This window comes from Pseudochrobactrum sp. XF203 (genome assembly GCF_020341615.1).
Classification (GTDB): Bacteria; Pseudomonadota; Alphaproteobacteria; order Rhizobiales; family Rhizobiaceae; genus Pseudochrobactrum; species Pseudochrobactrum saccharolyticum.
Window position 1 is genome coordinate 2,417,629 of record NZ_CP084392.1, and the last position, 52,372, is coordinate 2,470,000.

Annotated in this window: 42 protein-coding genes, 1 tRNA gene, 2 rRNA genes and 2 pseudogenes (2 of these 47 running past the window's edge); 16 read left to right on the forward strand and 31 right to left on the reverse strand. The window is 50.4% G+C overall.

The features are described 5' to 3' along the window. The 3 genes in view from LDL70_RS11030 to LDL70_RS11040 are tightly spaced (at most 20 nt apart) and all read right to left on the reverse strand, a layout consistent with a single transcriptional unit that may run on beyond the window. On the reverse strand, positions 1-2,049 hold the 5' portion of the coding sequence (locus LDL70_RS11030) for an efflux RND transporter permease subunit (protein WP_225685049.1). 1,050 nt of this gene lie to the left of the window's left edge; only the first 2,049 of its 3,099 coding nucleotides appear in the window; it begins with the start codon at positions 2,047-2,049; its stop codon lies off the left edge, out of view. After that, positions 2,049-3,131 (reverse strand): efflux RND transporter periplasmic adaptor subunit, encoded by a 1,083-nt coding sequence (locus LDL70_RS11035; protein ID WP_225685050.1) that lies wholly within the window; start codon positions 3,129-3,131, stop codon positions 2,049-2,051. Before LDL70_RS11035 ends, LDL70_RS11030 begins: the two co-directional genes overlap by 1 nt. Positions 3,132-3,151: 20 nt before the next feature. Further along, positions 3,152-4,255: an efflux RND transporter periplasmic adaptor subunit gene (locus LDL70_RS11040; protein WP_175576090.1), complete on the reverse strand. Its 1,104-nt coding sequence runs from the start codon at positions 4,253-4,255 to the stop codon at positions 3,152-3,154. Positions 4,256-4,446: 191 nt separating this feature from the next. Here LDL70_RS11040 and LDL70_RS11045 point away from each other — a divergent pair, with 191 nt between their 5' ends. Further along, entirely contained in the window at positions 4,447-5,586 is a 1,140-nt protein-coding gene (locus LDL70_RS11045; RefSeq protein ID WP_225685051.1) for an alpha-hydroxy acid oxidase, read from the forward strand. A gap of 102 nt (positions 5,587-5,688) precedes the next feature. Here LDL70_RS11045 and LDL70_RS11050 read toward each other — a convergent pair whose 3' ends face one another. Together LDL70_RS11050 and LDL70_RS11055 are read right to left on the reverse strand one after the other, a co-directional pair. Next, complete coding sequence (locus tag LDL70_RS11050) at positions 5,689-6,528, reverse strand: hypothetical protein (protein ID WP_225685052.1); 840 nt, start codon at positions 6,526-6,528, stop codon at positions 5,689-5,691. 80 nt (positions 6,529-6,608) lie between these two features. Beyond that, entirely contained in the window at positions 6,609-7,070 is a 462-nt protein-coding gene (locus LDL70_RS11055) for an Lrp/AsnC family transcriptional regulator (protein WP_151159768.1), read from the reverse strand. 300 nt (positions 7,071-7,370) lie between these two features. On the opposite strand from LDL70_RS11055, the gene alr reads away from it, so the two are divergent. After that, positions 7,371-8,543 carry an alanine racemase gene (alr, locus tag LDL70_RS11060; RefSeq protein ID WP_225685053.1) on the forward strand — a complete coding sequence of 391 codons (1,173 nt, stop codon included), beginning with the start codon at positions 7,371-7,373 and terminating at the stop codon, positions 8,541-8,543. 54 nt (positions 8,544-8,597) lie between these two features. Further along, positions 8,598-9,854, forward strand: a complete 1,257-nt coding sequence (locus LDL70_RS11065) for a D-amino acid dehydrogenase (protein WP_022712270.1) — start codon at positions 8,598-8,600, stop codon at positions 9,852-9,854. 54 nt (positions 9,855-9,908) lie between these two features. Here the strand turns inward: LDL70_RS11065 and LDL70_RS11070 are convergent, their stop codons facing one another. Together LDL70_RS11070 and LDL70_RS11075 are read right to left on the reverse strand one after the other, a co-directional pair. Beyond that, complete coding sequence (locus tag LDL70_RS11070) at positions 9,909-10,622, reverse strand: autoinducer binding domain-containing protein (protein ID WP_022710089.1); 714 nt, start codon at positions 10,620-10,622, stop codon at positions 9,909-9,911. Positions 10,623-11,004: 382 nt separating this feature from the next. Continuing rightward, a complete protein-coding gene (locus LDL70_RS11075; protein ID WP_075655903.1) occupies positions 11,005-11,340 on the reverse strand; it encodes a DUF4377 domain-containing protein in 336 nt (111 codons plus the stop codon). 76 nt (positions 11,341-11,416) lie between these two features. On the opposite strand from LDL70_RS11075, the gene LDL70_RS11080 reads away from it, so the two are divergent. Beyond that, positions 11,417-12,664: a TIGR03862 family flavoprotein gene (locus LDL70_RS11080; protein WP_225685054.1), complete on the forward strand. Its 1,248-nt coding sequence runs from the start codon at positions 11,417-11,419 to the stop codon at positions 12,662-12,664. Between the two features lie 88 nt (positions 12,665-12,752). Here LDL70_RS11080 and LDL70_RS11085 read toward each other — a convergent pair whose 3' ends face one another. Both LDL70_RS11085 and LDL70_RS11090 read right to left on the reverse strand, forming a co-directional pair. Continuing rightward, complete coding sequence (locus tag LDL70_RS11085) at positions 12,753-13,367, reverse strand: class I SAM-dependent methyltransferase (protein WP_116087879.1); 615 nt, start codon at positions 13,365-13,367, stop codon at positions 12,753-12,755. A gap of 8 nt (positions 13,368-13,375) precedes the next feature. Continuing rightward, on the reverse strand, positions 13,376-14,041 hold the full coding sequence (locus LDL70_RS11090; protein WP_225685055.1) for an RluA family pseudouridine synthase: 666 nt from the start codon (positions 14,039-14,041) through the stop codon (positions 13,376-13,378). Between the two features lie 204 nt (positions 14,042-14,245). Here LDL70_RS11090 and LDL70_RS11095 point away from each other — a divergent pair, with 204 nt between their 5' ends. Then, a complete protein-coding gene (locus tag LDL70_RS11095; RefSeq protein ID WP_225685056.1) occupies positions 14,246-14,926 on the forward strand; it encodes an extensin family protein in 681 nt (226 codons plus the stop codon). 70 nt (positions 14,927-14,996) lie between these two features. Beyond that, entirely contained in the window at positions 14,997-16,061 is a 1,065-nt protein-coding gene (locus tag LDL70_RS11100; protein WP_116087882.1) for a bifunctional transcriptional activator/DNA repair enzyme AdaA, read from the forward strand. Between the two features lie 5 nt (positions 16,062-16,066). Here LDL70_RS11100 and LDL70_RS11105 read toward each other — a convergent pair whose 3' ends face one another. From LDL70_RS11105 to LDL70_RS11120, 4 genes are all read right to left on the reverse strand, one after another. After that, positions 16,067-16,609 carry a DUF924 family protein gene (locus LDL70_RS11105; RefSeq protein ID WP_028233655.1) on the reverse strand — a complete coding sequence of 181 codons (543 nt, stop codon included), beginning with the start codon at positions 16,607-16,609 and terminating at the stop codon, positions 16,067-16,069. Positions 16,610-16,752: 143 nt separating this feature from the next. Further along, positions 16,753-18,084 (reverse strand): MFS transporter, encoded by a 1,332-nt coding sequence (locus LDL70_RS11110; RefSeq protein WP_225685057.1) that lies wholly within the window; start codon positions 18,082-18,084, stop codon positions 16,753-16,755. Positions 18,085-18,315: 231 nt separating this feature from the next. After that, positions 18,316-18,666, reverse strand: coding sequence for a hypothetical protein (locus LDL70_RS11115; RefSeq protein WP_225685058.1), 351 nt, complete (start codon positions 18,664-18,666; stop codon positions 18,316-18,318). A gap of 63 nt (positions 18,667-18,729) precedes the next feature. Continuing rightward, entirely contained in the window at positions 18,730-20,934 is a 2,205-nt protein-coding gene (locus LDL70_RS11120) for a TonB-dependent receptor domain-containing protein (protein WP_225685059.1), read from the reverse strand. A gap of 233 nt (positions 20,935-21,167) precedes the next feature. Here LDL70_RS11120 and LDL70_RS11125 point away from each other — a divergent pair, with 233 nt between their 5' ends. Beyond that, positions 21,168-22,673, forward strand: a complete 1,506-nt coding sequence (locus LDL70_RS11125) for a glycosyl transferase family protein (RefSeq protein WP_225685060.1) — start codon at positions 21,168-21,170, stop codon at positions 22,671-22,673. A gap of 36 nt (positions 22,674-22,709) precedes the next feature. Here LDL70_RS11125 and LDL70_RS11130 read toward each other — a convergent pair whose 3' ends face one another. From LDL70_RS11130 to LDL70_RS11160, 7 genes are all read right to left on the reverse strand, one after another. Next, the gene (locus LDL70_RS11130; protein ID WP_225685061.1) at positions 22,710-24,734 is read right to left on the reverse strand and encodes a putative 2-aminoethylphosphonate ABC transporter permease subunit; all 2,025 of its coding nucleotides are present in this window, start codon (positions 24,732-24,734) and stop codon (positions 22,710-22,712) included. Beyond that, entirely contained in the window at positions 24,731-25,894 is a 1,164-nt protein-coding gene (locus LDL70_RS11135) for a putative 2-aminoethylphosphonate ABC transporter ATP-binding protein (RefSeq protein ID WP_220160399.1), read from the reverse strand. The genes LDL70_RS11130 and LDL70_RS11135 overlap by 4 nt, the downstream gene beginning before the upstream one ends. A 187-nt stretch (positions 25,895-26,081) precedes the next feature. Then, positions 26,082-27,104: a putative 2-aminoethylphosphonate ABC transporter substrate-binding protein gene (locus LDL70_RS11140; protein WP_225685062.1), complete on the reverse strand. Its 1,023-nt coding sequence runs from the start codon at positions 27,102-27,104 to the stop codon at positions 26,082-26,084. Positions 27,105-27,305: 201 nt separating this feature from the next. Then, positions 27,306-28,658: an aspartate aminotransferase family protein gene (locus LDL70_RS11145; RefSeq protein WP_225685063.1), complete on the reverse strand. Its 1,353-nt coding sequence runs from the start codon at positions 28,656-28,658 to the stop codon at positions 27,306-27,308. 116 nt (positions 28,659-28,774) lie between these two features. After that, on the reverse strand, positions 28,775-30,232 hold the full coding sequence (phnY, locus tag LDL70_RS11150) for a phosphonoacetaldehyde dehydrogenase (RefSeq protein ID WP_225685064.1): 1,458 nt from the start codon (positions 30,230-30,232) through the stop codon (positions 28,775-28,777). Positions 30,233-30,324: 92 nt separating this feature from the next. Beyond that, positions 30,325-31,584: a phosphonoacetate hydrolase gene (phnA, locus tag LDL70_RS11155; RefSeq protein WP_075656346.1), complete on the reverse strand. Its 1,260-nt coding sequence runs from the start codon at positions 31,582-31,584 to the stop codon at positions 30,325-30,327. A 54-nt stretch (positions 31,585-31,638) separates the two neighbouring features. Then, positions 31,639-32,832 (reverse strand): 2-aminoethylphosphonate--pyruvate transaminase, encoded by a 1,194-nt coding sequence (locus LDL70_RS11160; protein ID WP_122010165.1) that lies wholly within the window; start codon positions 32,830-32,832, stop codon positions 31,639-31,641. A 223-nt stretch (positions 32,833-33,055) separates the two neighbouring features. Here LDL70_RS11160 and LDL70_RS11165 point away from each other — a divergent pair, with 223 nt between their 5' ends. Further along, entirely contained in the window at positions 33,056-33,940 is an 885-nt protein-coding gene (locus LDL70_RS11165) for a LysR substrate-binding domain-containing protein (RefSeq protein WP_075655878.1), read from the forward strand. A gap of 42 nt (positions 33,941-33,982) precedes the next feature. On the opposite strand, the gene LDL70_RS11170 is transcribed toward LDL70_RS11165, so the two are convergent. The 5 genes and pseudogenes from LDL70_RS11170 to LDL70_RS11190 form a co-directional block, all read right to left on the reverse strand. Next, positions 33,983-35,542, reverse strand: a complete 1,560-nt coding sequence (locus LDL70_RS11170) for a D-aminopeptidase (RefSeq protein WP_225685065.1) — start codon at positions 35,540-35,542, stop codon at positions 33,983-33,985. Between the two features lie 521 nt (positions 35,543-36,063). Beyond that, positions 36,064-36,217: pseudogene (locus LDL70_RS11175) on the reverse strand (transposase); the annotation flags it as partial. A 295-nt stretch (positions 36,218-36,512) separates the two neighbouring features. Continuing rightward, a complete protein-coding gene (locus LDL70_RS11180; RefSeq protein WP_225685066.1) occupies positions 36,513-36,734 on the reverse strand; it encodes a hypothetical protein in 222 nt (73 codons plus the stop codon). Between the two features lie 176 nt (positions 36,735-36,910). Next, positions 36,911-37,327: a hypothetical protein gene (locus tag LDL70_RS11185; protein WP_225685067.1), complete on the reverse strand. Its 417-nt coding sequence runs from the start codon at positions 37,325-37,327 to the stop codon at positions 36,911-36,913. Between the two features lie 27 nt (positions 37,328-37,354). Beyond that, a complete protein-coding gene (locus LDL70_RS11190) occupies positions 37,355-37,909 on the reverse strand; it encodes a hypothetical protein (RefSeq protein WP_225685068.1) in 555 nt (184 codons plus the stop codon). Between the two features lie 115 nt (positions 37,910-38,024). On the opposite strand from LDL70_RS11190, the gene LDL70_RS11195 reads away from it, so the two are divergent. The 3 genes from LDL70_RS11195 to LDL70_RS11205 are packed head-to-tail and all read left to right on the forward strand — an operon-like array spanning position 38,025 to position 41,477. Continuing rightward, positions 38,025-39,737, forward strand: a complete 1,713-nt coding sequence (locus tag LDL70_RS11195; RefSeq protein ID WP_225685069.1) for a hypothetical protein — start codon at positions 38,025-38,027, stop codon at positions 39,735-39,737. After that, entirely contained in the window at positions 39,734-40,309 is a 576-nt protein-coding gene (locus LDL70_RS11200; RefSeq protein ID WP_225685070.1) for a hypothetical protein, read from the forward strand. The genes LDL70_RS11195 and LDL70_RS11200 overlap by 4 nt, the downstream gene beginning before the upstream one ends. Before the next feature lie 19 nt (positions 40,310-40,328). Next, positions 40,329-41,477, forward strand: coding sequence for a hypothetical protein (locus tag LDL70_RS11205; RefSeq protein ID WP_225685071.1), 1,149 nt, complete (start codon positions 40,329-40,331; stop codon positions 41,475-41,477). Positions 41,478-41,558: 81 nt separating this feature from the next. Here LDL70_RS11205 and LDL70_RS11210 read toward each other — a convergent pair whose 3' ends face one another. After that, positions 41,559-41,765 carry a hypothetical protein gene (locus tag LDL70_RS11210; protein WP_225685072.1) on the reverse strand — a complete coding sequence of 69 codons (207 nt, stop codon included), beginning with the start codon at positions 41,763-41,765 and terminating at the stop codon, positions 41,559-41,561. 384 nt (positions 41,766-42,149) lie between these two features. Next, positions 42,150-42,605: a hypothetical protein gene (locus LDL70_RS11215; RefSeq protein WP_225685073.1), complete on the reverse strand. Its 456-nt coding sequence runs from the start codon at positions 42,603-42,605 to the stop codon at positions 42,150-42,152. Positions 42,606-42,868: 263 nt separating this feature from the next. Here LDL70_RS11215 and LDL70_RS11220 point away from each other — a divergent pair. Then, positions 42,869-43,005 (forward strand): annotated as a pseudogene (locus LDL70_RS11220) (integrase core domain-containing protein); the annotation flags it as partial. A gap of 236 nt (positions 43,006-43,241) precedes the next feature. Here LDL70_RS11220 and LDL70_RS11225 read toward each other — a convergent pair. Continuing rightward, the gene (locus tag LDL70_RS11225; RefSeq protein ID WP_225685074.1) at positions 43,242-43,892 is read right to left on the reverse strand and encodes a TetR/AcrR family transcriptional regulator; all 651 of its coding nucleotides are present in this window, start codon (positions 43,890-43,892) and stop codon (positions 43,242-43,244) included. A 318-nt stretch (positions 43,893-44,210) separates the two neighbouring features. Here LDL70_RS11225 and LDL70_RS11230 point away from each other — a divergent pair, with 318 nt between their 5' ends. The 4 genes from LDL70_RS11230 to LDL70_RS11245 are packed head-to-tail and all read left to right on the forward strand — an operon-like array spanning position 44,211 to position 49,210. Continuing rightward, a complete protein-coding gene (locus tag LDL70_RS11230; RefSeq protein ID WP_225685075.1) occupies positions 44,211-45,209 on the forward strand; it encodes an HlyD family efflux transporter periplasmic adaptor subunit in 999 nt (332 codons plus the stop codon). Beyond that, positions 45,199-46,968, forward strand: coding sequence for an ATP-binding cassette domain-containing protein (locus LDL70_RS11235; RefSeq protein ID WP_225685076.1), 1,770 nt, complete (start codon positions 45,199-45,201; stop codon positions 46,966-46,968). Before LDL70_RS11230 ends, LDL70_RS11235 begins: the two co-directional genes overlap by 11 nt. After that, a complete protein-coding gene (locus tag LDL70_RS11240) occupies positions 46,965-48,095 on the forward strand; it encodes an ABC transporter permease (RefSeq protein ID WP_225685077.1) in 1,131 nt (376 codons plus the stop codon). Before LDL70_RS11235 ends, LDL70_RS11240 begins: the two co-directional genes overlap by 4 nt. Positions 48,096-48,097: 2 nt before the next feature. Continuing rightward, positions 48,098-49,210, forward strand: a complete 1,113-nt coding sequence (locus tag LDL70_RS11245; RefSeq protein WP_225685078.1) for an ABC transporter permease — start codon at positions 48,098-48,100, stop codon at positions 49,208-49,210. 509 nt (positions 49,211-49,719) lie between these two features. On the opposite strand, the gene LDL70_RS11250 is transcribed toward LDL70_RS11245, so the two are convergent. The 3 genes from LDL70_RS11250 to LDL70_RS11260 form a co-directional block, all read right to left on the reverse strand. Beyond that, positions 49,720-49,796, reverse strand: a tRNA-Met gene (locus LDL70_RS11250). Between the two features lie 79 nt (positions 49,797-49,875). Then, positions 49,876-49,990: ribosomal RNA gene (gene rrf, locus LDL70_RS11255) — 5S ribosomal RNA — on the reverse strand. A gap of 215 nt (positions 49,991-50,205) precedes the next feature. Beyond that, positions 50,206-52,372: ribosomal RNA gene (locus LDL70_RS11260) — 23S ribosomal RNA — on the reverse strand; it runs 640 nt beyond the window's last position.

The window sequence follows — 52,372 nt, forward strand, 5'->3', positions numbered from 1 at the left end:
GGAAACCTGATGCGCATAGCCGCGAACAGCCTGAATATCCGGCCCGCTGACGCGATACTGCACCGGACGGCCAACCGGAGGTCCCAGCTCAAGGAATTTCACATAAGCATCGGTGCCGATATAATCCTTGCGCAGCACCGTATCGAATTTCTGCTTCAGCCGGTCGCGCGCCTCCACATCCTTGGCGACAATAATCATCTGACCGAAATACGGATTGACCGGCTGCACATCGAAAGTCAGCACGAAACGCACTGCACCCTGCCCGATATAGCTGCTCCAGTGGTCTATATCCTCATTGCCTTTGAGCATCGTCTCTTCAAAACGCAGCATCTGCGCCTGTGTTTCGGCAATGGAACTGTTCTCCGGCAATTTCCAGTCAATCACCAGTTCCGGCCGATCCGAAGAAGGGAAGAACTGCCGTTCAATCAGCGTCATACCGCCAAGGGAAATCAAAAACAGCACGACTGTGGCAAAGATTGTTGTCCAGCGATGACGCATGCACCACAGCAAGGCCGCGGCAAAAGCCTTGCCGACACGGCGCGGCTTTTCCTCATGTTTTTTCATCGTTTTTGGCAGCAGCGTCACGCCAAGCAGCGGCGCAAACAATACAGCCACCACCCATGACACGACCAGCGAAACGGCAATCACCACGAACAAAGTATAAGTATATTCACCCGCCTGACTGGTGTTGAGACCGATCGGGATAAATCCGGCAATCGTCACCAGCGTACCGGTCAGCATCGGAAAGGCGGTGTGAGAATAGACATAGGTCGCCGCTTTATTGATCGGATCACCCGCCTCAAGCCGTGCAACCATCATCTCCACGGCAATCATCGCATCATCCACCAACAGGCCGAGCGCAATAATCAATGCGCCCAGTGACACACGCTGCAGGGAAATATCCATATATTGCATGGTGAGGAAGGTAATCGCCAAAACCAGCGGAATGGACAGCGACACCACAAAACCGGCTCGCACGCCAAGGCTGATAAAACTCACGGCCAGAACAATGATTACCGCCTCGAACAGGGCTTTGGTGAAACCGGAAACAGCCTCATCCACCACATCCGGCTGATCGGCCACCTGATGCACGCTGATACCAACCGGCAGTTCTCCTTCAACGCGCGCCATCAAATCATTGAGCGCCTTGCCGAAGTCCAGCAAATTCTCATTCGGCTTCATACCGATGGCCAGCCCGATTGCCGGTTCACCATTCACGCGAAACAGACTTTCCGGCGGATTGGTATAGCCGCGCTTGATTTCCGCCACATCGCTGAGGCGGAAGAAACGGTTATTGACCCGCAGATTAACAGCTTTCAGACTTTCTTCTGAGGTAAATTGCCCGCTCACCCGCACAGAGACGCGTTCCGGCCCTGCATTAATCACACCGGACGGAGTAATCGCATTCTGATCCTGAAGGCTCTTTAAAATCGCTTGCTGATCCAGCCCCAGCGCCGCGATCTGACGGGATGAAAATTCGAGATAAATCACCTCATCCTGCGCGCCGATCAGATCAACTTTACCGGCACTCGGCAATTGCAGAACCTGTGTACGTACAGTCTCTACGTAATCACGCAACTGCCGGTGGCTCAGACCATCAGCCGTGAAGGCGTAAATATTGCCGAACACATCGCCGAAGCGGTCATTATAAAAAGGCCCGTAAACGCCTTCAGGGAAATTCCCCTTGATATCATTAATCATATTGCGGGTCTGGAGCCAGATTTTCTCCACATCCCGCGCTTTGGTCGTCGCTTTCAGATTGACAAAAATCACCGCTTTACCCGGTGTTGTCACCGATTTGGTAAAATCGAGACTGTCGAGTTCCTGCAGCTTTTTCTCAATCCGGTCAGTCACCTGATTGATCGTCTCGTCCACCGATGCACCGGGCCAGTTGGCCTGTATCAGCATGGTTTTAATGGTGAATTGCGGGTCTTCCTCGCGCCCGAGATTGATATAGGCGGCAATACCGGCAATCAGAAAGACCAGCATGAAATACCAGACCAGCGAGCGGTGATTAAGCGCCCAGTCAGAGAGATTAAATTTCTTCATTATTCCTCTCCCTGCGGCAGTTTAACCTTCTGGCCATCCTGCAAACTGTTCACGCCTGCACTGACAATGCGCTGACCGGCTTCCACGCCTTTGGCAATGAATTGCCCGTCCCTGCGGCTGACAACTTCCACGGCCTGACGGCGCACAGTCTGGCTCTGCGGATCAGCGATCCAGACATAGGTTTTGCCCTCCTGTTCCAGCAAAGCGGATAGCGGCAGAGCAATCTGTTCCTGATGGTCACCATTACTGCGCAGCGCTGTGATTGTTGTGCCTAAACGGAAAGCTTCCGGTGCATCATCAAGCGTGATTTTTACACGACGCAAACGCGTGGCATTATCCGCCTGCGGTGCAATTTCCCGCACATGACCTTCTGCCTGCACAGTCGGATCAGCCTGCAGGAAAATCATAAATCTATCGCCGTCTTTGACCGTCTCCGCAATGTGATCCGGCACATCGACAACGGCTTCACGCACATCCGGCCTCGCCACGGTCAAAACACTCTGTCCGGCAGCCACAACCTGCCCGACTTCGGCATTTACCGCAGAAACCACACCGTCAAAATCCGGATCCAGTTGTGCAAAACCACGCTCGTCTTCAGCCTTTCGCAAGGCGGCACGGGCTTTTTCCAGACCGGCAGCCGCAGTATCGCGCCCCTGTTTGGCGCTGTCATAAACCGCCTGCGGAATACTGCGCATGGCCAGCAAACGCGCCTGCCTGTCCTCTGTGGCCTGTGCATTCACATATTGTGCCTCGGCACTGGCCATGTCGGCTTTGGCTGCCTGCAAATTCAGATCAAGCTGCGCGGGATCAATCATCGCCACAACCTGATCTTTTTTGACAAAATCACCGATATCCACATCACGCTGGATCAAGCGCCCCAAAACGCGGAAGGCAAGATCCGTGCTGAATTGCGGCTCCACAGATCCGGCAAAACCGCTTTGCTGTGAGGCCTCCGCTTTTGCGATAACAAACAATACCGGCCGGACAACCGGCTCTTTCGCTTCATCAGCCTGTTCACCACAGGCTGCCAGCATCAGCAAAACTGATCCTGCCGCAGCAGCCCTGAAAATTCTGCGCTTCATCGTCCAACCCGTCGCCCGCATCACTGTGTTACTTTCTGCTCATCAGCCACCAGAAGCTCCACAACAGCGCCTTCACTCAGCAACTGCCCGCCGCGGGTTATGACCATTTGCCCGTCCTGCAAACCTTCAGAAATAATGATTTTTTCCCGCTCATAGTCCATAATCCGCACTAAAGCGGAAGAAACCGTTTTCGTCTGCGGATCAAGTACCCACACTGCCGGTTTTCCGCCCTGTGATGTCATAGCACTCCATGGCAAAATCACAGCACGCACCACCGGCAATTGCAGACTGCCGGTTACCGGAGCCGCGAGTGTCATTGCAGGTGGCGGCGTATCCAGTTCAACCTTAATACGTACAGTGCCGGTTGTGGCATTTACCACCGGCGCAACCTCACGCACATGGCCGGTTGCCGTGACAGACGGATCGGAAACCAGTGTCAGACTCACCTGAGGCAGCGCCTGTTTCCCGCCTTGTTGCTCCATGGATTCCGCATGGGCAGCCAGCGCTTCCTGCACATCAAAAACGGCGTCCCGCTCACCATCGGCAGCAATCACAAAGGCAGTTTGTGCCGCCTGTACCAGTTGTCCCGTTTCAATATTACGGGCAGTCACCACACCGGCGCGCGGCGCACGCAATTCCGTATAGCTCATCATATCCTGCGCATTTTTCATCTGACTTTGCGCACTAATAAGAGCCGCCTCGGCACGCTGCTTGGTTTCCTCCGCAGTGCCGAACTGACTGCGCGTGGTGAACCCCTGATCCAGCAATGCCTGTTGGCGTGTGTAATTGGCGGTTGCCTGTATTAATTGCGCCTGCGCCGCATTCAGAGAGGCCAGAGCCGAGCGCAAACCAGCTTGCTGCTCCACAGCATCAATACGCGCCAGCAATTCACCGGCTTCAACTTTTTGCCCGACATCAGCGCTGCGCTCTGTCACCTGACCGGAAGCGCGAAAAGCAAGATTGATAAGATTGCGGGCTGCGATCGTGCCAGTCTGCACCAGTTTCGGGCGATAATCGCTGACACGAACGGTCTGCGCGCTGACTGCAACACTATGGGCATTCGTGACAGGCTGTTGCGAAGCAGGATTGGCCTGAGCAAAAACACTGCAAACAGATGCAAACATAAAGGAAGCGAGGGGAACAGGAAGAAGAATGTGTCTGCGCCGTCTGACCATCAAATTCACAACCTTTAAAATACCTATTGCATTACAGCAAACATAGCGGATCATTCCGGTATTAATAGTCTTTCTGAGCCTGACTTTATAAAATCGGGATGATAATAACTCTTTAAAACTGAATTTAGAAAGCAACTGACATGAGTACTGTTCTGGAAATCGCCGATCTGAAAAAACTGGCGCGCCGCCGCGTGCCAAAGATGTTTTTCGATTACGCAGATTCCGGCGCATGGACAGAATCGACCTATCGAGCCAATGAAAGCGATTTTGCCAAAATCAAACTGCGTCAGCGTGTACTGGTAGATATGACCGATCGCTCTCTGGCAACAACCATGATCGGCCAGAATGTGACTATGCCGGTAGCCCTGTCTCCGACAGGTCTGGCAGGTATGCAGCACGCGGACGGGGAAATTCTGGCAGCACAGGCCGCACAGGAATTCGGCGTGCCTTTCACCCTTTCCACCATGAGCATCTGCTCGATTGAAGATGTCGCCGCAGCAACGAAAAAGCCTTTCTGGTTCCAGCTTTATGTAATGAAAGACCGTGATTTCGTCCGCAATCTGATTGAACGTGCCAAAGCCGCCGGTTGCTCAGCTCTGGTCTTGACGCTCGACCTGCAAATTCTCGGCCAGCGTCACAAAGATTTGCGCAACGGTCTGTCGGCTCCACCGAAATTCACGCCGAAACATATCTGGCAGATGATGACGCGCCCGCAATGGTGCCTCGGTATGCTGGCAACGCAGCGCCGTACCTTCCGTAATATTGCCGGTCATGCCAAAGGTGTCAGCGATCTCTCATCCCTGTCCTCATGGACGGCCGAGCAGTTTGATCCGAAACTGAACTGGGATGATGTGGAATGGATCAAAAAACTCTGGGGCGGCCCGCTGATCCTCAAGGGCATTCTCGATGAAGAAGATGCACTGATGGCAGCCAAAACCGGTGCCGATGCGATTATCGTCTCTAATCATGGCGGCCGTCAGCTCGACGGCGCACCATCATCCATTTCGATGTTGCCGCGCATTGTCGATACAGTCGGTGACAAGGTGGAAATCCATCTCGACGGCGGTATCCGCTCCGGTCAGGATGTCCTCAAAGCCGTGGCACTCGGCGCGAAAGGCACCTATATCGGCCGGCCGTTTCTTTATGGTCTTGGCGCCATGGGTAAATCCGGCGTGACCAAAGCGCTGGAAATCATCGCCCGTGAGGCAGATGTGACTATGGCTCTGTGTGGCAAGCGCCGTATCACGGATGTGGATGCCTCAATCCTGCATAAAGATTAATATGGACGGGGTGGTTTAGGTAAAACACTCTCTGAACCACCCCTCCCTGCATTTTCTGTTAAAAAGAATAAGATTAAACTGCAAAAAATATAATTAAATTTATTAATTTTCTACACGTAACCATACTTCCCGAAAGATACCCAGATCAGTATCCCATTCGATAATTCCGTAATAGAACTGATCGTTTTCAGCTGTAATATCGTCAAAAAAGTAATTTACATCAGCAACTTGCCCAGGTTCTTTTGGAGAACTATAACACAACCAATCAGATCGATTTGTACTATTTCTTGATAGTACAACAGAAAACAAATTTGCCGTAAATAATTCAGAACAAATCAAGCTTGTGTTATCATAATTTGTCCAATTTCCCAGCGATGTATGGAATGTATCATAAGCTGCTTTAGTTTCACTATTATAATTATAGAAACTATCTGTGCACATCGTGACAACCTTATAAGATGGAACAATGGGGAAACGTATCAACAGCTTTGTAGGGTCACTTTCAGTCGGAATGAATGTATTCTCATCAATAGCGCCACTATAGGTTCCGACTTTAGGTGTCTGGATATCTGTTCCTTCTGGTATCTGGTAAAAATATTTACAATTTTCGCCATCCGGAATAACAATATCTACATCTCCCGTTACATTTTGGAATAATGCAAATGGGCAATTCTCTCCTAGCACACCTGAAAGTTTTGCGGGACTTCCATCACTCCCGTTCATACTATAATTGAAAGTGACCATTCCATCACAATCATTAGCTTCATCTCTAAACTTAACCTTTCTGATTGTGTCAGAATTTTGCGGCGTAAAATTTGGAATGGTCATAGAAAAATTACACAGCATTTTTTTATTATTTTTATTTATAACAATAGAATTCAACTGAGATTTATCACCAAAATTTTTAATAATTTTTGGGAAAAAATTTTTAATATCAACCATAAAAAAATCCAATACATTCAATTAATAACAAATTAATTATGCATAATATTTCTCCTCTTGTCTTTCACGATACTATTTTATTACTTCACCGGCGCTCTGCTTAGCAGCACACTGCGGATCGAGAAACTGGAGTGAATACGCACCACACCCGGCAGGCGTGAGAGAATTTCTTTATGAATGACCTCATAGGCTGCCGTGTTTTCTGCCTCGGCACGCAAGATATAATCGGCATCCCCCGTCATCAGATAACATTCCTGAATTTCCGGATGACGGCGCACCGCTTCTTCAAAACGATTGAGATATTCTTCCGTTTGCCGCTCCAGCGTAATGCGCACCAGCGCCACCAACCGGTCATCAGCATCGGGTGCCGCAACAATCGCCGTATAGCCGCGGATAACCCCGCTTGTTTCCAGCAATTGCACACGCCGCAGGCACGCCGATTGCGATAAACCGACCTCTGTGGCCAGCTGACTATTGGTCATACGCCCGTCACGGCGCAGACAGCGGATAATATTACGATCAATAGCATCTAAGGTAGACACGCAGAATATTCCAATTCATAGTATTTTATCGTGCTGATTTAGCTATAATTCGCATAAATTACGAAAAATAGCAAAAACATTCGAAGACTATTCGACTACACTGAGAAATAGGGAGAGAGTTCCGGCACGTGATACCGCTCGTAAAGTTACGACGCTGAACGATGCTGCCTCTTATAAAATTTGTTTGGCATCTCTGGCATGGTCTGCATGCAGAGCATAACCTGAAACTGTGTTATAGTTTTCCGGATATGCATACTGGCAGCCAACCAACGTGTTGAACATGACAATGCGGAATTGCTTATGTCTGTACTCTTTTCTGAAACCCGAGCGGCAGCGCCTGTTGATACAACTGCCGGTGAAAATCCGGAAATCCTCGCGGCCGGCGGTATTCTTACCGTTGATTTGGCCGCTTTGCGCGCGAACTATAAGCTGATCGCCGACGCACTGAGCCCGACCAGAGCCGCAGCCGTTGTGAAAGCCGACGCCTATGGTCTGGGTGCGGATAAAGTTGCCCCGCAATTTTATGCCGCCGGTTGCCGCGATTTTTTCGTTGCACATCTGGGAGAAGCCCTGAAGCTGCAGCCGCATATCGGCAAAGATGCTGTTATTTATGTCCTCAACGGCCTGCAGCCGCAGACAGAAAAACTCTGCGCGGATAATAACATTATCCCTGTACTGAATTCGCTGGAACAGCTGCGCAACTGGGCAGCTCTGGGCAAGGCCGGCAACCGGAAGCTTCCGGCACTGCTTCAGCTTGATACAGGCATGTCGCGTCTCGGTCTTTCCGAACAGGAACTGAAAGAACTGCTGGCAGATATTTCCCTGCTGGACGGCATTGATGTAAAATTCATTATCAGCCATCTGGCTTCTGCTGATAATGTGCAGAGCCCGCAAAACCACGCCCAGCTGGAGCGCATGCAGGCAGCTCTTAAACTTCTGCCGCATTATGCCGTTGCGTTTTCCAATTCCGGTGGCAGCTTCATGGAGCGCGGCTATCATTTTGATCTGGCACGTCCGGGCATCGCACTTTACGGCGGCGCACCACTGGAAAATGCACCAAACCCGATGCAGCCGGTTGTGTCGCTGCAGGCGCGCGTCATTCAATGCCGCACCGTTCCGGCACATACTCTGGTCGGCTATGGCGGCAGCTATGAAACACAGGGCGAGACACGGATTGCCACGATTGCCGTCGGTTATGCAGATGGCTGGCCACGGCACTTAAGCAATAAAGGCGCAGCATATTATGGTGCTGTGCGCTTGCCGGTTATCGGCCGCGTTTCCATGGATTCCATTACACTGGATGTCAGCGCCCTGCCGGAAGGCACATTAAAGCTCGGCAGCCTTGTAGAGCTGATCGGCGCACATCAGAGCCTTGAACAAGTGGCACAGGATGCCGGAACAATTTCCTATGAGATTCTGACATCTCTGGGGAACAGATATCATCGCAATTACATTAACGACATTCTTGCCTGAAGAACAAACAAGCCTGCACATGCGGCATCAGACAGGATATGACAGAGGCAGACCATGAAAGTTACAATACTCGGCAGCGGTGTGATCGGCGTAACGACCGCCTATTATCTGGCAAAAGCCGGCCATGAAGTGACTGTGCTCGACCGTCAGGAAGGACCGGCGCTCGAAACCAGTTTCGCCAATGCCGGTCAGCTTTCCTATGGTTACTCGACCCCATGGGCTGCTCCGGGTATTCCGCAGAAAGCGGCAATGTGGCTGTTTAAAAAACACTCACCGTTGATTTTCCGTCCGACCTGTAATCCGGCAATGTATAGCTGGCTGATGTCCATGCTGGCCAATTGCACCGCATCGGCCTATGCGACCAACAAAGCCCGCATGCTGCGCATTTCCAATTACAGCCGCGAATGCCTGACCGAACTGCGCAATGATACCGGCATCACCTATGATGAAGGTTCAAAAGGTACTTTGCAGCTGTTCCGCAGTCAGAAAGATTTTGACGCGGTAATGACCAAGGATATTGAAAGCCTGCGTCAGGACGGCATCAAGTTTGAAGTGCTGGATGCCGAAGGCTGCACCAAGGCAGAACCAGCCCTTGCCAATGTAAAGCACATGATCACCGGCGGCCTGCGTATGCCGGATGACGGCACCGGCGATTGCTTCACTTTCACCAATAAACTGGCCAAAATGGCTGAAGAACTGGGCGTAAAATTCCACTACAATGTGGATATTAAAGGCTTCCAGCTTAACAGCGGCAAGATTGTTGCGGTTGAAACCAATAAAGGCATCTTCACTGCTGATCGTTATGTGGCTGCACTCGGCAGCTTCACACCGCAGCTGGTCAAAGGTCTCGGCCTCAATGTTCCGATCTATCCGGTCAAAGGCTATTCGATCACTATTCCGATTGTCGATGAATCCCGCGCACCGGTTTCGACCATTTTGGATGAAACCTATAAGATCGCGATTACCCGTCTCGGTGATCGTATCCGAGTCGGCGGTATGGCTGAAGTCACCGATTATGTGACACGTCTGCTGCCTGAACGCCGCGAAACGCTGGAACTTTCCGTCAGCGGCCTGTTTGGCGGTGCGGGTGACCTGTCCAAGGCAACTTTCTGGTCGGGTCTGCGTCCGATGACTCCGGATTCAACACCGATTATCGGCGGCACAAAATACGACAATCTCTATATCAATGCCGGTCACGGCACACTCGGCTGGACAATGTCTGCCGGTTCTGCCCGCGTTATGGCCGACCTGATCTCCGGCAAAAAACCGGATATTGATACTTCAGATCTCGGCCTGTCACGCTACAAGTAAAATTACATCCTCCGCTTAAACGCCGCCGCAAATTTTGCGGCGGCGTTTTGCATTTCAGAGCAGACCAATCAGATGCGCCTTCATCACCGCATGAACCTTGTTGGAAACAATCAGCTTATTCAGAACATTGTTCATGTGAAAATGTACCGTGCGCGGCGTGATATTGAGTATGATTGAAATATCCTCAGCGGTTTTACCGTCACCGGTCCAGCGCAATATTTCCCGCTCCCGCAGTGTAATAATCTGATCCTCAGTATTATAGGTCTCATCCAGCCGATAAAGATCATAAAACCTTGTGAACAGAGACAGGCTCAACTCGCGCAATTCCGGCTCCAGCTCTTTCAACTCGGCTTTGCTGATTGCATCGCTGGTTCGGCTGAAAGACAGAAAGCCGGCAACCGATTGCGGCCCCCAGCAGGACTGCGTAATACCCACAGAATGGCCGTCACGTCTCATTTCCTGCCACAGAATTTTATTCTGCTGATAGAGTTTCTCAGTCCAGACGACCGGCTTGGAAGACCGCATCGCCTGCTGAATTGCGGGATCGGTCAGAATACATTCATTGCGCACATAATAACTGCGCCAGCCTTCAGAATAATTGTCGAACCCCTGAATTTTCGGGCGCGTCAGTGACTGCGGGATACGAAGAACAAAACTGTAATAGTCAAAGCCAAGCCGCACCGCATGACTACTGATAATATCGACAAGTTCAATTTCCTGCACATCTGTTAAATTGACACCATAAAGTATTGGCCGCGATATATTCATCGGAAAAACCTTATCTTATTTTAAAATATCAATAAAAATAAAACAGTATAAAAAATCAGGACAACCAAAGAATAACAATTCAAATAAAAAATGACAATCAATTAGAATAAAATTCACAAATTATGTTCACATCTTAAGAAAGATACAAATATTTAAGAATAATCATGAAAATTTATTGAATAACATAGATTGATAAATCTAATTTTCTAAAAGATGAAAAGCTGCATGAAACGCTTTTTACAAGACGTGACATTTTTGCCATGAGCTTTGACAAGGCGAATGCGACCTTTAACGCCGCTATTCCCGCTAATGATTCTTATTGCGAGCCAATAAAAAAGCCCGCCAAAGGCGGGCTCATTTGATGGAGCACTCGTGCTGCTGATTACTTTTTCTTGCTCAGCACCTTCACCAGACTATATTTCAGGCTGGAACTGTCCATAGGCGGATTTTTGATTTTGCTCACATTCACTTTCAGCTTGTAGCGATAACCCGGCTCATAGCGAAAACCGTCAATACCGCCATAGAATAATGTCCATTCGCTTTTCGGGCTTTTGCGCACCTGCATACATTTTTGCGGCCCTACACCAACACAATCAACCAGCTTATTATTGATATAAAGCACCTCATTCTTACCGGCTGCACTCGCCTGCTGTATCGACAACAGACCGGCACCAACAATGGCCGCAGTTACAACAGGTATAATAAAGGTCTTTTTCACAGGCTTCTCCGTCTTCGCTTCTTACTTGCGTCAGCACTGAACTTAGCTAAAACAACCTGAACAGCAGGTGAACCGGATGACATCTCAAAACACACATACCAACGGCAAGACCATTGCCATTATTGGCGGCGGCTCTTCAGGCCTTGCTGCGGCAGAAATTCTGTCCGCGCACGGGCATGACGTTACTGTTTATGAAGCCATGCCGACTGTTGCACGCAAATTTCTGCTGGCAGGCAAATCCGGTCTAAATATCACCCATTCAGAACCCTATGAACGCTTTCGTACCCGCTATGGTTCCAGCGGCTCGCGCCTCATTCCGGCACTCGATGCTTTTACGCCTGAAGATATCTGCCAATGGACAGAAGCATTGGATATTGAAGTTTTCACCGGCAGTTCCGGCCGCATCTTTCCGAAACGGATGAAAGCCTCGCCATTGCTGCGCAACTGGGTGGCACGGCTGGAAGCGCAAGGCATCACAATCCTGAAACGTCATCGCTGGAAAGGTTTCAGCGGCGACGCTCTTTTGCTTGACACGCCGGAAGGTGAAAAACAGATCAGCCCTGATGCCACATTACTGGCTCTGGGCGGCGCCAGCTATCCGCGCCTTGGCTCTGATGCCGCATGGGTACCGTGGCTTACGGAAAAGAATATCAGTATCGCGCCTTTCCAATCGGCCAATTGCGGATTTGATGTTGACTGGAGCACAGTCTTTCGCGAGCGCTTTGCAGGCGCGCCGATCAAATCGGTCGCGGCTACATCTCCGGCAGGCCGGATTGAGGGCGAATTTGTTATCTCGCAGCACGGCATTGAAGGCAGTCTGATCTATGCTCACGCCGCTGCATTGCGCGATCAGCTGAATAATACCGGCAATGCCCGCCTCTATCTTGATCTGACACCCGCACGGTCAGTTGAACGGCTGATACGCGATCTCACCAAGCAAGGCAGCAAAAGCAGCTTCTCCAACCGCCTGCGCAAAGCCACCGGCCTTGAAGGTGTGAAAGCAGCATTATTGCGCGAACTGATGCCGGATGCTCATATGCTCTCCGCGGAAAATCTCGCGCAAAAGATTAAAAATCTCGGAGTGCCATTACTGCGTCCGCGCCCGATTGCAGAGGCGATTTCCTCTGCCGGCGGCATTGTCTGGGATGAAGTCAGCGACAATTATATGCTGCACAAATTGCCGGGTGTTTTTGTTGCCGGTGAAATGCTGGATTGGGAAGCGCCGACCGGCGGCTATCTGCTCACCGCCTGCTTCGCAACAGGCAGAGCTGCAGCTCAAGGCATGCTGGATTGGCTGGAGCATTTCACAGTCAAATTAGATTAATTTGACGGCTGTGATAATGCGACCACTAAAAATCTGGAGCATGTCCTCTAAAATTGCACATCGGTTGTAGGAGACATGCTCCAGAAGCTCAAATAATCTTCGCCTTCACAAACACATCATAGCGGGTGCTTTTGCCTAATATCTGGTGCGAAGGTTTGCGGATACCTGCCATTGGTTCCGCACGCAGCGGCCATTTCAGCACAACACGATTTTGCGCAGCTTCCAGCGCCACCTGCATCAGCCTTTCCGCATCAGGATCGGTACCGACAATCTCGCGGATCTGGCGCATTTCTTTTTTGACCAGCGCCGTATTTCCGCGTGGCGGATGCATCGGATCAACCAGAACTACCTGCGGCTTCAGTTCCGGCAACAATGCACAGGAGTCACCAAAGAGCAGTGTCATCCGCGCCACGGTCTCCGCCAAGCGCCCGCCTTCTGCCGCAGCGCGTTCCAGCCCTGCGGCGAGCAAAGCATGCATTTTTTCTGACCGCTCAATCAAGGTTACTTTTGCACCGAGTGATGCCAGCAAAAAAGCATCGCGGCCAAGCCCTGCGGTAGCGTCCACAATATCCGGTGTTGCACCGCGCACCAGTCCAGCTGCTTTGGCAAGCGCCTGCCCGCGCCCCTCACCGGAGCGGAAACGATGACCGACAGCCCCGCCGACAAAATCAACAATCAGGTCATTATCATCTGCTTGCTGCATAGGTTCTCTCAAAACGGGCAAGGTATGGTAAAAGTAACAGCACGGCCATCAGGATGGCGAAAGCTCAGGCTCTCCGCATGCAGCAGCAAACGATCTGCCGCCTGCAAAGCAGCACCCTCTGCATAGAATTCATCGCCCAGCATCACATGACCGATGGCCTTCATATGCACTCGCAGCTGATGCGTCCGGCCGGTTAGCGGGAACAGACGCACACGAGTTGTCTGTTCATTGCGCTCCAGCACCTGCCAGCGACTTTGTGCCGGTTTGCCATGTTCGTAATCCACACGGTGACGCGGTTTATTGTCCGGATCAATCGCCAGTGGCAGATCAATCAGTCCTTCATCCTCAGCCACATTACCCCAGACCACAGCAATATAGGATTTCTCGGTGCTGCGCTCTTCAAACTGTCTGGCAATCTGTGCATGGGCTTTACGGTTCAGCGACATCAGCACCACACCGGACGTGTCTTTATCCAGCCGGTGGATCATCAGTGCCTTTGGAAACTGCTTTTGCACCCGCGTCGCTAAGCTATCAGACAAAGCCGGATCACGCCCCGGCACAGATAACAGCCCGCTTGGCTTATCCAGCACCAGAATATCCGCATCCTGATAGATCACCGATATCGGATCCATAGGCGGATTATAAACAGGAAAAGCGGAAGAGTATGTGCTCATGCCTCCCTCTAACATAGTTTATCCGCCGCATAGAAGTGCTGACTTTCAGGAGAAACCAAGAAAAACGGGAACTGAAACGGCAGTTCAGCGGTTTACCCAGGCACTCCCTGCAAAATCAGTCGTGATTTTGCACTCACGGAAAGGCTTTTGATGCGATATTTTTTGCCCCTCTGTTTGCTTGCAGTGCTGAGTAGCGGTACTTTGATGACAATACCGGCCACAGCGAAAACTGTTCCGATACCTGCACAAAAACCCGCTGCGGAAGAGAGTAAAACCATTGCCCCTGCCCCAAAACCGGATATATCAAAACCGGAGACACCGAAAACCGAACGGATTTATCAGGCTGCCTGCCTGCCATTAGTGCAAAATGAAGTGACCGGCAAAGTCATCCCGCCTGTCAATGAAGGGCAATGCCAGATCAGAAGCCCGCTGGAAATCACGGCCTTCACCAAACCTGTCCCGATAGAACTGGATCAGACGATTACAACCAATTGCACGATGACTGTCGCTCTCACTGAATGGGTGCAGCAGGCTAACAATTTGGCCAAAACCCATCTCGGCAGCGATATCAAAACCATCGGCACCGGTTCGCATTATCAATGCCGCAAGGTGAATAACGGCTCGGCAGGACGTGTATCCGAACATGCATTCGGCAATGCTCTGGATATTATGTCTTTCACACTCGCAAATGGTGAAAAAACCACACTTGCCACAGACTGGAACGGCAGTGAAAAACAAAAGAAATTCTGGCGTGAATTACATAAGGCAAGCTGCACGCTGTTCATGACAGTCTTAGGGCCGGAAGCCGACAGTACCCATGAAACCAATCTGCATCTTGATATGGGCTGTCATGGTAAATCCTGTACCTATCGCATCTGCCAGTAACCTGATGAAACAGAAAAATAGACGCCCGATTTCCGGCGGCACCGGAGGCAAATCATGATAAAGTCTGTTTATGCTATTTTCTTTACCCGACCCGCACACTCTTTATCAGGCGCTTCTTGATCGTGACCAGTCCTATGACGGCCATGTTTTTGTCGGTGTGACCAGCACCGGCATCTTCTGTCGTCTGTCCTGTCCGGCACGTAAACCGAAATTCGAGAACAGCCGCTTTTTTGATCATCCGGCCGCCTGTATGGAAGCGGGTTTCCGGCCGTGTCAGCGCTGCCGTCCGCTGGATTTTTATCGTGGCAAAGAGCCGGTTGTCGCCAAATTGCTGGATTGTCTGGATGCCCGTCCGGATCATTTCTGGTGCGAAGATGACCTCATCGCCATGCAACTTGATCCTTCCACAGTGCGTCGTGCTTTCAAACGCCATCTGGGTATGACTTTTCTGGATATGGCACGACTGCGCCGGAAAGCACGCGGGCTTGAAAGCATTGCTGCCGGTCATTCCGTGATCGATGCACAGCTTGAAGCCGGTTATGATTCCGGCAGCGGTTTTCGCGAAGCCATTACGCAGCTGATCGGTGATACGCCTGCCCAGCTGAAAGGGCGCGACCTGCTGAAAGCAGACTGGCTGGAAACACCAATCGGCTCCATGCTGGCCGTAGCCGACCAGCATCATCTGCATTTGCTGGAGTTCTTTGAGCGTAAAGGCCTGCCCAATGAGCTGAAAAAACTGCGTCTCTACACCAAATCATCCATCAGCTTTGGTCGCCTTGCACCAATTGATCAGATTGAAGCAGAGCTGAAACTCTATTTCACCGGTGGTTTTACCGGTTTTAAAACGCCGCTGGCGCTCTATGCTCCGGCCTTTACCCGCTCGGTCTGGGATGCATTGCAGGAAATTCCGCTGGGTGAAACCCGCTCCTATGCCGAACTGGCAGAACTGACCGGACGCCCTGATGCCATACGTGCCGTGGCCAATGCCAATGGCGCTAATCAGCTGTCAATTATTATCCCGTGTCATCGTACCATCGGCTCGGACGGATCACTCACGGGATATGGCGGCGGTCTATGGCGCAAACGCTGGCTGCTCGAGCACGAGAAACGTATGGCTGCCCGTTCCGCCGCCTGAATAGTTTAAAAGCCTGTATGGGTTTTCAGGAATTCGGTTTCTTCCGGCGTATTTTTGCGGCCGAGTACGGCATTGCGATGCGGAAACCGGCCGAATTCCTCGACAATATCACGATGCTCTCTGGCAAAGCCGAGAGCAAAATCATTGCCGAGCGCTTTATAAAGCTTCACGCATTGCTCCTGATCTTCAATCACTTCGCTATGCATCAGCGGCAGATAGAAAAACTGCCGTGCCTTCTCATCCACAGCCATGTCATAATCATGCTCCAGCGCATATTTTGACAGTGCACAGGCAAGCGGATCACTCGCAAAAGCCTTAGGATCACCGCGGAACATATTGCGCGGAAACTGGTCGAAAATAATGGTCAGAGCCAAAGCGCTTTTGGCATCATTCTTCCAATGCGCAAGATCACCTTCCACGGCCTGCTCATATACCGCGCTGAAACGCTGTTTGATTTGCTGGTCAAGATCATCAGAACGAACAAACCAATGCGCTTCCGTCGCATCAGAAAACCAGAAATCCAGAATATCCTGCGGGGTCACCTGCACCATAGATCATCTCTCCTGTCTTATTCTCATACATATACATAGAGCAAATCTCCGAGCTTACCAGCTTCAGAAATTTTACTTATGCAAACCAACAAAAAAGGAGCCGCAAGCGGCTCCTTTTACAAATCATCTTCATGAAACAATCAGGAAGAAAACTCTTTGTCTTTATGAGCGAGAATGGCCAGCAAAGTAATTGCCGCCGCAGCCAGCAAATACAGACCAACATAGCTAAGGCTGTAGGTTGTAGCCAGCCATGTCGCAATATATGGCGCCAGCGAAGCACCGAAAATACTGGCCATGTTAAAGGTCATGGAAGCACCGGTATAACGCACGGCAGTCGGGAACGGCGAAGCCAGCGCCGCACCGATCGGACCATAGGTCATGCCCATCAGCGCGAAACCGATGATCGAGCACATCACAGCACCGACAACACCGGCACCCAGCAGTGGTGCCATGAACAGACCGAACACACCAATACCGATTGTAGTAAGGATCATGATGAAGCGGCGTCCGAAACGGTCAGACAACAGACCGGAAACCGGAATCAACAGACCAAAAAATACAACACCAACCATCTGAATGAACAGGAATTGCTCACGGGAATAGCCCATGCCTGCCTGTTCAACAGGACGCGTTGCCCATGACAGCATGAACACGGTCATCAGATAGAACAGCACAAAGGTTGCCAGCGCCGAGAAAGTGCCGAGAACCAGCGCACGCTTGTGATGCTTGAAGACTGCAGCCAGCGGCACCTGAACGCGTTCCTGCTTGTCCATTGCCTTCTGGAATTCAGGTGTTTCGGTGATCTTGATACGAACATACAGACCAACAGCAACCAGCAGGATCGAACCGACAAACGGAATACGCCAGCCCCAGCTCATGAACTGCTCATTGCTCAGTGTGGCACCGAGAATAATGAATGTACCGGCAGAGAGGATGAAGCCGATCGGCGCACCAAGCTGCGGGAACATTGCATACCATGAACGCTTGCCTGCCGGAGCGTTTTCGGTTGCCAGCAACACTGCACCACCCCATTCACCGCCAAGGCCAAGTCCCTGACCGAAACGGCACAGTGCGAGCAACAGCGGCGCAACCACACCAATTTGTGCATAGGTTGGCAGCAAGCCGATGATGACGGTCGAAAGACCCATGGTCATCAGCGCGGCAACCAATGTTGCCTTACGGCCGATTTTGTCACCGAAATGGCCGAAAACCATGGCACCAAACGGACGGGCAAAGAAAGCAATCGAGAATGTAGCAAAAGATTGCAACATGGCCGAAGTCGGATCACTGGCCGGAAAGAACACAGCCGGAAACACCAGAACGGCAGCCGTTGCATAAACATAAAAATCGAAAAATTCGATTGTTGTTCCCACGAGGCTGGCAAACAGCACACGCGCGGGCGAATTCAAGGCCGGAGCTGCCTGACCGTTTTTACCGGCAACAGCACTCCGGGGGGCACCGGAAACACTCATTTTTTTATCCTGTTTGCGCAAGTTTACGAGTGTAAAATCCGATCCCGCAGACCTGCTGAAATATCGACGCAGAACAGCCGTTTAAAAAGAAAAGGACTGACCTGAATTATGCACCACCGACACCGAAAACCGGAATCCGGCGCATTCTGATCGCAATGGTCTATCCGATTAAAAGCAAGAAAACTATCAAAAATATCAGGGTTTCTTTTTAAAATTGCGCAAAATGCACGTTTATTTTGCAGTTCGCCATGCCACATGCATTTTCGCGCAATAGTCTGATAGCGACATTTCAATCCGGCTATGCAAATGATGCGAACGAGTGCCGGACTTATCACAAATGCGTTGCACAACAGTCATGCGCTGTTCATTGAAATTGCAGAGAATGCGGCAGTCCTGTTTTTCGGAGATTACGGTCATGCATCCGCCCTCGGAAAATACCAATCGCAGAAAACAACCGCCACCGGTCAGATCAAGCAATAATAATTGCTCATCCGCCATCTGGTTTCCGCGCTGGATACCGCATAACACAAAAAGAGCACTGCCCGTCAATGCGCCGGTCAACCGCGTCTGGTGAACTAGCATTTATCTGACAAAAAAGCCCTTGTGCAGAACACAAGGGCTTTTCATTTTTTAACGGCTGAACAATCAGAACTTCGAGGTCATGCTGACCCAGAGACGACGTCCGTCAACCGAAGCATTGAAATCACTCTCTTCAATACGCTTGTCGAACAGATTGTAGAGTGCCGCATTGAATGTAACATTCTCGCTGAACTCATAGCTCGTACCGATATCAAAGGTCATATAGGCATCATATTTGCGGGCAATGACCTTGCCGTTTTTGTAAACCGGCTTGCCGTTGCTGCCGATACGGGCACCGGCATTGGTTTCCGAGCCATGATAATTGGCAGCTGTCCATGCAGACAGGCCTTCAACCGGTGTAATCCAGTCCGCACGGATATTACCCATATGTTCCGGTGTACGTGTCAGCGGCAGACCATCATAGTCCCCGCCCTTCTGACGGGAATGCGTATAGGTATAGCTGGCGCGCAAACGGATGTCAGATGTGGCTTCCCAGTTTGCAGTCAGTTCCACACCCTGCATCACAGCATTATCGATATTGAAGCTGCTCCACAGAACGTAATTTGTATTTTCGCTCCAGCGGATCGGCTTGCCATTCGCATCAAGCATCTGCTTGTTGGAGATCTTGTCCTTGAAATCCGTGTAGAAATATGTCGCGCCAAGCTGCAAACCGTCCTGATTGTCCCACAGGGCGCCCAGTTCATAGCTTGTGCTCTTTTCTGCTTTCAGGCTTTCATCGCCAATAATCACACCGCAAGGGTTCTTGCCGGATGGCAGACTTGCCTCAGGACCATAGAAACAGCCGCCACCGCCGGTCGTATAAGCATAACCCGGTGCAATTGTGCGAATTTCCGGTGCTTTAAAGCCCGTGGAAATACCACCTTTCAGCGTCAGCTGCTCCGTTGCATGCCACACGGCATAGGCACGCGGGCTGAGATGGGAACCGTAGATTTCATGGTCATCCATACGCAGACCACCGGTCAGCGAGAAATCCGGTGTAATCCACCACTCATCTTCAGCAAAGACCGCCCATTGGCGAATGCTGAATGTCTCATCAAGACCGGTGCGGCGTCCCGGATTCTGATCTGTCAGCTGTGCATCAATGAACTGACCGCCGGTGACCAGCGTATGATCGCCGTAAAATTCAAACGGTGTGGTGAATTTACCGTCGAGAACAGAGTTACGGATTTCCGGTGACCGCAGATTTTCCACATAGGAACCGCGAGCTTTATCCCAGTTGAAATTCGTGCGTTCTGCCCATTCCTGCGAGAACGAGAAATCAGACGTTGTCGGGCCCCAGCGGCCGGTATGGCTGATCGACCAATGTCTGCGGTCATTGTAATTATAAGTATCTGTTCCGGTCAAAGCGATTGTATCACCGACATTGCCTTCACGACGCACGCGGGTAACGCCGCCTTCAATGAAAATGTCATGATCTTCATTCGGCGTAATTGTCAGCTTGCCGCCCAGATCACCGTCGCGCTGTTCCTGCGTACCATTGAGGAATTTATCCTCACTGCGCTTGAGCCCGCGTCCCCAGGCCTGAACACCAACAACGTCAGGCACCAGTGGTCCGCTGACATAGAAGGAAGCCTGTCCGCTGTTGCCGTAGCGTGATTTGGTCTGCACGGTACCGTCAAGGGTCAGCTCACCATGCCATGCATCGTCAACTTTACGGGTAATAATATTGATAACGCCGCCCATGGCATCCGAACCATAGAGCGAAGACATCGGGCCACGCACCACTTCAATCCGCTCGATGGCCGATGCAGGCGGAACAAAACTCTGTTCAAAACCGGCATTACCATTGGTGCGGGCATCGCGGGTGCTCTGGCGCTTACCATCGACCAGAATAAGCGTATAGGCACCCGGCAAACCGCGGATATAAATATCCTGCTCATTGGCGATACCGGTCACGCTGACACCCTGCACGCTGTTAAGCGCATCGGTCAGGTTGCGGAAGGCACCTTTTTCCAGCTCTTCGCGCGGTACAACAGTAATACTGGCCGGTGCATCTTTAACATTCTGCTCAAAGCCGGTGGCTGTGACAACGATCTGATCCAGACGCACAGTACCTGCCGGCGCGGCAGCCTGTTCAGCTGCCTGATCCGCAACTTGTTCCGCAGCCTGTTCGGCCTGCGCTTCAGCCGCAACCGGCTTCTTTTTAACAGCCTGTGCCTGAGCCGGAAGGGCGAAAGACAGCATTGTTCCGGCCAGAATTGTGCCGCATGCAAGAGCTGCGAGACGACGCATTTTGACCCGTTTTAACATCTCAGATCCGGAAACTGTCTGAATTTCCGTTCTTGAATGTCCGATATCTGTCATTTCAATTGCCCTCTGCCACAAATATGAGTTATTTACTCCCCTTATGTGTGGCAAGGTAACAGGTCAATCGCCATGTTTCAGACTTATTCCAACATCAGCTTTTTGCATTCCGCATAATGAAGATATCGCACCGCCTGAAAAAAGCTTTGCTCTGCACCAAAGCCGGAAGGAACAGTTAAATGCGTGAAAAGACTGTGCCTGATGACAAGAAATCAGCCAAAGACAGCACAAACAGTGCTTTGCCCGCGTCCCGTTTAGGGCAGTTAAGGCTGTTGATAGCTTTGGATACATTGCTTGTGGAGGGCAGCGTGCAGCAGGCTGCCAAGCGCATGAATCTCAGCGCTCCGGCGATGAGTCGCCTGCTCAACCAGATTCGGGAAGCCTTCAACGACCCCATTTTAGTGCGTTCCGGCCGCCGGATGATCCCCTCTCCGCGCGCGGAGATGCTGCGCCTGCGCCTGCGTGCTCTTGCGGATGAGGCAGAAAACCTGCTCAGCCCCGATATACCGGCAACGCAAACACCGGCGGAAACCGGCTGGCAGCAACAGGCTTTGCTCGCCGTTCCGCCTTTATCTCTCAGAACACCGCTGATCGGCGGACAACCCAGCCCCAAACAACTCGCCAGCCAGTTGGCATATCTGAGCAACAGCCATGATCCTGTTTTACGCTTTTCGCGGTTTCTGGGCATACTCGGCCGTGGTGCCGGAAACAGCCGCCCGCTGACGATTGAGGAGGCCGAAGAAGCCTTTTCCCTGATCCTGCAGCAACAGGTTGATCCGATGCAGGCCAGCGCATTTTTCAGCCTGATCCATTATCGCGGAACAGCCGCTCAGGAACTGGCAGGTATGGTCAGGGCTGCACGCCAATATTATCAGCTGGATGATACATTCAGTCCGCAGGCGGATCTGGACTGGCCTGCCTATCTCTCCCCCAACTCCCCGCGCGCACCATGGTTTTTACAGGCCGCCAAACTGCTCGTACAGGCCGGATATAAAATCGCACTCCATGGCAGCAATGGCAGCGGTGTAAATAGCGGTAAGATTGAACAGGCAGCGCATGCGCTTGGCATCCCTGTTGCACAAAACCTTGCCGATGCCCGCCAAACTCTGAGGAACAGCCACATTGTCTATATGCCATTAACAGGTTTTGCGCCTGCTCTTGCATCCATGATGGCGCTCTATCCGCTATTTGCCGCGCGCTCTCCGGTGGGCGATTGTGTGCATCTTCTCAATCCGTTGCAAGCGCGTGCCAGCCTGCTGGGTGTATCCCGACCGGCCTATCGGGAACTGCACAGGGATACGGCAAAGCTGTTGCAGGAACTGCCGGAAGTGCATAGCACTGCTGTTTATGGAAATGGTCAGCGGCAACTGACAGTTCTCAGCGGCAACCGCGATGTTGCAGAGTTTTATCCTTTTCGTGTGGCAACACTTTTAAGTCTCAGCGGCACGGAAAGCTCTGACATTATTATAAAAGCACTACATGAGCCGGAAGCCCTGCCCCGTATCGGCATGGATTCCTTTGAATATTGGCAGGCTATCTGGGCAGGGACTGCCATTGACCCGCGTCTTGAAACCGTTGTCACAGCTACAGCGGCGCTCGGCTTGATGACATTGCACAATGATCCCGACTTCAGCGGCTGTCACACCAAAGCAAAACAACTCTGGCAGCAGCGCCATAACAAATAAACGGCACCTTCTGCAAAAGGTGCCGTTTAATCACTCTCAGGTGCCCCGCCATTTCTGTGTCTTGCGCAGCAGCATTTGCGACAAGCCATAATGCACAAGCCGTGCCGCAACATTGGTATAGAAGATCATCATCCCCATAGCGGCAGCGGGTGCCACATCCCCAGCATCATCCATATTCAGCACGGCCACGGAAGCCAGCGTAGTATGAGCAGAATACAGGAACACCACGGCGGAGACTGTCGTCATCGCATTGACGAACAGGTAGATTGAAATATCCAGAATGGCCGGCAGGCACACCGGAACCGTCACCCGCGCAAATAATTTGTAGAATGGTTGCTTAAGCGATGCCGAAACCGATTCAAATTCCGGATCCATCTGTTTCAGTGCGGTCAGCGCAGTCAGATGGGACACCGTATAAAAATGCGTCACGGTACAGATGACAAGGATGATCATTGTCCCGTAAATAGTGCTCAGCGGGTTAGCCGGATTGTTGAAGAAAAAGATATAGGCAAGCCCCAGCACCATCCCCGGCACAGCCATTGGCAGCATAGCCAGAAACTGGAACAAGGCACGGCCTTTGGCAAAGCCCTCGGTCTTCTCAACCGCATAGGCACCGACAAACACGACAACTGTTCCGATAATCGCCGTCAGAAAAGCCAGCTGGATAGAATTATAATAGGAACTCCAGCCACCGCCATCCATACGCCCGAACTCAAAATTGCGCAGGCTGAGGCTCAGATCATAAGGCCAGAATTTTACGATGGCCGCTAATTGGCAGACCAGCAAAAGGCCGGTGATGAAAACAGCTATCAGAGCGCAATAAAGCAGGCACAGATTGTCAAACAGCGGTTTCTTTTTCGGAGCAAACGGCACCGCACGCGCAGATAACAGAGCAACCTGTTTGCGCTGGATAACTCTGTCGACGGCAAAAGCAATCACAGCGGGAAACAGCAGCATTACAGAGACAACCGCACCGATTTCAAAATTCTGCTGGCCGATGACCTGCTTATAAATATCCACGGCCAGCACATTATACTGGCCGCCGATAACCTTTGGCAGACCGAAATCTGTAATAACCAGATTGAACACCACAAAGGCTGCGGAAATCAAACCATAACGGGCACCCGGAACTGTCACCGTCCAGAATGTGCGCCATTTGCTTGCCCGCAGGGAATCTGCCGCCTCATAATGACGGGCATCCGACACAGCCAGAGCCGTGGAGATAATCATCAACGCATGGGGAAACGTAAAGAAAACCGACCCCAGCACAATGCCCAGAGGTCCGTAAATCGGCAGGCCGAACAGCAGTTCTTTCAAAATTCCCTGATTACCGAACAGATAGATCAGCGCAATCCCCGGCAGCAATGACGGCACAAGAATTGGCATCACCGCCACCAGCTTGAAAAAGCCTTTGAAGCGCATTTTGGAACGGTTGAGCGCATAGGCAAAACCAAAAGCCAGTGAAACGGTGAGCACCATGCTGACCAGCGCGATCACCAGAGAATTCCTGATCGACTGAAACAGCGCCGGTGATGAAAAATAAGTGCGGTAATTATCCAGCCCTGTCGTTTGATGCGGCATCAGCATGACACGGCGGAAATTATTGGAATCCACCTCCTGCCATTCCTGCCCCTGATAGGGAGCAGAGCCGATCAGAAACCGGCTGTTATCCGTCAAACCACGGATGCGATAATGCTCTGGCCCGCGAAAACTGAATTCCGGAAACAAAGCCACAGGCGACAAACGACCGCTATTGGAGGTTGCCAGCTCATCTTCTGAAATGGTTTTCAGACCGGCATTCAGCTGACTCAAAGACTGAGCAGGAGCCCAGTTGCCTTTGCCGTCACCAACCTGCACTTCATAATTTTCCAGCTGGAACTGGTAACTGGCAAAAGATTTGGACAGCATCACATAAAGCGGCGCCGCCAATGTTATCAGCAGATACGCGCCGATAATCAGCATCATACCGCGCTTGATCCAGTCGTCCGAACTGACCTTCTGACGGATAGCCTTGCCTGCCGGCATGAGCGGCGCAGCAGAATAATCGCTTACAGCACTCATCGCCTGCCCTTTCCGTCAAAAATCAGCAAACGGCTTTTCGGCAATTCAACAAGAATAGTCATACCCTCTGTCAGGCCGAGGCGTCGTTCCGCATTGATGGAAAAGTCAGCTATCAGCTGCTGGTTTTGCAAATAGGTGCTGCGCATATGCGTGCGCCAGAAAGAGCCGAGAAATTCCATGGCTTCGATCTGCACCTCAATCAGATTTTCCCCGTTTCCGGCAGAGGAACTCGCATCCACAGCGCGGCCATGGGGGATCACATCATTCGGCCTGATGACTGCAACCGCCTCACTGCCCTCCGGCAGATTATGTTCATTGCATTGCAGAACCAGATCACCGGAAACTGCGGTGCCATCCGCCCCGATCGTGACCGGATATTTATTGGTCTCTCCGATAAAATCCGCCACAAACAGGCTGCTTGGCTGGCGATAAACATCAAGCGGCGTACCAACCTGTTCGATTGTCCCTTTATTCATCACCACGATACGATCAGCCATAGCGAGCGCTTCTTCCTGATCGTGGGTGACCATGATTGTTGTCACGCCGAGCTTGCGCTGCAATTCTTTAATCTCGTGGCGCAGATGAACACGCACCTTGGCGTCAAGCGCGGAAAGCGGCTCATCAAGCAGCAAAAGCCCGGGAGAAATCGCTATCGCCCTTGCCAGCGCAATACGCTGCTGCTGTCCGCCGGAAAGTTGTGAAGGATATTTTTTCGCCTGATCTGCCAGTCCCACCAGTTCCAGCAATTCGGCAACACGCTGCGTAATCTCGGCGCGTGATTTCTTCATGTTTTCAAGCCCGAAGGCGATATTCTTTTCAATGGTCAGATTAGGAAACAAAGCATAGGACTGAAAGACAATCCCGTAATCGCGTTGGGCAGGCGGCAGGCAGGAAATATCTTTGGAAGCCTGATGAACCGTCCCCCTTGTCTGCAGATCCAGCCCTGCAATGGCACGCAGCAATGTGGTCTTGCCGCAACCGGAAGGCCCGAGAAAACAGATAAATTCGCCTTCTCTGATTTCCAGATTGATGTCTTTCAGCGCATAAAACTCACCGAAAGCTTTCCAGAGGCCGTCAACCTTGAGATATTCCTGTCTGTTTGCTGCCGCATCGCCGGCATTATATGCCTGCTGACCGATACGAACAGCATCTGTAGCCATTTCATGTTTCACGAATTCATTCCTCTGGACTGACATGGTCACACTCCCTGAACGAACGCGGAAAAGCCCGCGTTCGCAGTCGCATTATGCGTGTCTGTTAGAGCAGCTTCGGAAAACACGGGAACCGGCCTGTGTCCGAAACCATATGAAGACAGAAATTCTGCCGCTCAATGAGACAGCGTTCCGATCAGCCTTTGGATTCAGATTTTGAATCGTACCGTTTCGACCATTCCTCCAGAATGGCTTTGCGGTTATTCGCCGCCCATTCCAGATCATTTTTAATCATCTTTTTTTCGAGATCAGCAGGAATATGTTCCACAGGCTTGGCAATGCCCGGCAACGCGACCACGGCAAAACTCTTATTGAGCGCTTCCATGGCATTCGGTGTCAGTGTCCAGTCCATCAGGGTTTTGGCGGCATCCATATTCACTGTACCGGCCATAATCGCCACGGCCTCGGACTCCCAGCCGGAACCTTCTTCAGGGAAGATAATATCCACCGGCGCACCGGCACTCTTTACCTGAGAGGCAGGGAATTCAAAGGAAACGCCGATCGGTATTTCACCCGCACCGGCCATTTTGCACGGTTTGGAGCCGGAATGCGTGTAATTGGCGATATTCTCATGCAGGGCATCCATATAGTCCCAGCCGCCCTTTTCGCCGAACATCTGCAACCAGGATGACACATCGAGGAAGCCGGTGCCGGACGATGCCGGATTAGGCATGACCACATGACCTTTATATTCAGGCTTGGTCAGGTCTCTCCAGCTTGCCGGCGGTTTCAGGCCAAGTTTCTCTGCTTCAACCGTATTGAAACAGACCGCAGCCACATAGGCATCAAGGCCGATCCAGCTGGTCGGGCGATCCTTATCCACAAAACGCGGATCCAGCTTGTCGACATCTTTCGGCGTATAAGGCTCTAGCATGCCTTCATTTTTAAGGATCAGCAGCGATGTGGCCGCAATACCCCAGACAATATCTGCCTTCGGATTATTTTTCTCGGCCAGCAGCTTGGCGGTCATGACCCCTGTGGAGTCACGTACCCAGTTCACTTTAATATCCGGATGATCTTTATTAAAAGCTTCTGCAAAACGTTGCAGATCAACCGCTTCAAAAGCAGTATAAACAGTCAGTTCTGTTTGTGCATAAGCACTTGATGCCAAAGCAATACCGGCAGCAAGGGACAGAATAAAAGCGCGATGCTTTTTCATTTCATATTTCCCCATTGTTATATCAGCTTTTTGTTATGTGTTTGATAGCTGATTGCTTATTTTTATACCTGCTTTTGCAGGCTGTTCCCTCTTATGGCTCCTCATAGTGCGAACCGCAGTTCAATAAGTAAAATCTATTTATTTTATACATCGCCCTCCAAAACTTATAGGTTAGAGGGCGTTTCCTCCGGACAGAAAAATCTATGCGCCTTCCAATATCGCTCTTTCGACAACGGACAGTGCCTGTTCAAGCTCCTGCTGAGTAATGATGAGCGGCGGTGATAAAGTCAGCACATTGCCCTGACTGATCTTGAAACTGACACCGCCCTCCAGACAGCGATAATAAACCGCCTCAGCCAGTGCATTATCCGGCTCACGGCTGTGCCGGTCGCGCACCAGTTCCACGCCGAACAGCAAGCCACGACCACGCACGTCTCCCACATGCGGTGAACGTAATTGCAATTCCCGAAGACGATTCATCGCATATTGGCCAAGCTCGGCCGCACGTTGAACCAGCCCTTCTTCCTCAATAATCTGAATTGTGGTGAGTGCGGCGCGCGTCGTTACCGGATTTTTCTCATGGGTATAATGCCCGATCGCATAATCACCGCATACATCCAGATCGCGGCGCACAATTGCCGCCGCGATGGGCAGCATACCGCCACCCAGCGATTTACCGAGCACAATCATATCCGGTGTCACACCATCATGATCGGACGCAAAAAATTTGCCCGTCTTGCCAAGTCCGGACGGAATTTCATCAAAAATCAGCAAAGTTCCGTGACGATCACAGGCCTCGCGCACTTTTTGCCAGAAACCGGGCGGCGGCGGATAAGGTGTGGCGCGCATCGGCTCTGCCACCACAGCTGCAATATCGCCCTCACGTTCCAGCACAAAAGACACAATATCTGCACAGGCAATACCGCAGCTTTCAGGCCCTTTATGCTTGTAATGACAACGATAACAGGTAAAAGGCGGCACATGTTCTGCACCGGACAATAAAGGCCCTGCAATACCCGAACGGAATGTTGCTTCTCCGCCGACAGATGATGCGCCAAAGCCAGCCCCGTGAAAGGCATCCCAGAAAGACAGGGTTTTAAATCGTCCTGTGGCTGCCCGCGCCACTTTCAGCGCCACCTCAATCGCATCTGAGCCGCCGGTGGTAAACAGCGTTTTTCCCAGATTGCCCGGTGCTATTTCTGCCAGTTTTTCAGCCAGTTCAATCGCCGGTTCACAGGTAAACCGGCGTGGTGCAAAACTCAGATCATCCATTTGTTGCTTCACGGCAGCAATCAGTTTGGGATGGGCATAGCCGATATGATGGGCGCTGTTGCCGTGAAAATCCATAAAACGACGCCCGTTGGCATCTTCAATCCAGATACCCTGCGCCTTAACAATCGCTGTGAGACAAGGGCTGGAAAGACTCTGATGCAGAAAAACATCCGCATCACGGCGCAGCACTTCCTCCATATGAGGACTGTTTTGCTGCGCCTGCCATCGCTGCCTTGCCTCGGAGCGGTTGGACTCGCCCTCTGTGTGCACTGCCAGTTTCATACTCGCCGCCTCCCCGAACGGTTTTCAGATAATGTGGCGGTTGCGATACGTATGCCTGTTATACTTTATTGTATTTTACGTATCGCGAACCTTGTTTTAAGTCCTTCTCCCGCGTCTCAATCCCATGGCAGTGAGAAGGTTTTGACATTGGTGAAGCTTTTCATCGCTTCAATCACACCTTCTTTATAACCATTGCCGGAATCTTTAATCCCGCCGAAAGGCGACATCTCGATACGGTAACCCGGCACTTCCCAGATATTGACCGTACCGACATTGAGCCCGCGGATGTATTTCTGCATACGCCGGTAATCGTTGGTGCAGACACCGGATGACAAGCCAAAATCTGTCGAGTTAGACAACGCAATCAGCGCATCATCATCATCCGGCGCGCGAATAATCGGAATAACCGGCCCGAAAGTTTCCTGCATCACCAGCTCCGAGCTGTGTGGCACTTCGTCAACCACAATCGGTGGCAGTAAAGCGCCCTGACGACCCGGATCATAGAGAATTTTTGCCCCCTGCTCGGCTGCCATATAGACCAGTTTTTCAAACCGTGCGGCAGCCTGTTCATGGACGACGGTACCCAGTTCTGTTTTCGGGTCCATCGGATCACCAAAGCGTATTTTCTTTGCCCGTTCCAGCACCATCGGTACAAAACGGTCGGCCACGCCTTCCTGACACAGGATACGTTTCACGGCCGTGCAGCGCTGACCGGAGTTTTTCGTCGCCCCCGCCACAGCAAGATCGGCCGCTTTTGCCAGATCATCGTCACTCAGATCATTGAGAATAATCAGCGGATCATTACCGCCGAGTTCCAGTACTGTGCGTTTATAGCCCGCAGTATTGGCAATCATTTTGCCCACAGGAACACCGCCGGTAAAGGTAATCAGATCAATATCCGGATTGGTAATCATTTCCGAGCCGATATCTTTCGGCAGACCTGTCACTACCGACAGCATTTCCGGCGGCAATCCGGCTTCATACATAATATCGCACAGCAGCAATGCGGTCATCGGTGTCAGCTCGGTCGGCTTTACCACCACGCAATTATTGGTGGCAATCGCCGGTGCCACTTTATGCGAAACCATATTCAGCGGATGATTGAACGGTGTGATTGCCGAAATCGCACGTAATGGCTCACGAAACGTGAAAATCTTACGGGCTTTACCGTGCGGTGTCAGATCACAGGAGAATATCTCACCGTCATCATGCAGGCACATCTGCCCTGCAAGCGTAAATACGTCATAGGCACGGCCGACTTCGTAATAGGAATCCATCTTGGAGATGCCCAGTTCCGAAGTAATCAGATCAGCCATTTCCTCTTTGCGTGACACCAGCAATTCAGCAGTGCGCAGCAGGATTTTCTGCCGTTCATAGCGTGTGAGCTTCGGCTTATAGGCTGCGGCAATTCTGAAAGCCTCGCGGGCATGTTCAGCTCGCCCTGCCGGAACCGTGCCGATGACCGCATTTGTGTAAGGATAATGCACATCAAAAACGGCATCCGCATCGACCTTTTTACCGGCGATCCGCATAGGCTCATGTCTGGTTTTAATGATTGTTTCCGGCTTCACCACAAAGGCTCTCCCTTCAATTCACCCCACCGGAAACCGGTCTGATTTTAAAATCAGAGACCGGTTTACCGGCACGGGGGAATGTTTTCCTCAATTTACGACTGAGCTACCGCAGCTGTAACCGCATAGAAAAACGCATCAAAATTACGCAGAACCGGTGCTTCCGGCAGGTCCGGCATCTGACGGTTCACAATGAAAGGCACGGCCTGTTCTGTCAGCCCGCCATGCGAGCGCAGAGGCTCATTCAATGCTGCAAGATCATGGCGATGCTCACTGGTGCCGATGGCTTTATTCTCCGATGACACCAGAACAATATCGCCGATACGGTCTTGAGGCAGTTCAAAACGCTCAGCAGCATCAGCATTGTTCAGCACCACATCAATGCCTTCAATGGCCGCCAGCCGCTTCATAATATCGCTGATATCCGTACCATCCGGCAGATAGGCCGTTGCAAAAGAACCAAGCGCGCCGTGATGCACCACATAAGGATCTGTAATCGGGAGAATAACCCGTGCAGCATCCTTGCCCAGCCAGTCGTCAAGAACGTCCTGCACATAGACCACATCCGGTGAGCCATCAGCCTTATGTTTCGGCTTCATGCCGTGATCTGCCGTCACCACAATGGCCGCACCTAAAGCGTCCAGCTCGGCCAGATATTTGTCGAACATTTCATAAAACGCATTGGCCTGCGGCACACCCGGTGCATATTTATGCTGCACGTAGTCTGTTGTGGTCAGATACATCACATCAGGCCGGAAAGTTTTGAGCAGCTTCACACCGGCAGCGAACACAAATTCTGAAAGCTCTGCGGAATAGACCTCCGGCACCGGCATACCCAGCCATTGTGATGCATTATCAATGCCGTTTTCCGCTTTCGTTGTCGTATCGGAACGCTCTGCCGAAAAACAAATCGCGCGATTATCTCCGAATTGCAGACCTGCCCCCAGCAAAGCCCGCAGCTTGTCTTTGGCAGTCACAACCGCGACTTTCGCACCGGCATCATAGAAGCCTTTGAAAATGGTCGGCGCACGCAGAAAACGCACATCATTCATCATCACTTCCGTACCAGTTTCACGATCATAGAGATAGTTTCCGCAAATGCCGTGCACTGCAGGCGGGCGCCCTGTGGCGATGGAAAGATTATTCGGATTGGTAAAACTCGGAATAACACTATGGGCTGTACGTACCGTGCCGGTTTCTTTAATGCGTTTCAGTGTCGGCATCAGCCCCGCAGCAATTGCCTCATCCAGATAAGCCGGTTCGCACCCGTCAAGGCAGATCGCGATAGCGGGGACATTCGGCCAGTTATAATCACGGCCGTTCACGGTTACGGTTACCTTGGTCATCTTGTTCACTTCATTATCCTCCGCAGGCGGCATTACGCTAACCTGCTGTTTTAAATTTAAAACTCAGGCTGCGAGCTTGGCGCGTTCATCCAGTGCGGCGGCTGGCGGGGCAGCTGTGTCCACACCCATTTCTGTCAGGCTGTCTGCGGCGGCAGCAACAACCTGCCGCATGATATTGGCGTCCATGCGCCCGATGCAGCCGACACGGAAACTGTCGACAACGGTCAGCTTACCCGGATAAATGATGAAGCCTTTATCCTTCATCAGATCATAGAAGCGGGAAAACTCGAATTTCGGATGAGCAGGATTGAAGAAGGTTACGATGATCGGCGACAGCCAGCGATCACGCAGCAGTGTTTCAAAACCCAGCTGGCGCATCCCCTCCACCATCACATCACGATTATTGGTATAACGCGCCAAGCGTCCTTCAGCACCGCCTTCGGCTTCATGCATCCGCAAGGCAACCAGAAACGCAGCAACCACATGGGTCGGCGGCGTGTAGCGCCACTGACCGGTTTTATTCATCGTTGCCCATTGCTCATATATGTCGAGGCTCAGAGAATGGCAGTTGCCTTTGGCGGCTTCAAGCACGCTTTTGCGGGCAATCACAAAGCCGAAACCGGGCACACCTTCGATGCATTTATTGGCCGAGGAGACCATGGCTTCATAGCGGATTTTATTCACACTCAGATCAACCGCGCCGAAAGCACTCATACTGTCGACAAGCAGCTTGCGCCCCTTTGCATAAACAACTTCTGAGATTTCCGCGACCGGATTGAGGATGCCGGAGCTGGTTTCGCAATGCACCACAATCACATGGGTGATTGCCGGATCGGCATCCAGCGCCTGCGCAACCTCATCGGCACGCGGCGGGAGATAGTCTCCCTTGTCAATTTTACTATGAGCACGCCCCAGATAATTCAGTGTCTGCACAATACGCTGCCCGTAAGCCCCGTTCATCAGCACCAGAATTTTACTGTCTTTCGGGAGAAATGTCCCGAGCATGGCCTCAACCGCAAAGGAACCGCTGCCCTGTATCGGCACACAATCAAATTCATGCTTGTCATCACCGGCAACACGCAGCAAACGCTCACGCATTTCAGCTGTCATTGCCCGAAAATCACCGTCCCATGAGCCCCAGTCCCGCAACATCGCCTGCTTCACCGCATAATCGGTGGTCAATGGCCCCGGTGTCAGCAAATAGGGTTCTCCCAATGCCGGTGCCAGAAACTGATTGGCTTTCCAGTGCGGAAGCATATCTGCTTGTGCCTGCGGTCGTTTTTCACCGGCTGATTGCATTTCCTGTCCCTCCGGATGCTGTGCAAAATGCGGATTTGCTTCATCCTCAGGCAAAGGTAATTATTTGTAAAATCGTTATTTCAAATCAAACTATAAGTTTTGCAGATATAACTTGTGCCGGAATTCCTCTGTGTTAGAGTTCGTTTTACAGTCAGAAAACACTCGGCATCAGGAGAAATCCATGCGCTATGTTCAGTTACGGGCGTTTCATTATGTGGCAATTTCCGGCGGATTTTCCCGCGCGGCGGAAGCTTTATGTCTGACACAGCCTGCTATTTCCGATCAGGTGCGCAAGCTGGAGGAAGAATATGATGTTCTGCTGTTCAACCGTCATAAGAAACAAGTCAGCCTTACCGATGCCGGTGTAAAACTGCTGGAGATCACGCACCGGCTCTTCGAAGTGGAACAACAGGCACTGGATTTCTTGTCAGAATCGCGGGTGCTGCGTGCGGGTAAATTGCGTATTATGGCCGATGCAGCACACCATATTCTCGGTATTCTTGGCGCCTTTCGGGAGAAATATCCCTCGGTACAAATCAGCGTGCAAACCGGCAATAGTGAGGAAGTTATCTCGAGCCTCTATCGCTATGAAGCGGATATCGGCGTATTGGGCGAAGTACCCAAAGCAAGGGACTTTCTCATCCATAAGCTGAACTCTTCGCCGATCATCGCCTTTGTCGCCAGAGATCATCCGCTCAGCCGTTTTTCTAATATTGATCTCGCAGAACTGCTGCAATGGCCGCTGGTCTTCCGTGAAAAAGGCTCGAAAACACGTCAGAAACTGGAAGATCTCGCGCTTGAGAAAAATGTCGTGCTGAAACCTGCTATTGAGGCAGAAGGACGCGAAGCTGTTCGTGAGATTGTTGCAGGCGGTGCCGGTATCGGTTTTGTTTCATTAGCCGAATTCAGCAATGACAGCCGCTTGCATCCGCTTTCGATCAATACGCGTGAAGAGCTGATGGATGAAACACTGATCTGCCTTCAGGAACGCAGCAATGGCACACTCATCAATGCTTTTTTTAAAATTGCTTCCGAAAGTGATACACATAATATTATCAAGAATTAACAAGTAAAAACCCCGCCGGAATGATCCGGCGGGGTATCAATATCAGACTTTTTTATAGATTATGCCGCGGGCAAGCCAGCAGCCGATTGTCAGCCCCGAGATCGCACCGGACGCATCTCGTTCGGCCACCACAGTCCAGTCACCCGGTGCCGGAGCATCCATTCCGCGCTGACATGGCAAAAGCCAGATATCTTCAGCAATCGCATAAAGCGGTTGCATTGGCCCTTTACCTAAAAAGCCTTCAAATGCTGCATAGGCGGCAGTGCCTGCAATTTCACAGACAAAATCAGCATCCATTTCCGCACAATGATAGCGTCCGGCAATATCTTGCCGCCCGTTTCCGGAAACACGATGTAATTTTGCGGAGAGGTTTTCCCCATCGCGACGGAGAGCAATCTCATCACCTTTACGCTGCAAAACCATTCCCGAAGATTGCAAACTGCCATCGGCCTGCATATCCATCATTTCAGGTGATGTACCAAACCGCGCATGAACCTGCCCGCCGACAGCCGGTGTAAGGCTAAGACTCAGTTTCGTGGCTGAATCAAAATAATTTCCATACCAACCTGCATCGACAGGCAGAACTTCAGTTTTCGCTTTAGGGATGCCTAAAGCAGCACGCATCAACTGCTCAGCTGCACCATAGGCGCTGGCCTGATGATTAAACATCACAATAACAGATACACGTGCATCAGCCGCATGGAACCGCTGGCAGCGCCAGCCGCGCAGCGCACCGCCATGACCGGTAATTTTAACATTGTCGAAATTGACATGGTTAAGGCCATAGCCGTAACAAGCCGGTTTACCATCCGTGTAAAATTGCGGACGGGACAAACGGTTATAAATACCGTTTTCATCACCACGCGTTGCATCAATAAACTGATCCCACGCAATCATATCATCCAGAGAGGCGCAAACGCCTGCATCCCCGCTCCAGTGAATATTATTCACTGCCGGTGTAAAACCGGAGACAATATTGCCCTCATAACCGATTGCATCGCCAGGCGTCACAGATGTGTCAGGGAAAAGTCCGGCAGTTTTCATGCCTGCAGGCAGGAAAATACGCTCACGCAGAAGTTCATCCAGTGAACGACCGGTTTTCTCTTCAATCAAAAAAGACAGCAGACGGAAATTGCCGTTATTATAGGAATAATGTGTACCGGTTTCAAAATGGGTTGTCCGGATTTTTCCAAGAAGCTGACGTGCATCATCTGCCGTAAAAACACCTTCCGGATCGGCACCACTGATCACTGTCAGCGCCCAGTAATCCCGCAGGCCGGACTGATTGTTGCATAAATCAGCAATCGCAGGGCGTTTGCCTTCAAAGTCAGGCAGATAGCTAGCAAGCGCATCATCAAGAACAGAGGCTTCACCAAAGATATCCAACAAAGCTGCGCAGGTAAATTCTTTGCTGACGGAGCAGATCGGCATCATGGTCGCCGCACTCATCGGCACCCTTTTCTCCAGATCAGAATAGCCCCAAACCTGCTTCGCTATAACCTCACCATCTTTGAGAACTGCAGCGACGCCTCCCGGTCCTTTATATTGTTCGGAGAGGCTCAGCAGCACGGTATCAATTGCTGATTTATCAACGGCTTGCATAAATTTCATTCCCGCTTATGTGTCTTTGCACTCAGGCATAAGCCACTCACCTTCACAGCTCAAGAGGGATTATCTGCCTGTAATGCCGCAGGATCAGTCATGAGCATTAAACAACCTGCAAAGCAGCTACTAAACCAACCACACCTCCCCTCCTCTTGCATGTTTTAAACACAAAAAGGCCCCGCGCATTTCTGCCGGGGCTTGGGATGTTTTATTGGAAGATTTAGTTTCGGGTTTGGCTTTGTGCCGTTCGTCGTGCAATTGATATTGTATCACTTGCTTTTCCTCCTCCTGCTTCAGGTTATGAGCGTGGGTGAGAGCGTATAGAAATCGATTGCCTATCGATTTTAGCTCGAACGGGCTGCTCCAGGATGCATTGACGCGCCTATTGGAATGGCGTCTGGATCGTGGCTTAATTGTTTTGAGGGGATTTGGTTGCGGGGGCGCGCAGCCACCGATACCGACATTTATTCTCAATTGAAATTTAAGCCTTACCTATTAGGTTCCAGACACATTGAGTTTCAAAGCGAGAAGATGACGGTTGCGGCGATAAGGATGGCTGAGAGGAAAGTCTCCGGACATCGGTGGATCGCTTTGCAACGCGCCGCCAGTCCTTGAGGCGGCCGAACATAATCTCGATGCGATTGCGTGTTTGTAGCGCCGCTTGTCATATTTGCAGTTTCGCGCCAGCTGAACCTATCATTTCAAGTGAATGTGTACCCAAAATCCATGAATTTGCATCATTACAACACCAGACAGATCATATAAGCGAGATCGCGCACCAGCAAGACACCCTAAGATATGAAGCTGAAATATGAATGCTTATTCTTTTGCAAATATAGGGCCTGACAATTGAGGAAAAATTTTTAGCCCGGAATGGAGCCAATAGGCCAATCACCGAAACTCACCTCAATTTCCGAAGCTTCGGATGGACACATCATCACAAGTGAAAAAGCTTTTTCACCCACCTTCATGATCGGTGTGACGTCCGCACTTCCGTATAAAGAATACCGCGCACGTCCCCAGTCGGCACTGCGGCTTCAATAGCAGCGCGCACCTGAGGATGGTTCAGAAAACGCGTGCCATCCACTTCATCATAGACATATTTTCCATCATAAACAGCCAACGGCGGCGTAGCCGAAACCATTTCAGCCTGTGCGAATACATTGGAAATCGAGAATAGATTAACCAAGGACGACAACCCAATAAAGGGTAACAATTTCATTAAAACAAATCTTTTAAATGTTATAAAATCTTAAGCCATTACTCACCTATTTGCGCTGACTACCACGATAGACTTTTTGATCAAGATACGCACAGGCTCTCCTATAGGAGAGCCACAAGCACGAAATTTTATATGCGCAGAGTTTAGTTCTGCATTTTTTTCATCTGTTCGCACATGGTCTGCTTCTGACTTGCACTGCCTGCAGCAATTTTAGCTTTGGTTTCTTCATAGCCTTTGGTAAAAATTGTGTCGAACTCTGCTGATGAAAGTCCGCCAGCGGAAGATGCAGATTGCTGTCCTGCCTTCATTTCTTTCAGCTGATCAGCAGAATAACTACCACATTCTTCAGCCATGGCATGCATCGCGCCGCCAAACTCGGCGATTTTTGCCATATTTTCTTTTTCCTGCGCCATAACAGCACTTGGCACAAACACAGTCGCGCATAAGGCGGCCGCAAATAGCGTGTTTGTTACACTTGAATAGAACATAGAAATTCTCCCACAATAAATAGCCGAATAAAAGCTGCTGGCCTGCGTAAAGCACCCTGCAATAGCTTTCAATGATAAAATTATAGTATCGTGTAAGTATTATTGGCTTTTATTCTCACAGCGCAGCCATTCAAATTTGCCTGAATCATAGCACCAACCAGCTTGCTCCATGGCATCTTCAAGCGCGAATAGCGGGGCAATTTTGGTTTGTCCATCACGCTGACAAGTGAAGGTCGCGATATCCTCGTCCCCTTTGGAGATGTGAACACCTGCTTCCAGCTCAGCCTCTTCATCAAGCCGGTCGAAACTCTGCCACACCTGATATTTGTAGCCCTCATTATTAAAGGTAACAGTTGAATTAATGGCTCTGCCAACACCTTTCCAAGGCGATACCCTTTTGGCAGAAAAAACCTCACTCAACGAGAGCCCGTCTTTGCCCTTTTCGGTAAATTGATAGGTAAATTTCGGTTCTGCATCACCATTCGCCGGCTCGATGCAAATTTGGAGATGCTTATTCTTGGCAACATTACAGGAAATAAATGTTTCACCCGAGCAATCAGGCGCAGCGAATGCAGGTGCCGTATCAACCATTGCTAGCCCGCCGCCGAGTGCCAACAGTGTTAAAAAGGAAGTAAAAAGGCTTTTATTTCTCATGAAAATAAACCACAAAATAAAGAAACTTATATACTTGAGTTAGTGTGCTTAAGATTGACACATAGGGCGTATACATTAAGCATTTGCATTTTGAAATAACGAATCAAGGATACTTATGCAAAAGTCTGTCTTAATTCTGTTAGCCAGTCTCGTGCTTGGTACCATTTTTGGTTTTCTGGATGTCAGTAGTTTTATAGCTGATCAAAGCTTGAGCAATATTACCGGCTACGGCATTGGTGCAGCAGCAGTAACTATTCTTGGTATTGCCGGATTAATACGCCTGTCATGGGTCATTGCGGGCGCTGTTCTCAACGGCTTACTCATTGCGGCTTTTGCCTATTTTGCATCCAACGGTATTCTGACAGGTGAATTTACCGAGCAAACAGTGGTAGCCACACCGCTTTTGATGATCATTTTACTGCCGCTGCCTTTTTGGGTTTCTTATGCGCAGACCCGTCATTTTGAGTATACAATCGTCTATCAGTCTGCATGGAATATTTGCTGGCGCGTCTTCGGAGCGCTTGCCAGCCTGTTTTGGGTTGCGATTTATTCAACCGCTTCAGGCATCAGCTCAGATATTGTCGATCCGGAACTGATGCGTTTTGTTCCATGGCTCATTGGCGGTGCGATCGCCGGTGTGGTTGCCATATTAACAGATCGGCTTGAGCCATCTTTTATATCGCCAAGATCGCGCTTCATTGCGCATCTGGTAGGGCCGCAGTTATTGTTACCACTCATGGCAATGATGATGCTGATCGTGTTTTTTGGCACTGAATCGGACAGTGACTCCCAATTTTCGATCAGCCTCACTCTATGGGCAATGCTCAGCTGGTCAATTATTGCTACCATCATTGCTGAACGTAAAGAAACAGAACGACTGCAGGGTGGTTATGACAAGCTGGGCAAAATTGCAGTGATTGCAGTTTTGGCTTTCGGTTTCCGGACCGCATGGCTGCTTTATGGTGATTATCAAAGTTTCGGGCTGGTGCCGGTTGATGTCACATTCATTTACCTGACAGTCATCGGGCTTACCTACGGTTTTGCCTATCTGTGGGCGCTAACCGGCGGCGCGGCATGGGCACAGCGTTTACGCTGCATCAATCTTGTCATGGCGCTTCCGGTTTACTGCATTTTTGCTCTGGCTTTGACGGATGCGCTCTCGCCGCTACGAGTTGCCGCACAGCAGCAGGTGACCATGGCCTTGACGGGAGATGCGCGCTTTACCGAACATAGTGTCAAGCAGCTAATGAAATGGGGGCAACCCGGTGCCGATGCCCTCAAAACCTTAAGAGAAGCTGCTGTCGACAAGCCTGAGCTTGGAAAACTTCTGGGCACGCTGCTCCCTGAAAAATCCAAACCACTATCCGTACCGGAACAAGTCATCACACCTGCACAGGGGCTTAAACTGCGCGATCAGCTCATTGAGCAGGCGGTTTTTGTGCCGGACAACGAGGAAAGCCGTCAGGTCACCCGCAATGCTTTTACGCTGATGCCGGATTATCTGTTTCAGAATTATGCGAGCCTATGCGCAGTAACGGAAGCGAATACAGGCTGTACCATTTATCTGGCCGATTTTCTTCCCCAAGCCACAGGCAAAGTGATCCTAATTGATAGCGGCAAAGCGGATCCGTTGCGCTTTCAGGCTTTACAGGTCAATGGAACAAATTCTGCGTCGCTTCAAACCTTTGTTCATGGTGAAATCACCGATGAAGACAAAGGCGGCGCAATGGTTGCTGTCGCAGGATGCGACGTCAATGCTATGCAATTTGGCAAGGCACTTTTGTTGGCTCTCGATGGATTTGATAAGAAAAAGGCATGCCAATTATGAGCAATAGATTCACTTCTAAAATTTTGTCAGGTCTAATGCTCGTTGCAGCCTTAAGCCTGTCGCAGCCATTATCTGCGATGGCGAGCGCAGCAGAAGGCGATCTGGAAGGCGCCAAACTCAGCGAATTGCTGGAGCAATCCGGCATTCAATGCAGCGATGATAAAAGCCTCAACTGTACCGCCGGAAATTACGAGGTCACCATTCACAGCGATTGTGCGGTTGCACCTTATTATGGCGCTATTTATGGCGGGCCCGCCAAGCTCACCGCGCGCGCAGGCGGCAGCGATCAGAATGTCGTCGCCACTTTGGCCAAGGATCAGCTCGTTTGCATCAAGGCAACAGCCAAAACCGGCATTTCAGACGCTGAATATTTCATCATGGCAATGCCGATTGATAGATTTGGCAAATGCGACGGAGTGGATGTTTTATGCCGCGTCTCTGCACCATTGCCGGAGCCTTACCGCACGACTATGGAAAATTGTAAGCAGTTTAAGAACGGTGAAATTTCATCTTGTCCGCAAGGCTGGGTACAGGCCGATGCGATCGAGCCTTTTCCGAATGGATTGGAATAATAGGGGGGCAACAGGGTTCATGATCAATTACAAGTCATTATTAGCGAGTGCCTGCCTCGCCTTCTCACTCTCCGGCACTGCCGTGGTCAGTGCACAGGCACCACAACAGCAAGAAGCCAATTTCGAGCGCTACGGGCCGTTTTTCTTCTTTCCAGATAAGCCTGAGCTTCTCATTTATACCGGTCAGGTGGGCGCAAATGACCTGCTCAACCTTAAAAAAGCACTGCGCGAGAACCCTGCTGTCAACACGCTTATTTTGAGCAACAATCCAGGTGGTCTGGTTCATATCGGGCTGGTTATCGCGGAAGAAGTCTATGAGCGGGGCATGAATACTTATATTCCGCCGGATTCATATTGCGCTTCAGCCTGTTCCTTTGTGTTCTTTGCCGGCAAAAACCGTGTTGCCGATGGCCGTCTTGGCGTTCACCAGATTTCCGCACCGGAACTCAGCGGCGAACAAGCGCAATTTGGCGTATCGGATATTGTGGCGACTTTGCCAAAATATGGCGTATCAGCCGATGTGCTGGGCATTATGTTCAGCACACCAGCCAAGGATATGTATTATTTCAGCCCGCAGGAAGTGGTGAAATACGGTATCAACCGCACCGGTGAAACCCAAGTTGCCTCAGTGCAGCCGGTCCAGCCCAATACCGGCAATGTTACTGTACCAAGTCATGTTAGTCCGGCCAATCCGGCTCAGGCACCGCAACAAGCCGCCCGCCCGAGTGATGCCAATGCCAATCCTCAGCAACAGCACAATGCGCCAAGCGCCATGCCGGCAATGAATGATGAGAATAAGGCCATGAATGTTGCGGCCCTCATGATCCAGACCGGCAGTGCCAATAATGATGATGCGATGGCATTCGTGAATGAATATTACGCCGATACTGTCGATTACTTCAAAAAACGGCGCCCTAAAGCAGAAATTTTGCAGGATAAAAATAGCTATTTCAGCCGCTGGCCGGTCAGACGTTTTGTCGTCGATGAAAGCTCGCTGAGAGCAAAATGTGAAAATGGCCTTTGTGCAGTCTATGGTCTTTATGATTACACTGTGTCTAGTCCCGACCGCAACAAACAATCCAGCGGAACCTCTAATTTCACTTATGTTCTCGACCTGCAAGACAACTACCGCATTGTCCATGAAGATAGCGAAGTGGTTAAGCGTTAAGGCTCTCCGCCATATTCTGATGTGTCAGAAAGTAGACTATCTGCCTTCTGGCACATCCGCATCAGAGCAAATGACCATACGTCATTTACTTAAGATGCCGACACTGACCACCTGATGAAATTCAAGTTTTAGCAAGGCCACGTCAAGATCATCCGCAGTTTGTTGAAGCCCAAGCGTGATATCCTGACAGGTAAATGCAAAATCTGTTATTTGCAGCCATAAATGCAGTGAGTTATCGCAATATTGCACCGCCTGATAATCAACTATGGATGACTGTGCGGTTGCCATATCTTGCTAGATCGCATCAGCCGGGATTAGGCGGCCGTTGCCATCTTGTCCCTGCCTATACAGCAAGTCATCAAGACGGCAGTGAATAATCGGCAAGGTTTCGCGCACCCAAACCACTTTCAGCGCATATATGCTTAGTGCTCTAATTCGCTATGATCCACTATTGAATAGTCTGCCATCATTGCGTGTCACGCTCACAGTTTTCTCCACTTGGGCTCTCTTGCAAAAAGACTGCCCCTTACGCAATCTTATACCCCCCATTTGGGGCATAGCGATTACGGTTTCCATTTTGCAGCTTTAGGGCAGCGGATCATCAGCGAAGCTTGGCAATGTAAAAAAGCATAAGATCAAAAAACTACGTATAATCAAACCCAAAATCAGATATTAATCCCATTTATGTGGCGGCTGCGGTGGCGGCGGAAAGCTTTCTGCCCCCAAAATCGTATAGCGCTTTGCCAACATAGCTAGTTCTTTGCATTCAGAAATTATCTTCGGTAAGATTGCGCCACCCCCAGTTTCTTTATCAGCATCCGCATGACAGCGAGCCTGCAGCTGTTTCTTCCACGCAGCAAAGTCGCTATCTGTCTTAGCACCAGTCATTTTGATCGCATCACCCAGCAACAATTCCGCCTGAATAGCACGCTGAAAAGCACATAGATTCATATTGCGCTGATTTAATTCACAATCGACGAGCACAAGTTGCAAATCATCAACCGAAACACCGCTTCTGTCTGCAAACTCGGTTAACACGCGTTTCTTCACGTTTTCTGAAGGATTTCCGGCCATTACACTTGACGGTAAGAAAATCAGTGCGACGGTATAATATAATATTTTATACATGATGTAGTCCTCAATCCCCAGCACCAACACGGAAACACTCGCAATCAGCTCTTGTTACCACTTGAACCGGCTTCATCACAATAAGGCTCTGGAGGACGGCAAGCCGTCTTTGTGTTCTAAAGTAAACTGACCACCAAAATCGTCAATTGTCGCTTTTCGTCATTACTTAAAGATATCACATATTCAAAGTTGCAAAGCCAAGAGCCTGTCACCAGATTAAACCCACTGGCTTTTACTAAAGGCTAATCCAGTGTTTTGACCTATTTCAGAGCCTTGACGACGCGCGCTTAAAAATGGAGGATTGGCGTAGAGACTATAATGAATTCCGGCCACACGCGCGATTGGTTACAAAGTGCCGATTTCGTTCATGAATAGCTCATTGGCGCTCCAGCCGCTCTGAGACTTAAAACCGGAAAATTCCAGTTTCCCGCGGATTAAAATCGGGGAGCACGTCACCAGCATTCAGTCACTTATAGACAATGAAGCCCAAGCACTCGCTGGTGCGCACATCTACAATCGTCAGAACTTGAAAACTGTTTCTAAATGGGACGCAATCAAATTATTTAGCAACATATACGAGGTGGAGACGCGGTTAAAAAGCCTGTAATATATACAAAGCATCATAGATCTTAATTTTCAGCAGGTTAACCTGCTATTTCCCACGGCCTCTAACCCGCCGATTGCAAAGTTATAAAGATGCTCAATTAAATCCTGCTGCGACATACGATGAATTTCAGCTGCGATGGGAGAGACATTCGGCCCTACAACCAGCAACATCGCACAAGGCGCTACTACACTGACAAGACAGCGCAGTAAAGCCGGCTCTTCTACAGGGATAGATGTAATTTCACTCAAAATGTTGAGAATAAACGGTAGTTTCGCAGGAATTTCAGTTTGTTGCAGTGATTGCAAATGGGAGGACGGTGCCAAAAACTCTCGACTTAAAACCGTTGCGTGCCAGCCCTGCTCGCCAATAGTACTTTGAACCAAATGCTGTATCAGTTGTCTGAGCTTATCGCGCGCAGGCAAAGGTGTTGAAATAAGCTGCTGCAAACGTTCAATGCTGAGTAAACGCTGATGGGCTTCCACCAAGACTGCCTGATACAAACCATTGCGGCTGCCAAAATGATAATTAATCGAAGCAAGATCAACTTCTGCTTGTGTTGCTATCATCTTATTCGTTGTTTCAGCAAAGCCGGCCGAGGCGAACAAACAACCTGCAACATCCAAAATACGATTGTAAGTTGCCTCACCGTCAGTTCGCAGCACACGTGAAGTTTTGCTCATCAATCTAATGCCTCATAAATTTTATACGGTCTCAACTTCGTAAGAAAGCCAAAGCTGAATTCAATTTTAAATTAGCTTTATGTCGGCCTGCATTAAGCCAAGCTATGCATTATGACCACTCTTAATCACGCACAATATAAATCATACTGGCTGCGGACGAGTGCTGCGTCCGATGAATAAGAAGCACCATAGGTGTTTTCAACCCATCATTTTCCTGCGACAAATCTACCCACTGGACAACGTTTATTTTTATCCACTAGATTAACTTTAAATTAAATTTAGTCTAATGGATAAATTACAGTTTGGAAAGCCACCTTCATGAACAAAAAATTAGTGCTATCCATACTAACTGCCATCATTATCGCAGGTGGCGGGTGGTGGCTTTACAACAATAAAACCACCAATACAGTTCCGTTAAATCTGCAGGGCAATGTCGACATCCGTCAAATCTCACTTGCCTTTGACGGTAACGGGCGTATTGCGCAATTGCGAAGCGAGGAAGGCGATAAAGTAAAGGCCGGACAAATTCTTGGCTTGCTGGATACACGCGCTTTGGAACTTCAGGCTGAACAAGCAGAAGCCAATGTCGAAATACACAAACAAGCTTTACTTAAAATGCGCAACGGTTCACGGCCGGAAGAGGTTACACAGGCAAAAGCGCAGCTTGCTTCCGCTGAAGCGACAGCATCCCTTTCAGATCAGAACCTCTCACGCATCACGCGACTTCGTAGTAGCGGCACGTCAAGTGTCCAGGCCGTTGATCAGGCACAATCAGAAGCAGCTGCTGCCCATGCCCGTGTCGAGCAACTTCATGCTGCCTTGCAACTGATAACAGCTGGCGCACGTATTGAAGATATTGCTGCTGCTGAAGCGCAAGTTAAATCAGCACAAGCCAGCCTTGCGCTGCTACGCCACCAAATCGATCAGGGACAACTCAAAGCACCTGTCGATGCTGTTATACGCTCTCGTTTGCGTGAACCCGGAGATATGATCACCGCTTCATCGCCTATTTTTGCACTGGCTCTGACAGACCCGAAATGGGTTCGTGTTTATATAAATGAACCCGATCTCGACAGGATCAAACCCGGAATGGCTGCCGATATCACCACTGACGGCTCTGAAACTCACGTCATCAAAGGCAAGGTTGGATATATCTCATCAGTCGCAGAATTCACGCCGAAATCAGTACAAACGGAAGAATTACGCACCAGCCTCGTTTATGAGGTTCGAATTACTGTAGATGATCCAAACGACATCTTGCGTCTTGGTCAGCCGGTAACTGTGTCCATAACACAGGAAATACAAAATGAGCCATGACGGTGCAACGGTCAGTGCAAAGGATTTGAGTAAGCACTTCAACGGCGCTGACGGCAATCCATTCACCGCTATCGATAATATATCGCTCAGTGTTCGCGCCGGAGAATTGACCGCGCTTGTCGGCCCTGACGGAGCGGGCAAAACCACATTAATGCGGATGATCGCAGGATTGCTAAAACCTGATGCAGGTTCGCTTACAGTGCTTGGAATAGACGTTGCAGCAAACCCGCAGCAGGTACAAGACCGCATCAGCTATATGCCGCAACGCTTTGGGTTATATGAAGATCTTTCTGTACAGGAAAATCTTGACCTTTACGCTGATTTACATGGCGTACCCCAACAAATACGTAAAGAGCGCTTTACCCGCATGTTGGAAATGACCGATATGACACGGTTCACACAACGTCTTGCTGGTAAACTTTCCGGCGGGATGAAACAAAAACTCGGCCTGGCCTGTACGCTGGTCCGTTCACCGGATTTGCTGCTTTTAGATGAACCAAGCGTTGGTGTTGATCCATTGTCGCGGCGCGATCTTTGGCAAATAGTGCAGCAGCTGATAGACAACGAAAAGCTCAGCGTTATTGTAAGCACAGCCTATATGGATGAGGCAGAACGTTGCGCTCAGGTTTTTGTCCTGAACAAAGGTACTTTGCTAGCTGATGGCACGCCGCGAAACCTCAAAAAACGTGCCAAAAACTTAACTTTTGTTGCAACATTGCCGGAAGGAACACCTGCGCGTGAGCTTCAGGCACATTTGCTTGATGCACCCCATCTCATTGTCGATGCCGTCCCAAAGGGCGGTAATGTCAACTTCATCCAACAGGAAAATATCGACGAAAGGCATCTGACGGAGCTGCTTGCCAACTATGCTGTGGAGCCGCGCGAAGAGCAGTTGGAAGATGCTTTTATGATACTTTTGCGCCAGCAAGAACAAAAGAAAACCGGGCTTACATCAAATCCGGCAGTAAAAACCAACACTGCAAAGCCACCTATCACTAAAGACAAACCGGTCATCGTTGTGCGTGATCTCGTACGCAAATTCGGCGATTTCACTGCCGTAGCCAGTACGTCTTTCGACGTTGCTCAGGGAGAGATATTCGGGCTTCTGGGTCCCAATGGTGCAGGCAAGACCACAACATTCCGCATGCTTTGCGGCTTGCTCCCTGCAACGAGCGGACATTTGGAAGTCGCTGGCCTTAATCTACGTAATGCACGTGCCAAAGCACGAGAACGCATAGGTTATGTTTCCCAGAAATTTGCACTCTACGGTAATCTTTCTGTCCGCGAGAACCTTGAATTTTTTGGCGGAGCCTATGGCCTCATCGGTAAAGCCCTCAAGGCACGCGTTGCCGCATCGCTGGAACAGTTCGATCTTGAACCAGCCGCTCAAAGCGGCCTTTTACCTGCCGGATACAAACAGCGTCTCGCCATGGCAACCGGACTTTTGCACGAACCCGATATTTTGTTTCTTGATGAGCCGACAAGCGGCATCGACCCGCTAGCGCGTCGTGCGTTTTGGCGCACAATTACGTCACTCGCTAAGGATGGCGTGACCATCATCATTACCACGCATTTCATGGAAGAAGCCGAATATTGTGACCGGATCGCCATTCAAGATGCGGGTGAAATGCTGGCTCTGGGCACACCAAAGATGGTCAGAAAACAAGCAGGCTCATCAGGCACCGACATGAACAGTGCTTTCATCGCTATTGTCGAGCAAGGCCGCCAAGAACGCGAGCAAAAACAGGCTATAACATGAGCACATCAGGCTTCATCAACCGCCTTGTCGCGTTAACCCGCAAAGAGACCAGACAAATGTTGCGCGACCGCAGCAATCTGATTGTCGGGTTGTTATTGCCTGTCGTGTTGATCCTGCTATTCGGTTACGGGCTGTCTTTTGATGTGAAAGATGCCCGTGTCACGGTTGTGCTGGAAGATAGTTACCCCACTGCGCGCAACCTTATCACCGGTCTGAGTGGTTCCACCTATCTTCTGCCAAACATGACTACATCAATGACAGAAGCAGAGCAGATGATGCGAGCGGGACGTACTGACGCCATTTTACGCATACCAAGTAATTTCTCGCAGCGTTTGGCCGTTGGTGACGGGCAAGTGCAATTACTGCTTAACGGCGTTGACACCAATACAGCTACCGCAATCGAAGGTTATGTCAGTGGCGCACTTGCAATACCCACGCAGCAGCTCAACGACCAAACTGGCAATAAACAAAGTGGCACGGCTAATATCACCATCGTCCAGCGCATGTGGTTCAATGAAGCCGGTGAAAGTACATGGTATCTGGTTCCGGGATTGATCGTTCTTATCATGACACTGATAGGCGCTTTTCTCACCTCATTACTCGTTGCCAGAGAATGGGAACGAGGGACATTGGAATCCTTGTTTGTAACACCAGTTCGTCCGCTTGAACTGGTGTTATCGAAGCTAGCACCATACATCGTTATCGGTGCCGTTGATCTTGTCATTTGTCTGCTTGCTGCGAAATATCTTTTTCAGGTACCAATGCGCGGATCACTCTGGATCATCATCGTCTCTTCAATGCTCTATCTGTTGGTATCATTGGGGTTGGGCCTTTTTATTTCCGCGAACACGCGCAATCAATTCGCCGCAAGTCAAATGGCACTTCTGGCAAGCTTTATGCCTGCAATGATGCTCTCCGGCTTTGTCTTCGATTTACGCAACATGCCAGTTGTCATTCAGATGATCAGCAAGCTCCTGCCTGCAACTCATTTCATGGGGCTGATCAAGACACTTTTTATGGCAGGTGACTATTGGCCGGACATTCTGCAAAGCTGCGCCATTCTTACGCTCTATGCGATTATACTGATTGCACTTACCCGCAGATCTCTTGCGAAAAAACTGGACTAAATATGCACCGCGCACTCATCTACATCAGCCAGATTGCATCGCTCATACTTAAAGAGATGCTTGCACTTGTCAAAGACCCGGCGAACCGCGCTCTTTTGTTTATGCCAGCAATCACACAGGCGCTTTTATTCGGCTATGGTGCAACTTACGATCTGACCTTTGCGCCTTATGCTGTTCTTGACCAAAGCCGTAGTGCAGCATCAACCGAAATCCTTGCACGATTAGATGGCACTGGTGTGTTTATACGAACAGCAACACTAACCTCATCCAGCCAGATCGCCGAACAGATTGACACAGGCAAAGCATTGCTTGTCGTCAGCATTCCTGATGATTTTGAGGCACGTCTAGCAACAGGTATGCAAGCTCCATTGCAACTCATACTCGACGGGCGTAACTCTTCCACAGCAGGCTTAGCATCGGCTTATGTTGGCGCAGTGCTTGCCGCCTATAATAAAACGCACGGCGCCTCTCCTACTGTTAATGTGGAAACCCGCGCCTGGTTCAACCCAAATCTTGAATCCCGCTGGAATATGATGCCTGCTTTAATCGCAGCACTCAGCATGATGCAAACACTCATGCTGGCCGCACTTTCAGTTGCCCGTGAACGCGAGCAAGGCACTTTCGACCAATTACTTGTCACCCCGCTTACGCCCTCACAAATCCTTATTGGGAAGGCTTTGCCGTCAATGTTCGTCGGTATAATTCAGTCCACACTCATCTTTCTGATTATCCGCTTCTGGTTTCAAATTCCCATGAGTGGTTCAGTGTGGTTGCTCTATTTAGGCCTAGCCATATTTACACTCGCATCTGTAGGTATTGGCTTATCCGTATCTGCTGTGTCGCTTACGATGCAGCAGGCCATGCTCTACACATTTATGCTTATCATGCCGCTTATGCTGTTATCAGGCTTGCTGACACCTGTAGGCAATATGCCAAAAATTCTGCAAATCATCACATATATCAACCCGCTACGTTTTGGCGTAGATCTTGTGCGGCGAGTTTATCTGGAAGGCGCAACATTCTCAGATGTTGTCTTCAACTTCCTGCCACTTCTTAGTGTCGCAGCTGTCACACTACCGTTAGCTGCCTGGTTATTTCGCAATCGCCTATCATAGGTTTATATACCAATAAGATATGCAGCCTATGGCAATGATATTTCGTATGTTCAAGTTTTAAGACTATAGGCAGTAATCGAGCACGTCAGCTTCTGTTCGACAGTTAGTAGCTTCTGCCATCACAGTCATGAAGTATTATATGTGGTTGCGTGGTCCGTTACCCACGATTTGAACCTGTGTTAGCTAAAGCACTGATATAACTTATAAAACGAGATTTTGGTGTGTTTTGGTATTTTTTGGCAAACAAGAACCCTCAGCCAACTGTTTGAATTAACTGAGAGTTTCGAGTTTTATTTGGTTGCGGGGGCAGGATTTGAACCGTTCGTCGTGCAATTGATATTGTATCACTTGCTTTTCCTCCTCCGCCTTCAGGTTATGAGCGTGATGAGGTGAGAGCGTATAGAAATCGATTGCTTATCGATTTTAGCTCGAACGGGCTGGTCCCGAATGCATTGACACGCCTATAGGAATGGCGTCTGGATCGTGGTTTTAATTGTTTTGAGAGGATTTGGTTGCGGGGGCAGGATTTGAACCTGCGGCCTTCAGGTTATGAGCCTGACGAGCTACCGGGCTGCTCCACCCCGCGCCAGGGTAATTTATGAGCCGGTATTGGAAGTATTGGTTTTATTGACTGTGAGATGTTTTTATTTCTGAGCCTTTTGCAGACCTGGCAGCGACCTACTCTCCCGTGTCTTAAGACAAAGTACCATCGGCGCTGGAGCGTTTCACGGCCGAGTTCGGAATGGGATCGGGTGCAGCCGCTCCGCCATAACCACCAGGTCAGCAAAGGGCACAGAAACAAATAAGAAGCTGGGATTTTCGTGCATTGTTTTCAGTCAGTGGCGCCTCGAACACTCAGTGTTCGCAAGGCCGACTGGCCGTCGCGGTTTGTACCGCGCCCTCTCGGAGCCATTCACGAAGTGAATTAGGCGTGAGAGCAAACAATCCTATCATCGACGACCCTTGGTCGTCGCTGATGGATATTGATAATGAGAACAATCAAGTCGATCGAGCTATTAGTACCGGTCAGCTGCATGCATTACTGCACTTCCACATCCGGCCTATCAACGTGGTGGTCTTCCACGGCTCTGATAGGGAATACTCGTTTTAAGGTTAGTTTCCCGCTTAGATGCCTTCAGCGGTTATCTAGTCCGTATATAGCTACTCTGCTATGCCGTTGGCACGACAACAGATCCACCAGAGATACGTCCATCCCGGTCCTCTCGTACTAGGGACAGATCCTTTCAATATTCCTACACCCACGGCAGATAGGGACCGAACTGTCTCACGACGTTCTGAACCCAACTCACGTACCGCTTTAAATGGCGAACAGCCATACCCTTGGGACCTGCTCCAGCCCCAGGATGCGATGAGTCGACATCGAGGTGCCAAACAACCCCGTCGATATGGACTCTTGGGGGTCATCAGCCTGTTATCCCCGGCGTACCTTTTATCCGTTGAGCGATGGCCCTTCCACACGGGACCACCGGATCACTATGACCGACTTTCGTCTCTGCTCGACTTGTCTGTCTTGCAGTCAGGCGGGCTTATGCCATTGCACTCGACGAACGATTTCCGACCGTTCTGAGCCCACCATCGCGCGCCTCCGTTACTCTTTAGGAGGCGACCGCCCCAGTCAAACTACCCACCATACACGGTCCTGGACCCGGATATACGGGTCGCAGTTAGACATCTATGACGATAAGGGTGGTATTTCAAGGATGACTCCACGAAGGCTGGCGCCTCCGCTTCAAAGTCTACCACCTATCCTACACATGTCGCCACAAATGCCAGTGTAAAGCTATAGTAAAGGTGCACGGGGTCTTTCCGTCTAACCGCAGGAACCCCGCATCTTCACGGGGAATTCAATTTCACTGAGTCTGCGTTGGAGACAGCGGGGAAGTCGTTACGCCATTCGTGCAGGTCGGAACTTACCCGACAAGGAATTTCGCTACCTTAGGACCGTTATAGTTACGGCCGCCGTTTACTGGGGCTTCAATTCAAGGCTTGCACCTCTCCTCTTAACCTTCCAGCACCGGGCAGGCGTCAGACCCTATACGTCGTCTTGCGACTTCGCAGAGCCCTGTGTTTTTGGTAAACAGTCGCTACCCCCTGGTCTGTGCCACCCTCATCTGCTTGCGCAAACAAGGGTCACGCTTCTTCCGAAGTTACGCGTGCAATTTGCCGAGTTCCTTCAACGCAGTTCTCTCAAGCGCCTTGGTATACTCTACCAGTCCACCAGTGTCGGTTTAGGGTACGGTCTATATGTGGGAGCTATTTCCTGGAACCGCTTCGCTGCAAGATCAATCCAATAAGACCTTACAACACACGCGATCCGTCACTACCCACAGGCCCACGAATATTAACGTGGTTCCCATCGACTACGCCTTTCGGCCTCGCCTTAGGGGCCGGCTAACCCTGCTCAGATTAACTTTAAGCAGGAACCCTTGGACTTTCGGCGAGAGTGTCTCTCACACTCTTTATCGTTACTCATGTCAGCATTCTCACTTCTGATACCTCCAGGATCTCTCACGAGTATCCCTTCACAGGCTTACAGAACGCTCCGCTACCACGCACATACGTGCATCCACAGCTTCGGTGTATGGCTTTAGCCCCGGTACATTTTCGGCGCAAAGACCCTTATCTAGACCAGTGAGCTGTTACGCTTTCTTTAAATGATGGCTGCTTCTAAGCCAACATCCTGGTTGTTTTGGGATCCTCACATCCTTTCCCACTTAGCCATAACTTAGGGACCTTAGATGGTGGTCAGGGTTGTTGCCCTCTTCACGACGGACGTTAGCACCCGCCGTGTGTCTGCTGGGTAGTACTCTCAGGTATTCGGAGTTTGATTGAGATCAGTAAGACGGTGAGTCCCCATTACCCATTCAGTGCTCTACCCCCTGAGGTATTCGCCCAACGCTCTACCTAAATAGATTTCGCGGAGAACCAGCTATCTCCGAGTTTGATTGGCCTTTCACCCCTAGCCACAAGTCATCCCAATCTATTGCAACAGATATGGGTTCGGTCCTCCAGTTGGTGTTACCCAACCTTCAACCTGCTCATGGCTAGATCACTCGGTTTCGGGTCTAATCCGACGAACTGAACGCCCTGTTCAGACTCGCTTTCGCTACGCCTACACCTACCGGCTTAAGCTTGCTCGTC

Excerpts from the sequence above, each read along its gene's own strand:
- LDL70_RS11245 (WP_225685078.1), top strand. The coding sequence starts at position 48,098 with ATGCACCGCGCACTCATCTACATCAGCCAGATTGCATCGCTCATACTT.
- LDL70_RS11195 (WP_225685069.1), top strand. The coding sequence starts at position 38,025 with ATGCAAAAGTCTGTCTTAATTCTGTTAGCCAGTCTCGTGCTTGGTACC.
- LDL70_RS11095 (WP_225685056.1), top strand. The coding sequence starts at position 14,246 with ATGACAATACCGGCCACAGCGAAAACTGTTCCGATACCTGCACAAAAA.
- LDL70_RS11160 (WP_122010165.1), bottom strand. The coding sequence starts at position 32,832 with ATGCTTCCGCACTGGAAAGCCAATCAGTTTCTGGCACCGGCATTGGGA.
- LDL70_RS11080 (WP_225685054.1), top strand. The coding sequence starts at position 11,417 with ATGACATCTCAAAACACACATACCAACGGCAAGACCATTGCCATTATT.
- LDL70_RS11205 (WP_225685071.1), top strand. The coding sequence starts at position 40,329 with ATGATCAATTACAAGTCATTATTAGCGAGTGCCTGCCTCGCCTTCTCA.
- LDL70_RS11035 (WP_225685050.1), bottom strand. The coding sequence starts at position 3,131 with ATGAAGCGCAGAATTTTCAGGGCTGCTGCGGCAGGATCAGTTTTGCTG.
- LDL70_RS11235 (WP_225685076.1), top strand. The coding sequence starts at position 45,199 with ATGAGCCATGACGGTGCAACGGTCAGTGCAAAGGATTTGAGTAAGCAC.
- LDL70_RS11040 (WP_175576090.1), bottom strand. The coding sequence starts at position 4,255 with ATGTTTGCATCTGTTTGCAGTGTTTTTGCTCAGGCCAATCCTGCTTCG.
- LDL70_RS11170 (WP_225685065.1), bottom strand. The coding sequence starts at position 35,542 with ATGCAAGCCGTTGATAAATCAGCAATTGATACCGTGCTGCTGAGCCTC.
- LDL70_RS11210 (WP_225685072.1), bottom strand. The coding sequence starts at position 41,765 with ATGGCAACCGCACAGTCATCCATAGTTGATTATCAGGCGGTGCAATAT.
- LDL70_RS11190 (WP_225685068.1), bottom strand. The coding sequence starts at position 37,909 with ATGAGAAATAAAAGCCTTTTTACTTCCTTTTTAACACTGTTGGCACTC.
- LDL70_RS11215 (WP_225685073.1), bottom strand. The coding sequence starts at position 42,605 with ATGTATAAAATATTATATTATACCGTCGCACTGATTTTCTTACCGTCA.
- LDL70_RS11135 (WP_220160399.1), bottom strand. The coding sequence starts at position 25,894 with ATGGCTACAGATGCTGTTCGTATCGGTCAGCAGGCATATAATGCCGGC.
- LDL70_RS11100 (WP_116087882.1), top strand. The coding sequence starts at position 14,997 with ATGCTATTTTCTTTACCCGACCCGCACACTCTTTATCAGGCGCTTCTT.
- LDL70_RS11125 (WP_225685060.1), top strand. The coding sequence starts at position 21,168 with ATGCGTGAAAAGACTGTGCCTGATGACAAGAAATCAGCCAAAGACAGC.
- LDL70_RS11110 (WP_225685057.1), bottom strand. The coding sequence starts at position 18,084 with ATGAGTGTTTCCGGTGCCCCCCGGAGTGCTGTTGCCGGTAAAAACGGT.
- LDL70_RS11115 (WP_225685058.1), bottom strand. The coding sequence starts at position 18,666 with ATGCTAGTTCACCAGACGCGGTTGACCGGCGCATTGACGGGCAGTGCT.
- LDL70_RS11085 (WP_116087879.1), bottom strand. The coding sequence starts at position 13,367 with ATGCAGCAAGCAGATGATAATGACCTGATTGTTGATTTTGTCGGCGGG.
- LDL70_RS11130 (WP_225685061.1), bottom strand. The coding sequence starts at position 24,734 with ATGAGTGCTGTAAGCGATTATTCTGCTGCGCCGCTCATGCCGGCAGGC.
- LDL70_RS11200 (WP_225685070.1), top strand. The coding sequence starts at position 39,734 with ATGAGCAATAGATTCACTTCTAAAATTTTGTCAGGTCTAATGCTCGTT.
- LDL70_RS11140 (WP_225685062.1), bottom strand. The coding sequence starts at position 27,104 with ATGAAAAAGCATCGCGCTTTTATTCTGTCCCTTGCTGCCGGTATTGCT.
- LDL70_RS11070 (WP_022710089.1), bottom strand. The coding sequence starts at position 10,622 with ATGAATATATCGCGGCCAATACTTTATGGTGTCAATTTAACAGATGTG.
- alr (WP_225685053.1), top strand. The coding sequence starts at position 7,371 with ATGTCTGTACTCTTTTCTGAAACCCGAGCGGCAGCGCCTGTTGATACA.
- LDL70_RS11050 (WP_225685052.1), bottom strand. The coding sequence starts at position 6,528 with ATGGTTGATATTAAAAATTTTTTCCCAAAAATTATTAAAAATTTTGGT.
- LDL70_RS11230 (WP_225685075.1), top strand. The coding sequence starts at position 44,211 with ATGAACAAAAAATTAGTGCTATCCATACTAACTGCCATCATTATCGCA.
- LDL70_RS11145 (WP_225685063.1), bottom strand. The coding sequence starts at position 28,658 with ATGAAACTGGCAGTGCACACAGAGGGCGAGTCCAACCGCTCCGAGGCA.
- LDL70_RS11090 (WP_225685055.1), bottom strand. The coding sequence starts at position 14,041 with ATGAGCACATACTCTTCCGCTTTTCCTGTTTATAATCCGCCTATGGAT.
- LDL70_RS11065 (WP_022712270.1), top strand. The coding sequence starts at position 8,598 with ATGAAAGTTACAATACTCGGCAGCGGTGTGATCGGCGTAACGACCGCC.
- LDL70_RS11045 (WP_225685051.1), top strand. The coding sequence starts at position 4,447 with ATGAGTACTGTTCTGGAAATCGCCGATCTGAAAAAACTGGCGCGCCGC.
- LDL70_RS11120 (WP_225685059.1), bottom strand. The coding sequence starts at position 20,934 with ATGTTAAAACGGGTCAAAATGCGTCGTCTCGCAGCTCTTGCATGCGGC.
- LDL70_RS11165 (WP_075655878.1), top strand. The coding sequence starts at position 33,056 with ATGCGCTATGTTCAGTTACGGGCGTTTCATTATGTGGCAATTTCCGGC.
- LDL70_RS11225 (WP_225685074.1), bottom strand. The coding sequence starts at position 43,892 with ATGAGCAAAACTTCACGTGTGCTGCGAACTGACGGTGAGGCAACTTAC.
- LDL70_RS11240 (WP_225685077.1), top strand. The coding sequence starts at position 46,965 with ATGAGCACATCAGGCTTCATCAACCGCCTTGTCGCGTTAACCCGCAAA.